The organism is Flavobacterium sp., assembly GCF_965284515.1.
In the GTDB taxonomy this organism is placed as follows: Bacteria; Bacteroidota; Bacteroidia; order Flavobacteriales; family Flavobacteriaceae; genus Flavobacterium.
The window spans coordinates 1,153,429-1,211,099 of sequence record NZ_OZ260089.1 but is presented as its reverse complement, the minus strand read 5'-3'; the positions used below and the strand labels follow the sequence as shown (position 1 = coordinate 1,211,099).

Genomic DNA, 57,671 nt, shown 5'->3' with positions numbered 1-57,671 from the left:
TGATTAAAATTTTCTGAAGTAAAACGTTGCATTATATTATTTTCATCAGCATACATTATCATAACGTATAAATCTGGATGCTGTTTTATGAATTCTTTACTTTGTTCTAAACTCATAACCATAAAAGCTGTCGCATAACCATCGGCCATTTTACAAGTCGAAGTCAATACCGTTGCACTTAACACATTACTTTTTTGAGGCTTTCCTGATTTTGGATTTATAGTATGCACGAATTTTTCACCTGAAATGGTGTCGGTTATTACTTTACGATAATTCCCTGAAGTTGCCATTCCTAAATTTTCTAATTTAACGGTTGCGATTAATTCACGTTCATTTTTAGATTGCAATGGATCATCTATACCTACTATCCAATTCTTATCATCAATAGTATTTTTCCCTAAGGCAAATAATTCACCTCCAATTTCAACTATTGCATTTTCAATTCCTTTTGATTTAAAAAAATCTATAACTACATCTACTGAATATCCTTGTGCAATTGCATTAAAATCAAAGTAAGTTGATTTATGTAATTTTGAAATGGTTTGATTTGAATTCAGTTTTACTTTATCAAAACCTACATAGTTCAACAAACTGTCAATTTGAAGTTGATTTAGCTCTTTTCTTTCATTATTAGGTCCAAAACCATATGCATTTACTAAAACACCAATAGTGGGGTCAAAAAGACCATTTGTTTCCTTATAAATAAGGTTTGACGCATTAAATGTTTCTACAAACATATCATCTACAATAATTGTAGAATCTCCTGCATTTAACTGTGAAATTTTAGAGTCTGATCGATAAGTAGACAATGACATATCAAAAGCCAACAATAACGAATCTATTTGAGCTTTAGAAACCAATTCTTCACTAGCAATATATTTAATTGAATAAGTACTTCCTTGTGCTTCACCTTGAATTACAAAAAATTGACTCTCTTTTTTTTGACAAGAAGCAGTAAGAATTAAGAGTACTAATAGGTTATAAAAGTTCTTTGTAGCCATTGTAATTGATGATATAATCTGAATTAGTATAAATAGGTTTTTCTAAATCTTCTGCATTTGCAATTCCAACTCCTGCAAATAATACTTTTGCTTTTTTTGCTTTTGCATGGCTTATGAATGTTTCAACAAATAAAACATTTGGTTCTTCAGGATTTATAGGATAAGGAACAACCTGAACCATTACAAAATGTAGTGTATTTTGTGTGTCTACACAAACAAATTGAGGATGTTTTTTTAATTGACTGTTTATTGCAATAAACTCAAAACCTTTTTTTTCAAGATCTTTCCCTACATGGTTCATTCCAATTTGATGTAATTCTTGCTCTGTTAACTCTTCCATAATACAAAAGTACAAATTGAATTGATAGAAATAAAAAAACCGATTCATTTCTGAATCGGTTTTTGTGTTTAGAATTATGCACTCTTGTTTTTATAAAATAATCTTTTCTGTTTTAACTTGACCATTTTGAAGTTTTACTTTCACAATCAAAGCTTGATTACTTGATTTTAATGTTGAAATCGTAAATGTGTTAGCATTTATGGTTTTATTCTCATAAAGCTTTCTTCCCAATACATCAAAAACAATAATTTCATTGATGTTCTCTTTTGATGAGTTAACATGAATCTCATTCGAATTAACAAATACATCCATTGTATTTGCATTTGTAAATTCATCAGAACTCAAAGATCCACTTTTATAAACAATCTCAAATCGATTATTGAAAGTTCCCTCTTGTGTTGTAAAACTATATGCAGACGATTTTAAATCATGTATGATATTATTTAATTTATCTTTTATAAATACATCTTGATTATCAAATAAACCATCTACATTTTCTATTGAAATAGTATATGCTCCTGCTGTTAATGCTTTAAGTCCTAATGGAACAATATCTTCATCGTTAAAAGGAAGTGATTTTCCTTGAATTACATATTCTTCGTTATTAACTATATTGTATAGCATTGGTTTTGAAGTATCCAATACCTTAGCATCAATTCCAAAGTCAACTCCATTACTTGCGCCTTCAATATAACCAACCAATATTTGATTGTATGATGTATTTGAATCATTTAAATTCAACCAAATTCTATGTCTTTCTAATGAACTTGTAGACGCATTTCTATAGAATTGAGTACTTACAGAGGCATCTTCTCTTTGTAAATTATTAAAACTTGCTGAACCGGCTGATGTTGCTTGCACATAAAAACCTTGACCCGTTTGTATAGTTCCGTTTGGCACTTTTCCACTTGCAAAAGCAGCAACTCCTCCTGCTCCAGATGTATAGGTAGCAAAGTTATTTTGCGGATAAATTCCTCCACTTGCAGCAGTAGTATTGGTCCAGAAATACAACGCACCAATATTAGTATTATCTGTTAAGAATGTATTTGCATCTACAGGTGACGGATATGGATTTCCAAGTACGTTATAACCTAATCCAACACTTTGATTTACTATTCCATTAATTGGAACACCCGTAAACTGACCGTTGAAAACCGTTGGACCTGTATAGGTATTGTCAGCACGAATCATATAACCTTTTCCAGCAACAAAATTAGTAGTCGCATCAACAGATTGATAAGCTGTAGGCGTATCTACTCCAGTAAATAAATATTCATAGAAACGTGTTGAGACCGTGTTTGGAGAAAAAGCTTGTAATTGCTGACCAACAACTGGTGTAGACCAAGCGGTGTAATCTAAACGATTCATTACAGTAGCATTTCTTTTAACAATAATGCTTCCAGTATTAACTGCTGCATCATCTATTTGACGCAATGCTGCATTATTTTCAACCGTTAATGAAGAGCCAGCAACAACTGTTACATCTCCATCAACAATAAAAGTATCTCCAGAATTAATTGTAACCTGTGCATTATTTGTTATAGTTACTGAACATGCCTCAAGATCTGATGATGATGAATAATTACCTGTAATAGTTACCGAAGTATTTTTTAACGGTGAACCATTAGACCAAGCTGAACCATCCCAAGTAGTTGCAAAATCTCCACAATTAATTCCGTTCGAAGCTCCAACAGCATAACCACCTCTCATTTCCGAAGTAAAACTAGCTTGTAAAACTACATCTGTTCCAAAGGCACTAATACTAACTGGCACTTCTTCTATAACGTAATCTGTAAAATTAGCATAGGTAACGCTGCTTATTGCTGCATCTTTTACTTTAAACATTCTTAATTGAGAACGTAAATTACCAGTTGCTGATTCCCAAGCAGCAATTTCAGCTTCAGTAAAATATAATGAAATTGTAAAGTTACCCGAAGCCGTATCATTTGTAGGGTCTACATAAAAGGTTTTAGATAAGATTCTATTTGCTAGCGCAGGGTCTATAAAATTTGTAATAGCCGCTCCTACAGAAGTATTACTTCTATCAACTTCAATCGTTGTACAACCATAATCAAAGCCAGATGCAGAATTTACAACTGACATTATGTTATTATTTGAAACATCTCTTGAAACAAAATTACCAGATCCAGTAAATGCTGATTGATATAAAGTTGCTGCATTAACTTCGGTTTGTACAAGTGTTGAACTAGTTGCTTGTAATAAAACCGAGTCAAGTAATAATAAACCAACGTTTGTTGCGGAAGTATTATTATGTCTAAATACTAAATATCCTGTCTGACCTGATAAAGCTAATAAATTATTATTTCTTAATTGAGTCGTATTCTCATTAATAACTAAATTTGACTGCACTAAAGTTCCGGCTAAAATAGCCGCTTCTGAAGCTATACTATTTGTAAAGTAAACGCTAAAATTTCCAGCATTTCTTGTTGGACCACCATTATCATAAGCTCCTACTATGTATGACAAATTCACAACACTAGCACCTGAAGGAATTGTAATTTGTGGACTTATTAAATAATTATTTGGATTAGCAGTACTAGTAGCCCCACCAAAATATCCGATTCTTTTCTCAGAATAAACACACGTTCCACTAAGTGTATTAGGAACAGTTCCAAATCCGTCTAGACCCGTAACACTTCCCCAATTTCTTGTATCACCATCACCATCTATAATCAACCATCCAGTTAGATCCTCAAAATCTTCATTAATCAATGTTGAATTTACCGTTAATGTAGGAAGGGTATCATCATTAACAATTGTCATGCTAAAAGTATTTCCGTCAGTATTAGCAACTGCATCTCCACCATTAGCGTTAACCGTAAATGATATAATTAATTCTTCGTCAGATTCTACAACACCGTCATTTAAGACTCTAAAAACTAAGTTTCTATCAGCCGTTGAACCTGATGTAAAAGTAACCGTAGGGGTCATAATTTGAATATCGCTCGCGTCAGCTATTGAAGCTCCATCAATTGAAAAAGTAACTGTTGCGTTAGCAGAAGGAGCTTTCTCAATATTTAAAGGAATCGTAAACTCGGTAAAGCTACAACCGTTTCCTTCAATTACAGATTTAACAGGTCTTGCTTCACAAGCTTCCCTTTTAAATTGAATGTAAGGAGTTGAAACAGGATTACAAACAGTAGAAACGAGCAAATCATCTCTTCTAGGAGAATTCATTAATACTGCAAGCATTCTATCGGATTGATCTTGCGTAAATAGGTTCATACAGGTATCATCTGTATAATCCATATAATTTCTAACCATATCTAAAGTCCCACAAGAGACATGTGTAGTTGGACAACCAAAATTGGCAGCGTCTGATTCAGGCGTATCTGCACAAAAGTCATCGACACCGCAACCACCGTCACCCCATATATGTCGTAATCCAAACATATGTCCTACTTCATGAGTCATCGTTCTTCCTCTATCATAGGGAGCACCATAAGTACCTAAAGGCGCAATAGTTCTTGAACCCCACGTTGTGTAAGCACAAACAACTCCATCAGTCGAAGCTTCTCCAGTAATACAATCTTGAGCTGGCATACCTTCAAGTCCAGAACCAGTTGGAAACTGAGCATAGCCTAATACACCTGCCAAATCGCCTCCAAAGTTGTAAGTCCACATATTTAGATATTTAGTAGGATCCCAAATAGTAACAGCCTTATTTGCTTCAACAGCAGCACCATCATATGAAGCAGCAGTAAAGAATCTTCTATCTATTCCGTTTGTAGGGTTTCCATTTGGATCAACTTGCGCCATACAAAATTCAATCATTGTATCTACACCAGCACCATCACCAGGAGTTCCTGTCATTTTTCTAAAATCTTCGTTGAAAACTTGGATTTGAGATAAAACTTGAGCATCGGAAATATTTTCATTTCCAATACCTGTTTCATTATGAATAATATGCACTACAACCGGAATTGTAATTACAGATGGCATTCTACCCAAGCGCTTTAATCTTTTAACTTCTTGTATTTTTGGAGCCAACCATTCCTCAAATTCTTGTGTTGATTTTCTATTAGGATATTTTGCTTTAAGCAAAGCTTCATTTTGATTAGAATAACATCTAATAACTCCATTTGGATCAATTTCATTTTCTGGAATTTGAACTGATCTCCCAAATTGTTTTAGGGATTTTTTATTTTTCTCTAATGTTTTATTATTTTGAGCCGAAACAAAAGTTAAAGCTGAAAATATAAAAACAAAAAAAAGTAGGTATTTTTTTTTCATTTTTTAAGTGATTTGGTTAAATAACTATGCAATATAGAATAAAATAGATTTATTTCAAAAACAGTATAAAAATTTTATGAATTGTTTAATTATGAAAACATGATTAAAAAGAACTTCTAAACACAAAAAACCGATTCATTTCTGAATCGGTTTTTTGTGTTTATAGAAATATTTATTTTTTATAAAATAATCTTTTCTGTTTTAACTTGACCATTTTGAAGTTTTACTTTCACAATCAAAGCTTGATTACTTGCTTTTAATGTTGAAATCGTAAATGTGTTAGCATTTATGGTTTTATTCTCATAAAGCTTTCTTCCCAATACATCAAAAACAATAATTTCATTGATGTTCTCTTTTGATGAGTTAACATGAATCTCATTCGAATTAACAAATACATTCATTGTATTTGCATTTGTAAATTCATCAGAACTCAAAGATCCACTTTTATAAACAATCTCAAATCGATTATTGAAAGTTCCCTCTTGTGCTGTAAAACTATATGCAGACGATTTTAAATCATGTATGATATTATTTAATTTATCTTTTATAAATACATCTTGATTATCAAATAAACCATCTACATTTTCTATTGAAATAGTATATGCTCCTGCTGTTAATGCTTTAAGTCCTAACGGAACAATATCTTCATCGTTAAAAGGAAGTGATTTTCCTTGAATTACATATTCTTCGTTATTAACTATATTGTATAGCATTGGTTTTGAAGTATCCAATACTTTAGCATCAATTCCAAAGTCAACTCCATTACTTGCGCCTTCAATATAACCAACCAATATTTGATTGTATGATGTATTTGAATCATTTAAATTCAACCAAATTCTATGTCTTTCTAATGAACTTGTAGACGCATTTCTATAGAATTGAGTACTTACAGAGGCATCTTCTCTTTGTAAATTATTAAAACTTGCTGAACCGGCTGATGTTGCTTGCACATAAAAACCTTGACCCGTTTGTATAGTTCCGTTTGGCACTTTTCCACTTGCAAAAGCAGCAACTCCTCCTGCTCCAGATGTATAGGTAGCAAAGTTATTTTGCGGATAAATTCCTCCACTTGCAGCAGTAGTATTGGTCCAGAAATACAACGCACCAATATTAGTATTATCTGTTAAGAATGTATTTGCATCTATAGGTGACGGATATGGATTTCCAAGTACGTTATAACCTAATCCAACACTTTGATTTACTATTCCATTAATTGGAACACCCGTAAACTGACCGTTGAAAACCGTTGGACCTGTATAGGTATTGTCAGCACGAATCATATAACCTTTTCCAGCAACAAAATTAGTAGTCGCAGCAACAGATTGATAAGCTGTAGGCGTATCTACTCCAGTAAATAAATATTCATAGAAACGTGTTGAGACCGTGTTTGGAGAAAAAGCTTGTAATTGCTGACCAACAACTGGTGTAGACCAAGCGGTGTAATCTAAACGATTCATTACAGTAGCATTTCTTTTAACAATAATGCTTCCAGTATTAACTGCTGCATTATCTATTTGACGTAATGCTGCATTATTTTCAACCGTTAATGAAGAGCCAGCAACAACTGTTACATCCCCATCAACAATAAAAGTATCTCCAGAATTAATTGTAACCTGTGCATTATTTGTTATAGTTACTGAACATGCTTCAAGATCTGATGATGATGAATAGTTACCTGTAAAAGTTACCGCTGTAATTTTACTTGGCACTCCATTAGACCAAACGGAACCATCCCATGATGACGTTTCTGTTCCACATAAAAATTCTGCTCTTACAGCAAAATCATAAACAGACTCGTTAGCATCATCATTATTAATTACAATAGTCGCATTTTTAACTCCTAAAGATTGAGGATTAAAAACAACATCAAAAGTAACAGAACCGTCAGTTGGAACAATATACGGAAGACTAATATTTGCAATACTAAAGTCTGTTGAATTAATTCCAGATAAAGAAATTGAACTTACATTTAAGGCAGTTTGACAATTCTCATTATAGATTGTAAATGTTTTAGTTTCTGACGCACTTGCAACTACTCCGAAATCTGAATCATCAGTTAAAACCGGAGTTGAATCTCCATCAACTATATCAAAATTATTACCTTTTACATTAATTTCAGGTAATAATAAATAGGCTGGAATATCAAAAGCCTCTACTTGATCAGTCCTATTATTTGAACTGTTTTGTCTTGCACTAAAACCTAACCCTCTAGCTGCAAAAGCATTCCAAATCAAACATTGATTCGCTCCACCATATAAAGCAACATCAGCAGCTAATATTGCATCTCTACCATCCTGAAAACCAGGGCTACATGGCTGTAATTTCATACCTTCGATTACCAAATGCATTGCCATATTATTCCCTCCAGTTCCATTATAAACATCTGAATCAAAGCCGTATTTATCTATCATTGCCCAGGTCATATCCCAAAGCATTGTACACCATACGAAACCAATTCCATGAGGTTGTGATATTGCTCCAGTATTATTAGTTGATGCATAAGTAAAGTTATTAATGGCAAAATTAGTGGTATACGGAGCAGGACGTATTCCTCCTCCACTTGTTGACTCACCAATTGCATAAGTCCCTATTCCTCTTGAATCAGTAGCTTGATCCCCAGGTTCTATCGTAAGCATTAAAGCTAACCAATCAGACCAACCTTCACCCATTTGCTCTGCATTACCTAAACAACCAGCAGCAGCAGGACCGCCCGTTAATCTATTTGACACACCATGCCCGTACTCGTGAGCAATAATTCCATTGTCTAAATCACCATCTAATTGAAATCCGCTTGGCGGAACGTCTAGAAGAGTTGCATTAACTGTTTGTGACAACATTTGTGTTAAAATTGTATTACCATCAATATCTGAAATCATCACAGATGGAATTGTAATTGTAGCGTCAGCGCCACCCATTACTATAGGACTTCCAGCTGCATTATTAATCATTATTACTGCAACAGCACCAGCATTTTGAGCAGCTTTTACTTTTATTACAAATGAACAAGTTCCTCTTCTAATTACTGCTATTTTACCATTCAAAGCTGCTGCATTTGTAATAACCTCACAGCCATCATCAGTTGGAGCCGTATTGTCTATCACAAGTACCAAATCACTTGTCAAAGGCGAAGTTGGGACTGGCGCTCCAAATCCTGCAGGAATTGCATTATATCCGCCTGAAATGCCAGCAGGTGTATTTATCGTTAATTTATCTATTGGAGAACTCGTTGGGGCTGACCATAAGAACATTTGCATTCTTGGCGCCCCACCATCAGCAGGAGTACCAAAATTTGCATTATTAAGGCCGCTGCCATCTTGGGCGTCAGCAATTACAGCATCGTTTCCTGCTCCGCCTCTTCCATAATTATTTGTTTGAAAGTTACCACTAGCATCATCAAATCCATATTGATACCATACATCATGCATAATATTATTCATATAGAATAAATTAGTTATAGCTGCATTTTGATATCCTGCTGGAGCTTGATTTAAATTCATTGGAAAATCAAAATTTAGAGATGCCCCTCCACTTGGAGCACTTCCAAAACCATTATTTCCATTTGCATCTTCTTGAGCATAAACATTATTACCTCTTGTAATAGTATATTCTGCTCCAGCAACACCATTAGTATCATGCCAACCAAAAGGTGATGCAACTGCATCATATGGACCTACAACCAACACATCACTTCCGTGATTTGGACTTTCAATTGGGATCGGAAAAACTCTATATTGATCTGTTGTAGGAGGAATTAAAAGCGAATTATAATTTACAGCTTTTTCATCCTTAATTTGAGAAAATTGTTTTGCTTTCTTATTATGATTTAAATGCTCACAAGTTCCAAAATTACAACTAACAACCCAATCTGTTTTATCTATAATTTTACCCGAAAGAGCATCAACTCTTACACTCCACCAATGTTGTTGGTCCAGTGTATAAATACTTAAATCCCAAACTAAATTAATCCCTCCATTTTCAATAGGCTGGAACATTAATTTAACAGGTATATTTTCTAAAGAAACTCCTGCAGTATTAAAAACAAACTTTTTTGAAGATTCTGCAGTAATAATTTTTAGATCATCAACTTTATTTAAACCTAATTGATCCGCAGCATTTTCTATAGCTTGAAAAGGTGTAATTTGAGGATGAGTAGTATTAACTCTTGAGGCAATATTTTTTTCTAATCTATTACCAAAACTCAAAATTCTTTTTTCTAAAATATTAAAATTTGCAACCGCATTGTAAATCTCAATACCTTGATATTGTTGTCTAATATAGACATGAGTTACTTTTGATTTTTTAGATGTAGTTTGATCTGTAACAATCCAATCTTTAATTTCTTCATCAGAAAGACCAATCTCATTTTGATTATCTTTTAAATATTTACTAACTATAGCGTTATTATCTTGGGAAAAAACAACACTGTTCATTAGTAAAAACATAAAAATAATAAAGTAATTATTTTTCATATTTTAAATGGTTAAGTTTTTTATTTGAAGCAATTTACAATAATTTATTTGTAAAAAAAAACCGATTCATTTCTGAATCGGTTTTACTATATTAACCTCCAAAGTCATCAAAACGGATGTTATCTGGATCTAATCCGAAATCTTCACCCATTTTCTGAACGGCATTGTTCATCATTGGCGGACCACAGAAATACAATTCAATATCTTCTGGGTTTTCGTGGTTTGATAAATAATTATCAATTACCACATTATGAATAAACCCAACAAAACCATCTCCTTCTCCATTAACTCCATCTTTGATTTTCCAATTATCCTCAGGTTGTGGCTCAGATAATGCTAGATAAAACTTAAAGTTAGGAAAATCCTTCTCTAACGCTCTGAAATGATCTGTATAGAATAATTCACGCTTAGATCGACCACCATACCAATATGTTACTTTTCTTCCTGTCTTAATTGTACGGAATAAATGATATAAATGAGAACGCATTGGCGCCATTCCTGCTCCTCCTCCTACATACAGCATTTCTGCATCAGACTCATTGATGAAAAATTCTCCATAAGGACCAGAAACCACAACTGGATCACCTGCTTTTCTTGAGAAAATATACGAAGATGCAATACCTGGATTGACTTTTGCCCATCCATTGATGTTTCTATCCCAAGGCGGAGTAGCGACACGTACATTCAACATAATCTTTCTTCCTTCAGCTGGGTAAGAAGCCATAGAGTATGCTCTTTCCACTAAGTCATCATTTTTCATTACTAATGGCCATAAATTAAATTTATCCCATTCAGCTTTGAACTTTTCAGGTTCACCTGGATGCTCTTCAGGGTGAGCAGAAATATCTATATCAGAATACTTAATTTCACACTTAGGAATTTCAATTTGAATATATCCACCTGCTTCATAATGCATATCTTCAGGTAACTCAACAATAAATTCTTTAATAAAAGACGCAACGTTGTAGTTAGAATATACTTTAGCTTCGAATTTTTTAATTCCAAATACCTCTTCAGGAACTTCAATAATCATATCTGCCTTAACTTTTACTTGGCATCCTAAACGCCAACCTTCAGCTAGTTCTTTTCTTGAAAAGTGAGGAGTTTCTGTAGGCAGAGCTTCTCCTCCACCTTCTTTGACAATACACTTACACTGAACACAAGTTCCACCTCCACCACAAGCAGAAGGTAAAAATATTTTACTTGAACCTAAAGTAGAAAGTAATGTATTACCAGAACCTACTTCAATTTCATTTTCTCCGTTTATTTTAATTTTAACAGGACCAGACGGTACTAATTTAGCTTTTGCGAATAATATTACCGCAACTAAAACTAATAATAAAATTAAAAACGCTATAACCGTTACACTGACTAAACCAGTAGTACTTATTTCTAAAGCTATCATAATTATTCTTGTACTGTTTTGGTTAATGAATCGTTTACTGTTTCAACAACTGTAGAATCTACTACTACCTCAACAACTTCTGTTGTAGACGGAGTAACATTTTCAACTAGCTCTTTTTTAGGCTCAGCACTATCTCCTCCTGAAAGCATTCCTCCAAAAGACATAAAACCAATTGCCATTAAACCTGTTAATATAAATGTCATACCTAAACCTCTGAAAGCTGCTGGCACATTCGAATATCTGATTTTTTCTCTAATTGCTGCAATTGCAACAATAGCTAAAAACCATCCAATTCCTGAACCTACACCGTAAACAGTTGCTTCGGTAATGTTGTTAAATTCTTTTTGTTGCATGAATAATGATCCTCCAAGAATAGCACAATTTACCGCGATTAAAGGTAAAAAGATACCTAATGATGTATATAAAGCTGGTGCAAATTTTTCAACAATCATCTCTACTAATTGTACCATTGTAGCAATAGTAGCAATAAAAAGAATGAAAGTTAAGAAACTTAAGTCATATTCTGCATACTCAGGTCCCATCCAAACTAATGCACCTGGTCTCAATAAATATTGATCTAATAAAAAGTTTAATGGAACTGTTACTAACATTACGAAAATAACTGCTGCTCCAAGACCTACTGCTGTAGATACCTTTTTAGAAACTGCTAAGTATGAACACATTCCTAGGAATGTTGCAAATACCATATTATCAATAAAGATTGATTTTAAAAATAATTGTAATAATTCCATTTCTTAGTTTGTTTCTATTAGACTTTTATTTCTTGAACGTTGGAATCCAATAATTAATCCTAATGTAATAAGCGCCATTGGTGCTAACAACATAAAACCATTATTTTCATACCCTATAGAGTATAGTCCCGTTTTCTCAACTGGATCACCAAATACTGGGAAACCTAATAATTTTCCAGAACCTAATAATTCACGAAAGAAACCAACTACTACTAAAATTAATCCATATCCTGCAGCATTTCCAATTCCATCCAAGAAAGATTTCCAAGGTCCGTTTCCTAAAGCAAAAGCCTCAAAACGACCCATGATGATACAGTTTGTAATGATTAATCCGATGAATACTGAAAGTTTTTTCGCTAAATCTGGAACATACGCTTTCAATGTTAAATCTACAAGTATTACTAGAGCAGCAACTACTACTAGTTGAGCAATAATACGAATTGCAGAAGGAATAATATTTCTCATTAATGAAATAACTACGTTACCTGCAGCTAAAACGAACATTACAGACAATGCCATAATGATTGAAGCTTTTAATTCGGCAGTAATTGCTAAAGCAGAACAAATTCCTAATACTTGAACCGTAATAGGGTTACTGTCTGTAAGCGGGTCTTTAACTAAACCTATATTCTTTTTTGAGAACAATGGCTCTTTTTCTGTGTTTTTATTTTCTGCCATAGTTTATTTTTTTAAAGTTTCGAAATAAGGCAAGTACAACTTAATTCCAGAGTTTAACATTGCTCCAACTCCATTACCTGTAATTGTCGCACCTGAAATTGCATCTACTTGATTATCTGTTTTATCTTCATTATTTGGATCACCGTTTGACTTAGAAATTTCAACCGACTTGTAATTCCCTGAAGCATCAAAAAGCATTTCACCTTTAAAATCATCTTTAAAGAATGATTCTGTAATGTTAGCACCTAAACCAGGCGTTTCACCTTTATGGTCAAAATACACACCGTTAATACTTTTTAGGTCATCATTTAAAGCGATGTATCCCCAAATTGCATCCCAAAGTCCATTACCTCTTACTGGTACGATGTAAATTTTCTTTCCATCTTTCTCACCAACAAATAAAGGTAATTTTTGAACTAAACCTTGTTTAGCATTATCTAATTCTTTCTTTATATTAATTAAGTACGCTTCTTTATCTTCAGTAACTTTTTCACCTTCGATAACGAATTGTTGTTTAATATATTGATTGAATGTTTCTGTAGCATTGGTTCTGTCTGAATCGACACCCATTGCACTTAAAATATCCATTTGCGTTTTAACTTTATCATTGTTATCGCGCATTTCTTTTGTAGCATTTGCAAAAAATGCCAATAAAGAACCTACTACTAATACTAATATTACTGAAAAAATAATAGTATATGAATTTGTATCTGTACGTTTAGTTGACATAATTAAGCAGTTTTTGTGTTTAAACGTTTCATTCTTCTTTTCACATTTCCTTGTACCACATAATGGTCAATTGTTGGTGCGAAAACGTTCATTAATAAAATCGCCATCATAACACCTTCTGGATAAGCAGGGTTGAAAACACGAATTAGAATACTAATGAAACCAATTAAGAATCCGTAAATGATTTTTCCTTTATTTGTTTGCGCTGCAGAAACAGGATCTGTTGCCATGAACACAATACCAAAAGCTAAACCACCTACTAATAAGTGTTGCCAAAATGGGAAAGCCATTAATCCGTAGAATTTACTTGATTCAGTGATAATGCCAGCATCAACAATTCCGTTAAAGATTAATCCCATTACAACAGCTCCAATTACTGAAGAAATCATAATTCTAGCACTTCCAATTCCAGCGAAAATTAACCAAGCAGCTCCTAATAAAATTAAGAATGTTGAAGTTTCTCCTACAGAACCTGGAATCATTCCAAAAAACATTTCAGACCAAGTGAAATCTGGCGTATGATTAGCAGCTAAAGTACCTAAAATTGTTTCTCCTGAAATAGCATCTACTCCATTTGCTTTAGTTACTCCGTCAACAGCTCCGTGAACCCAAACTTTATCTCCAGACATCCAAGCTGCCCAGTTAAAGAATAAGAATGCACGAATTGTTAAAGCAGGATTTAGAACATTCATTCCAGTTCCACCAAATAATTCTTTTCCAATTACAACCCCAAATGCTACTGCAACAGCAAGCATCCATAAAGGCAAATCAACTGGAACAATAAGTGGCACAAGCATTCCTGTTACAAGGTAACCTTCTTCTACTTCATGTTTATTAACTGTCGCAAAAATAAACTCAATACCTAAACCAACACCGTATGAAACGATTAATAAAGGAAGGATTTTTTGAGCTCCAATTAATAAGTTATCTAGTGTCCAGAATTCGCTAGATAAAAAAGCGATTCCTTCTGGAAAACCATTTATTTGTGAATAATGCTGAAAACCAGCATTAAACATACCGAAAATTAAAACTGGCACCATTGCCATAATTACCGTGTTCATAACACGTTTTAGATCGGTTGCATCTTTAATATGAGTACCGTTATGAGTAGTCATATTAGGTAAATAAAGGAATGTATGCAAAGCATTAAAGCTCTGCTCCATCTTAGTACCTTTGTACTTTTCCTTTAAGTTATGTAAATTTTGTTTCAATCCCATTATAGTGATTTTTTAAATTTCTTGAAGATTAACCTACTTCTTTTATCATTATATCTAATCCGTGTCTAACAATTGCTTGGTGCTCTTGTTTAGAAACGCAAATATATTCTGTAAGTGCAAAATCTTCTGGTGCAACTTCATAAATACCCAAAGCTTCCATTTGATCAATATCTTTTACTAAAATTGCTTTTAATAATTGAATAGGATAAATATCTAGTGGGAATACTTTTTCATAATCGCCAGTAAGAACAAAAGCTCTATGCTCACCATTAGTATTTGTATTTAAATCGTATTTTTTATTTGGAGTTAAAAACGAAAACATATTCGCTCTATAAACACTAAATTTATTAGGTCTAGGAATATTCCAACCAAAGAAATCATAATCATCTCCTTCAGGAATTGAAGTAACAGTATTTGAATAAAAACCTAAGAAACCATCTTTTGATTTTTTATCTCCAGTTAAAACATCACCACTAATAATTCTATAATTACCATCTTTTAAGTTACCTGCAACAACATCAGCCATTTGAGCACCAATTGTAACATTTACATAAGAAGGTTTATTAAAACCAGTTCCTGCTAAAGCAACTGTTCTTTGTAAGTTTAATTTTCCTGTTAAGAACAACTCTCCAATAATTGCAACATCTTCCATTTGGATAGTCCAAACTTTTTCCCCTTTGTTAATTGGGTCGATTTTTGCAATTTGAGTTGAAACTAATCCAATTGGATGAACACCTTGACCTTTATGAACAGAAACTCCGTCAACATTTGGCATAAAATCTGCCGATGGAGAAACAGTTACATGAACTTGACCAGAAGTCAATTTTGTCAAAGCTGTAAAACCAGCAGCCAAAGCATCTTGTTTTCCATTCATGGTGAAATTTAAATCCGCTGCCAATGGAGCAGAGTTAATACCAGAAACAAAAATAGCTTTTGGAACATCAGCTGAATTTGCTACAACATCGTAAGGACGTTGTTTAACAAATGGCCAACAACCAGAAGCCAACAAGTGCGCTTTTACTTCTTCTGATGATAAATCTTTAGGATTTTTCTTGCTATGCTCTACATGGTTATCTTGAAAATCAGCAGCGATAAGAATTTCTAAAATAACTCTTTTTTCACCTCTTTTGATTTCTTGAATAGTTCCACTTACAGGAGAAACAAATTTTACTGACTCATCAATTTTTGAGTAGAAAATTACTTCTCCAGCTTTTACAATCGCACCCTCTTTTACTGTCATTTTAGGAGTAACTCCATGAAAATCAGAAGGTTTAATAGCATAGACTTTCGATCGGTTAGCGTCAGATTTTGAATTTTCTGCCTCACCTTGCAACTTAAGGTCTAAACCTTTTTTTATTCGAATGTCTTTTGACATGTGTATTGAAGATATGGTTAGTACTATTTTATAAAACGTGCAAATTTAAATAATTAGGTAACACGATACCAAAAATATAGCCACTCATTTTTGTTATTTATAATAATTCTAAACTGAATTAAAAATAGAATTACAGCATAAAATTTGTATTAACATTTAGAGAATTCTTATTTTTACATTCATTAACAATGATTACATGCGCAAAATTCTAATTACTTTATTATCAATAGCTTTAAATTTAGTTTGTTATTCGCAAGTTGAAAACGAAATTCAACCTCCATTTAACATTAAAACCGTTGCGTTTACACAAAACAGCAACAATATTACACCTTTTGTTAAGCTAGGAGAAAGTTTTGCTTTGGAATTTGATGATTTATATGGCAATGAAGCGGATTATTATTACACTATAACGCTTTATAATTATGATTGGACAGAAAGCTCTTTAGTAAAACAAGAATATCTAACAGGATTAGATAATCAAAGAATTATGAATTATGAAAACTCATTCAACACCTTACAACAATATTCACATTACACACAATCATTCCCAAATAAATTTAACAGGATTACAAAAAGCGGAAATTATATTATCAAAATATTTAATGACGAACAAGAAATTGTTTTCTCAAAAAAAATAATCATTTATGAAGATATTGTCAGCGCAAGCTTATTAGTAAAAAGAGCACGTGATTTTGAATCGCTGAACGAAAAACAAAATTTAGAATTAACAATAAATTATGGCGAAAGAATTCTTCAAAATCCAATTAAAAATGTAAAAGTTTCTTTTTTTCAAAACGGTAATTGGAACACTGCGATTCATAATGTTAAACCTCAATATACGCTAGGAACTGAATTAATATACAGGTACAATCAAGAGACTCAATTTTGGGCAGGAAATGAATTTTACACCTTAGACAATTCTAACATTCGAAACAACAACAATTCCGTTGCTATGGTTACTGCAGGTGATATTTACAACTCTCACCTGTACATCAATTACGCTAGAAAAAACAAACAATACACTTATTTTCCAGATTTTAACGGAAATTTTTACAGTGTAAATATCAATTCTCAACTCCCACAAACAGAAGCCGATTACGCATGGGTTTATTTTACACTTGAAGCCCCAAATTATTTCTTAGATAAAGACATTTATATTAATGGCATGTTTAATAATTACAATTTAAATGATGAGAATAAATTAATATACAATGCCGAAAAAGGACTTTTCGAAAAAGCAATTTTATTAAAACAAGGATATATCAACTACCAATATATAGTTGCAGACACTAAAAAAATTATTGATTTTGAAAACGCAATTGATGGAAACTATTATCTAACCGAAAACAACTATGTTGCAATAATATATTATAGAGGAAATAATGATAGAACAGACCAAGTAATAGGAATCACTAAATCAAATAGCGAAACAATTAGAAACTAAGATGACCAAAAGAAAAAGCATTTCTTATAGAAGCGACAAATGTCTAAATTGCAATACATCTTTAGACATAAGTGAGAAATATTGTCATTTTTGCGGTCAATTAAACTCGACCAAAAAATTAACTATATTCGATTTTTTGGAAGAGTTTTTTTCAAACTTTTATGCGTATGATTCTAAAATAAGAAATACTTTATTATTTCTATTTAGCAAACCTGGGTATGTTGCAAAACAAATTGTAGATGGAAAAAGACAAACATTTGCCAATCCATTTAGGTTATTCTTAAGCGTTTCTTTGATATTATTTATTTCCTACAACTTCAACAACACTTTCGATTTCAACAAAAACAATGAACCAATAAACGAAGTGAATAATTTGAACAAAGAATTAAAAGAAAAAGATAGTATTAGTATAAATATAGCTGGAGAAGAATCAAAAATATCTGTAATGGATCAATTAGGTTTAAATCAAGAATTTCATGCTGATTCTATTTATACCAGATCTGACTTAGAAAAAAATCTATTAGGAACAACTTACTATAGAGTTACATCGTTTAGGAATTACCATAACAAACATGAAAAAATTAAAACTCCAAATGCTTTAATAAATTTAGGTTATGAAGACACGAGGCTAAATCAATTTATTTATAACAAAGCTCAAAATTTTAAATCCAATGATATTGAGAATGAAATCACAAACTATTTTGTTTCTAAACTTCCTTTTTTAATATTCTTAGCACTACCCTTACTAACTATTATATTTTGGCTTGTTTTTTATAATAAAAAATATACCTATGCAGAAGTTCTAGTTTTTACTTATACTTTTTATACTTTTATTTTCATATCACTGCTATTATTGGAACTAGTAAAATATTTAAACGAAGACTTGTCAATCATTTTAAAATCAATATGCTTTATCTTAATTTTTCCAATCTACTTATATAAATCTTTAAGATATTTTTATGAAACTAGTCGTTGGAAAACCATTTTTAAATTTGTACTTTTGAATTTATTATTTTTGCCAGCTATATTAATTACATCCTTTCTTGTAATTTCAGTTGCACTATTATTCTTTTAATTAATGGTAACACAAATAACAAAAGGTATAAAAATTTCAGTTTTAACTAGTTTTGAAGGAACTTACTTCAAAAACTATAAGATTCATTTTGCCTTTAGTTACCAAATTACAATTGACAATCAAAGTAAGGACTCGGTTCAACTTAATTCAAGACATTGGGAAATATACGATGCTTTAAACAACAAAGAAATTGTAGACGGTGAAGGTGTTGTTGGTAAAAAACCAGTTATTAAACCTGGAGAATCTCACACATATTCTTCTGGTTGTTTACTAGCTTCTCCTATTGGAGCTATGAATGGTTATTACAACATGGTAAACTTTACCTCAACAAAAAGCTTTAAAGTAATTATACCAACTTTCCGATTTAGTGCACCTTTTGCATTAAACTAATTCTCTATGACTTAAAAGTCAGCAATCCTTGTTACAAAAAATTGATTATTTTTTATTAAATTTGCTTACCAAAAATTTAATAATACTAAAAATAATAATATTATGTCAAAAGGATTTTTTAATGTCCCAAAAGCAGTAAACGAACCAGTAAAATCATATGCTCCTGGATCTCCTGAAAGAGAAAGAGTATTAGCTGCATATGATGAAATGTGGAATGCAAAAATTGATGTTCCTTTATATATTGGTTCTGAAGAAATAAGAACTGGAAATACTAGAACAATGTCAGCTCCTCATGATCACCAACACATTGTTGGAACATATCATTTAGCTGAAAAATCTCACGTAGAGAAAGCAATTAGCAATGCCTTGGAATCTAGAACTAAATGGGCAGCCATGTCTTGGGAAAGTAGAGCTGCAATATTTTTAAAAGCTGCTGAATTAATTGCAGGACCTTACCGTGCGAAAATTAATGCTGCAACAATGATTGCACAATCTAAAACTATTCATCAAGCTGAAATTGACGCATCATGTGAATTGATTGACTTTTTACGTTTTAACGTAGAGTACATGACTCAAATTTACAAAGAACAACCTGGTTCCGATTCTACGACTTGGAATAGAGTTGAACACAGACCTCTAGAAGGATTCGTTTACGCTATTACTCCATTTAACTTTACAGCTATTGCAGCAAATTTACCAGCTAGTGCAGCTATGATGGGAAATGTTGTTGTTTGGAAACCTAGTGATAGTCAAATATTTTCTGCGAAAGTTATTATTGATATTTTTAAAGAAGCTGGAGTACCAGACGGTGTTATTAATGTAATTTACGGTGACCCTGTTATGGTAACTGAAACCGTTTTAGCTAGTCCAGATTTCGCTGGATTACATTTCACAGGTTCAACACATGTATTTAAAGATTTATGGGCAAAAATTGGAGGAAATATTCATAATTATAAAACATACCCAAGAATTGTAGGTGAAACAGGAGGAAAAGACTTTATTGTTGCACACCCTTCTGCAAACGTAAAACAAGTTGTTACCGGAATTACAAGAGGAGCTTTTGAATTTCAAGGACAAAAATGCAGTGCTGCTTCAAGGGTTTATATCCCACAAAGTATGTGGCCAGCAGCAAAAGAGCAATTAATTGCAGATGTAAAATCGATGAAAATGGGATCTCCTGCAGACATGAAGAACTTTATTACTGCAGTAATTCATGAAGGTTCATTTGACAAATTAGCTAGTTATATTGACCAAGCTAAGAAAGATAGTGATGCTGAAATTATTGTAGGTGGAAACTACGATAAATCTAAAGGTTATTTTATTGAACCAACCGTTATCGTAACTACAAACCCAAAATACAAAACAATTGAAACTGAATTATTCGGACCAGTTGTTACTCTATATATTTATGAAGATACTAAATGGGCTGACACATTAAAATTAGTAGATGAAACTTCTGAGTACGCCTTAACTGGAGCTGTTTTTAGTGGATGTAGATATGCAATTGAAGAAGCTACTATAGCTCTACAGAATTGTGCAGGTAATTTTTACATAAATGATAAGCCAACAGGAGCTGTAGTAGGATGCCAACCATTCGGTGGAGCTCGTTCATCAGGAACAAATGACAAAGCGGGTTCAATCTTAAATCTTTTAAGATGGGTTTCTCCAAGAACCATCAAAGAAACTTTTGTAACACCTGAACATTATAGTTACCCTTTCTTAGGATAATTCTTAAAAAAAAGAACTAAAGCTTGTCAGAAATGACAAGCTTTTTTTTTGACTGTTATCGACAATTCTCAACATTTTAACGTTTTTTTTCGAAAAGAATAAAAAAATCATAAAAATTTTATAAATTGTTAAAGAATTTTATTATGCACGCATATAAAATTGTAAAATTTAGACTATTTATGAAAAAAATTACAACACTATTAACCATTTTTATTGTAAGTTTTGCGTACGCTCAAAAAAACTCTAACCCAGAGAATATGTTTGAGTTATTAAAAAACTACACAGAAACTAAAATATTATACAATCAGGTTGCGCCAGTTTCTGAAGCAACAAATATTAAAAAAGAAGGCATAGAGAATTTATACTACATGCAAGTGTATTATGAAATGCAAAGAGCTGATTATTTAAAGCGTCTCCCTAAATTAGAGGTTTTAGAAAAAGAATCACAACGTGGTATTGCAAAAAAATACGTTCCATTATCTCTATTAATTAGCGAATTCGAGTCAATTAAACCAGAGATAAAAACAAACAATCAACTTCATCTTAATTCAAACAATCAGTATGAGATTACAGATACTTCAATTGATTATTTTGACAAGTATTCAATAGGAATTGCTTCACCTTTAATTAATAAGTTCAAAGGGACTAATGTTACTTTTATATTAAACAGCGATTTCATTTTCAATTCTACACAGAAAAGGATTTCAAAAATAGAAATCAACTTTAATAATGGAGAAGGTTGGAAAAAAATAATTGAGAACAAAGGAATTGAAATAAATTATAATTCAATTGGAAAAAAAACAATTGATTTTAAAATTACACTTTCTAATGGAGAGGTATTTAGACATAGTAACACGATTACTATTCAAGAAAAAGCAATACCATTAGATAGAAACACAAATATTTCTCATAGATCACCATCTACAGTCTCTCCACTAACAAGTATCACTTCAACTATAACCTATCAAGGAGTTGATGAAACTTCGGCACATGCTGGCGTTGGTGAATTTCAAATTTATTATGATCATGAAGCAGGATTATTAGATAAACCAATTATAATTTTAGATGGTTTTGACCCAGCTGACGGTAGAGATGTTCCAAGTATTTATTCGCTTTTAAATTATGGATCTCCTGTTCAAAATTTGGGAGAATCAGTCAGAAACGAAGGTTACGACGTTGTAGTATTAAATTTTCCCCTATATACCAGACCAGATGGAATTACTAATATTGATGGAGGTGTAGACTACATACAAAGAAATGCTAGAGTCTTGATTGAATTAATCAATTATATAAATGCCAATAAGGTTGGAGACCAAGAGTTAGTCATTATTGGCCCAAGTATGGGAGGATTAATCTCGAGAATGGCCTTGCGTTACATGGAGATGAATGGCATGGACCACAAAACAAGATTATGGCTTTCATTTGACTCTCCTCATTTAGGAGCAAATGTGCCTATTGGAATGCAACATATGTTTAATTATTTAGCTTATGACGGCGATATATCAGACCTAACAGTAAGAGCGATTGTAGACTCAATGCTAAAAAGCCCTGCTGCAAGACAAATGCTTATTGATCATTTTGAAGGACATTTACAAAGCGGTAGTTTAACTGACTTTAACACAGCGTCCGCTTCATTATTGCCAACAGGACACCCAACATATAGAAATATATTTCAAAATGAATTAAACACTATAGGATTTCCTCAAAATTGTAGAAAAATTGCTATTTCTAATGGAGCAGGGAATGGAACTATGACAGGAACCCCTGGAATGACTGTTTTGAACGGATTAGACGTTCCTGATAGCTCTGGATTTACAAGAGCTCTTTTAGATTTAAATTTTACACCAGCAGCTAATGGAAACATAAGAGTGAGTAGAGTTCGAAAACAAGCTTGGACGTTATTTTGGTTAACAATAGGTACCGGACAAACAAATGCAAGGTCATTTAGTTATACTGCAGGATTAGACTCTGCACCAGGAGGAAAATTTGACATTGAGGCATTGGCAGCATCAGCTGGATCAAACCCAACATTAACTCGTTTTCTTAATGCAATGACTATAAAACAGTTTGACTTTATTCCTGCTCAAAGCTCTTTAGGAATCACATCAACAAATGATTGGTATTCAAACATAACAACCAGTACAACAACGGCTTTTGACGCATATTATATTCCAACAGCAAACGAATTTCATGTTACATTAACTCCAAACAACGTTATATTTGCATTTGACGAAATAACAAACCCACAATTAAAATGCCCTTCTATTACTACATGGAATGGAACAACTTGGAGTAATGGCTTACCAGCGAAAGATAAGCAAGTTGCATTTTCTGGAAATTATACATCTTCTTCAGATATTGAAGCATGCTCAATCTCTGTAACAGGAACAGCTGTAGTTAATTTTCAATCTGGACACAACTTAACTGTTAGAGGTGGAATTACAGTAGCAAGTGGAGCTAAATTAGCAATGGCTAACAATGCAAATATTTATCAAATTGAAGAATTAGAAAATACTGGTAATGTTGAAGTAAACAAAACAATATCATTAAAAAGACAAGATTATGTTGGTTGGTCTTCACCAGTTGCTAATCAAAACTTATTATCGTTTTCTCCAGCAACCTTAAGCAATAGGTTTTACCAATATATTCCTACCGGAACAACAACACCAACAGCATATTCAAGTATAGATCCTTCTACAAATAGTTTTTCTGCAGGTAACGGGTATTTAATTCGAGCTGAAAACACAATGCCATCAACAACAACTAGTTGGAATGGGAAATTTACAGGAACACCTTATAATGGAAGAACAAATATTAACATTATTAATGGAGGAACAGGTTTAGGTTTCAATTTAATTGGAAATCCTTATCCTTCTCCTTTAAACATTCAAGAGTTTATTGTTGGAAATACTAATACTATTGATGGTACATTATATTTTTGGACAAATACTAATGCTCCATCGGGTGGAGTTTACACTTTAAATAATTTTGCAACTCGAAACCTTACTGGTGGAACTGCAGCGGTAAATGGTTCATTAATTCCTGACACATATGTACAAACAGGCCAAGGTTTTTACATCAATTCTTTAGCAACCGGACCAATGTACTTTACAAATAGTATGAGAAATAAAACAAGTAATAATTTATTTGTAAATAGAAATGCTTCAACTGTTAGTCTTAACAACGAAGAGAAACATAGGTTCTGGCTTAATTTATCTGAGCAAAATCAGTCTCACAACCAAATTTTAATTGGATATACTCAAAATGCAACAAATGATTTTGATTTAGGCTATGATGGTAAACTATTAAACAATGGTTCTAGCTCAATTTATAGTTTATTAAACGATGAAAGTTACGTTATTCAAGCAAAAGGATTACCTTTTACTGATGAAGATATTGTTCCATTAGGTTTTAAAACAGAAAATTCAGGAACTTTTATAATTAGTTTAGGTGACTTTGACGGTTTATTCGAACAAAATCAAAACATCTTCTTGAAAGATAAGAGCAACGGAGTTGTTCAAAATTTAAACGAAGGCAATTATACGTTTACTTCAGCAATTGGCGAATTCAATAATAGATTTGAGATTGTATATAAAAATAGTCTTTTATCAAATTCAGAAAACATATTCAATGACAATTCAGTTCTTGTGTTTGAGAATAACAATATTCTTAATGTAAACAGTTCAAACACAAATATCAAATCAATTAAAGTGTTTGACACATTAGGAAGGTTATTAATAACTCAAAACAATATTAACAATCAAGAACAACAAATAAAAAGCCTTAAAAAAACAAACACTGTTTTATTACTTCAAATTGAAGACATAAATGGAAAAACAGTCAAAAAGAAGGTAATCTTCTAACAAAAAAAGCCCTTTCGAACTGAAAGGGCTTTTTTTATTTCTTAAATTTAAGTGGTAAATGCACCACTTTTTTTGTTTCGAAAAATTCTTCCTTAAAAAAGTCAGAAAGATCATATTGAGTAGCATTTGGAAAAGAAGCAAGCTCTTCTGTTAAATCGCCGCCTTTTAAATACAAAATTCCATTTTTTAGTTCGTGTTTTGATTCTTTCTTTACTCTATCAGAAACCCATTCCACAAAATCAGGCATATTGGTTACAGCTCTACTTACAATAAAGTCAAAATTTTCTTTTACTAACTCTGCACGTTTTTGTTCAGCTTTTACATTTTTTAATCCTAATGCAGTAGCCACCTCATTTACCACTTTTATTTTTTTTGCAATTACATCAATTAAATAAAAATCAACCTCAGGATGCATAATAGCCAATGGAATTCCAGGAAAACCACCACCTGTTCCCACATCCATAATTCTAGAACCGGGCTTAAATTCTAAAACTTTTACTATTCCTAAAGAATGTAATACATGCCTTGTATACAATTCATCTATATCTTTTCTAGAAATTACATTGATTTTTGAATTCCAATCTTCATATAAATTTTGTAAATCTTGAAATTGTTTTATTTGCACATCACTTAAATGAGGGAAATAACTTAATAAAAGCTCCATTAATTATAATTTTTAACAAAAGTACTTATTTAGATTAACATTTTATTTGAAAATTTTAGTAAAGCTAAAAAAGAATATTGTTACCTTTGAGTCCAAATAAAAGATTTTGATTATGAATACCAATGCACCTATTTTTTCTAAAAAAGACGATACTAAGTTTTTTAGAACTTTAAACAAAAGAGTAAACGAATACTTTAAAGACAATAACCTTAAAAGAACAGGTAACTGGAAATTATATTTAAAAACTATAATACTATTTACACTTTTTACAGCACCTTACTTTATCATTATTGCTTCTCCTAAAATTCATTTTGGTATATTTATTTTATTGTCAATAGTTCTTGGGATTGGAATGGCTGGAATTGGAATGAATGTTATGCATGATGGAAACCATGGCGCGTATTCAACTAAAAACTGGGTAAACAAATTTATGGGAGGAAGTATATATATTCTTGCTGGAAATGTATACAATTGGCAAGTGCAACACAATGTACTTCACCATACTTATACAAATATCCCTGGTCATGATGAAGATCTTGATGCTGGTCGTGTAATTCGATTTACAAAAGAAGCAAAATGGGAAAAATTCCATAAATTTCAACACTATTATTCTATATTTTTATATGGCCTATTAACTTTTAATTGGTGCTTAACAACTGATTTTAAGCAAATGGCAGGATATTTGAAAAGAAAATTATCTTATGGAGAAACAAAAAGCCCTAAGTTTCTTTGGACTACATTAGTTATCACGAAAATAATTTATTTTTCAGTATGGCTAGTTGTACCAATGGTTGTTGGGGTTGTATGGTGGAAAGTTTTAATCGGATTTTTCGTTATGCATTATGTAGCAGGCCTAATTTTGAGTGTCGTATTTCAATTAGCTCACATTATCGACGATACAACAAACCCAGAACCTACTGAAACTGGAGAAATCGAAAACACATGGGCAATTCACCAATTATTTACGACAGTTAATTTTGCTCCAAAAAACTGGTTAGTAAATTGGTATACTGGAGGTTTAAATCACCAAATTGAGCATCATATTTTCCCTAACATTAGTCATGTACATTATGATAAAATTGCAGAAATTGTTAAACAAACTGCATCAGAATGCAATTTACCATATCATGAATACAAAACTATGAGAAGTGCTGTTATAGCCCATTTCAAACACTTAAAAGACCTAGGAAAAGAACCACAATTAGCATAAATACATAACTACAACAACACAATGAATCCATTATCTGATAGAATTAACAATTTATCTACATCTCAAACTTTAGCCATGGCTGCTTTAGCAAGAGAATTAAAAGCACAAGGAAAAGATATTATAAGCTTAAGCTTAGGAGAACCTGATTTTAACACTCCTGACTTCGTTAAAGAAGCTGCTAAGAAAGCAATTGACGAAAACTACAGTACTTACACACCTGTTGAAGGTTATGGTGAACTTAAAGAAGCAATTTGTAAAAAATTTAAAAGAGACAATGATTTAGATTATAAACCATCAAACATTGTTGTTTCTACCGGAGCTAAACAGTCTTTATATAATATTGCACAAGTAATGTTAAATGAAGGTGACGAAGTTATTCTACCAGCGCCATATTGGGTTTCTTATTTTGAGATTATTAAACTATCTGGAGGAATTCCTGTTGAAGTACCTACTTCAATTGACAATGATTTTAAAATTACAGCAGAACAATTAGAAAAAGCAATTACACCAAAAACGAAAATGATTTGGTACAGTTCTCCTTGTAACCCAAGTGGTTCAGTTTATAGTAGAGAAGAATTAACTGCTTTAGCTAAAGTATTAGAGAAATATCCAAACGTATATGTAGTTTCAGATGAAATCTACGAACATATTAACTTCTCTGGAACATTTTGCAGTATTGCTTCTATTCCAGGAATGTTAGAAAAAACAATTACGGTTAATGGTGTTGCAAAAGCATTTGCCATGACAGGTTGGAGAATTGGTTATATTGGTGCACCAGAATTTATTGCAAAAGCATGTACAAAAATTCAAGGTCAAGTTACTAGTGGAGCAAATTCAATTGCACAAAGAGCAACCATTGCCGCTGTTGAAGCCGATCCAAAAGTATTAAATTACATGGTAGAAGCATTCCATAAAAGACGTGATTTAGTTGTTGGATTAATCCAAGAAATCCCAGGATTAAAAATCAATGTTCCAGAAGGAGCTTTTTATGTTTTCCCAGATGTTTCATCATTTTTTGGAAAAACCTTAAACGGAACCAAAATTGAAAATGCTACTGATTTTTCAATGTATCTTTTATCCCAAGCTAATGTAGCAACAGTTACAGGTGACGCATTTGGAAATCCAGACTGTATCCGATTCTCTTATGCTACAAGCGAAGAACTATTAGTCGAGGCATTACGAAGAATAAAAGAAGCATTAGCTTAAAAATAATAACGCCTCAAGTTTTCTTGGGGCTTTTTTTATATAACTATTATAGAGGCATCTGTTTTATAATAAACACAACAACAATGAACAAAAAAATACTACTATTAGGATCTGGTGAATTAGGAAAAGAATTTGTAATTGCAGCACAACGCATCGGTCAAACTGTAATTGCAGTTGACAGTTATGAAAATGCTCCTGCAATGCAAGTCGCACACGATTTCGAAGTTATTAACATGTTAGATGGTGCTGAATTAGACCGAATTGTAGCCAAGCACAAACCTGATTTTATTGTTCCCGAAATTGAGGCAATTCGTACAGAACGTTTTTATGATTATGAGAAACAAGGAATTACTGTAGTTCCTTCTGCGAAAGCGGCAAATTTTACTATGAACAGAAAAGCAATTCGTGATTTAGCGGCAAAAGATTTAGGTTTACGAACAGCCAACTATCGTTATGCTACAACTGCTGAAGAATTACAAAAAGCTGTTGAAGTTGTTGGAATGCCATGTGTAGTGAAGCCTTTAATGAGTTCGTCTGGAAAAGGACAATCTACTATAAAAGTCCAAGAAGATATTGCAAAGGCGTGGAATTATGCTGTAGAAGGTTCACGTGGCGATGTTGTAGAAGTAATTGTGGAAGCATTTGTTAATTTTCATTCGGAAATCACTTTATTAACAGTTACGCAAAACAACAACCCAACGCTTTTTTGTGCCCCAATTGGCCATCGACAAGAACGTGGTGATTATCAAGAAAGTTGGCAACCTGCAAGAGTTTCTGATAAAGATTTAGAAGAAGCACAAGATATGGCGAGAAAAGTAACCGAAGCACTTGGTGGAGCTGGACTTTTTGGTGTTGAATTTTTCTTAACTAATGAAGGTGTTTATTTTTCTGAATTATCTCCAAGGCCTCACGATACCGGAATGGTAACGTTAGCCAACACACAAAATTTCAACGAATTTGAATTGCATTTACGTACTATCTTAAGTTTACCTATTTTCGAAATCACTTTAGAAAAAAATGGAGCAAGTGCTGTTATTTTAGCTTCTGATAATTCCAATAACCCAACTTTTACAGGAGTTGAAAAAGTGGCTTGTTTACCTAAAACCGACTTTAGATTATTTGGAAAACCAACCTCAAGACCTTATAGAAGAATGGGAGTTGTATTAACCAACGATTCTTTAGAAACTTCAATTGAAGAAATTACCAAAAGAGCAAAAAAAACTGCTACCTTAGTAACTGTTAATCCTTAAAGCAACTTAAAATGAAAAAAATAGTCACTTTATTACTTATAATCACTTCACTTTCTATCTCAGCACAAGAAGAAATTGAAGTTAAGAAACAAATTGTACAAGCTTCATGTGGACAATGTAAATTTAAAATGACTGGACAAGGTTGTGATTTAGCTGTTCGAATTGAAGGAAAATCATATTTTGTTGACGGAACAACTATTGATGATCATGGAGACGCTCATGCAGAAGACGGGTTTTGTTCAGCAATTAGAAAAGCTGAAATAGAAGGAACAATCGTTGATAATAAATTCAAAATAAAAACATTCAAGCTTTTCCCTTTAAAAGAAGAAAAGTTATAATATGAAAATAAAATTTATAATACTTTCAATCCTAATCTATACAAACCTTTTCGCCCAAGAAATAGAGATCACTTTGGTTGGTAGAAAAGTTACTGACACTTCTTTGATAGCCGTTTTAAAAACTGAAAAATATTGGGGATTTAAAGGTTTAGAAAGTTCAAATTTAAACATTAATGAAGTTGAAATTTGCGAAACTCTTTTAAAAGATACAATTCGAAAATACAACGAAGAAGGAGCTAAAATTGATTTAAAACAATATCACAGACAATACTTTGCCGCTGTTAATAAGAATAGAGACAAAATTGTAATGATAAATTGTTTTTGTGAAAAACCAGCACTAAATTGGAAAGAAGAGTTTTGCGATATTGATGATGGAGGAGATTGCTATTTCAAATTAAAAATAAATCTAACTCAAAATAAAATTTCTGAATTAGATATTAACGGTTCCTAGCCAAAACCACATCTATAACTATTTAAAATGGCATTAATTCTCCAAAATATAGATAAAATAGTTTCTCTTTCTGATAGGGAAAAAGAAACTATTTTATCTAAAATTGAAATCAAACATTATAAAGCAAAAACAGTTTTATTAAATGCTGGAGATATTTGCAAACATTCCTATTTTGTAAATTCTGGCATTTTAAGAAGTTTCAATATAAACGACAATATTGTAGAGCATGTTTTGCAATTTGCCTGTGAAGGTTGGTGGATTGGGGATATGTACAGCTTAATAACTCAAAAACCAGGTAATCTTTATGTTGAAGTAAATGAAGATGCTGAAGTTGTTTTACTCTCTAAAGAAAATCAAGAAGAATTGTTTCAAGAAATTCCAAAACTAGAACGCTTTTTTAGAATTTTAACCGAAAACTCATTAGTTGCAAATCAAGAACGTTTAATGGACAACTTAAGTTTATCGGCTGAAGAGCGTTTTGAAAAGTTTTGTTCTAAATACCCAACGTTAATTCAAAAAGTACCCCAAAAACAAGTTGCATCCTATATTGGAGTAACTCCAGAATTTTTTAGTAAAATGAAGGCAAAAATGCTGAGAAAATAATTACTTAATCTAGGTTAAGTGCTTCAGCTTTGTTCTTATTGTAAATTTGTATCATATTAATTACTAAATTTATATACAATGAAAAATTCAGTTTTACATAAAGCAAACACAAGAGGAAATGCAAATCACGGTTGGTTAAATGCTTATCATAGTTTTAGTTTTGCTAGTTGGTACAATGCTGAAAGAGTTCAGTTTGGAGCTTTGCGTGTTTTAAATGATGATACAATAGCTGCAGGAATGGGTTTTGGAACACATCCTCATGACAATATGGAGATTATTACAATTCCATTAGTAGGCGATTTAGCACATAAAGACAGTATGGGAAATGCTGCAACTATAAAAACAGGCGATGTGCAAGTTATGAGTGCTGGGACAGGAATTCAACATAGTGAATTCAATCCAAATCATAACCAACAAACGAAGTTATTCCAAATTTGGTTGTTTCCAAAAACAAGAAATGTAGAACCGCGTTACCAACAAATAACTTTAGACAAATCATTACAAAAAAATAATTTTGCTCAAATTTTATCTCCAAACGAAAACGACGAAGGTGTTTGGATTCATCAAGACGCTTGGTTTTATTTAAGTGATTTTGACGCCAATTTTTCTAAAAGTTTATCCATAAAAAAAGAAGGAAATGGTTTTTATATTATGAATATTGAAGGAGATATAGAAGTAAACGGAGATATTTTAGAAAAAAGAGATGCAATTGGTATTTGGGAAACAAAAGAAATAGAAATTAAAGCCAATACAAATGCTAAATTTTTAATAATGGAAATTCCTATGAATCAATAAATACAAAAAAATGACTAAAAAAATAATTGCCTTTGGTGGTTCATCAAGTAGAAACTCAATCAATAAACAACTAGCTACATATGCTGCTCATCAATTTAAAAATGTTGAAATCGAAATTTTAGATTTAAATGATTATGAAATGCCTATTTTTTCTGTAGATAAAGAAAAAGAAAACGGCATACATACTTTGGCAACTGATTTTTATACAAAAATTGGAAGTGCTGATTTATTAATTATTTCTTTGGCAGAACACAATGGGGCTTATTCTTCTGCTTTTAAAAACATCTTAGACTGGTCATCAAGAATAAATGCTAAAACTTTTCAGGAAAAAGAAATGCTTTTATTAGCAACATCACCTGGCGCTCGTGGCGGAAGTTCTGTTTTGGATATTGCGACCAAAAGATTTCCTTTTCAAGGCGGAATTATAAAAGGAAGTTTTTCTTTACCTAGTTTTAACGCTAATTTTGATTCTGAAAAGGGAATCACAAACGAAGAATTAAAAAATCAATTCTTGGAAATTATAAATTCAATCGAATTATAATAAAAACGTTATTTTTGCAAAAAAATAAAATGAGAATTACTGCATTTTTTATACTTGTATTCTTGACTAGTTCTATTTATGCTCAAGATACAAATAATTCTGTACCAACATTTTTTGGAGGTAACACATCCTCTTATAAGACTCAAAAAAAGATAGAAATTATTTTTAAAACATTAGACTTTATTTCAGGAAAAACAGATAGTTTATTCTTAAAAAGAATGAAATTAAAGGAAAATGACTCTATTGAATTTGAAGTATCTTATGTTATAGACAAATATGGATTAATTGAAAAAGATTCTACATTAATAAATACGCCTGTAGTTAGTTTTAACAATTACATGAAACTCATTATTAACACGCTACCAAGATTCACTCCTGCAGTTGAAGAAAATGGAATAACAACATCTTATAAAATCGAATTTACAGGGAGGTTCAATATAAAAAATAATAAATTAAATCCTTTTCAATATGAAGTTGAAAAATCTGATGATGATGGGGATATTCCAGATGAATTACCATATGCTGTAATTGAAGTTGTACCTATATTTCCAGGATGTGAGGGATTACCAAATAATAAACTAGCGGATTGTTTTAATCAAAAAATGATGAATCATATAAACCTAAATTTGAGTTACTCAGTGGGAGCCCCAGTGGGTATTACTGAAATAAGGGTAGAAACACAATTTCTAATTGACAAGAATGGAGACGTAACCGACATTAAAACAAGAGCCCGAATAGCTAAAGGAGGTAAACAATTTGAGAACGAAGCTTATAGGATAATCTCTTTATTACCAAAATTCACACCCGGATATCAAAAAGGAAAAACCATCTCAGTAAGATACAGTCAACCAATGACTTTTAAATTTCAATAATCTAAAGTTCAAAACAGCACTATAATTTTAAATAAAGTATAAAAGTACTATTTTTGTGCAAAATTTACTTTATGAGAGTTATCATTCCAATTATTTTCTTACTATTTACTTTCTCAATTTTTGCACAAGATTTTTCTAATCCTAAGTCAGTTCCTACTTTTTTAGGAAGTGATCAATCTTCTTTTACCGGGATTAAAAAGAAAGATATAGTTTTTAAAACTTTAGAATTCATCTCTAAAAAAACAGATAGTTTATTTTTAAAAAGAATGAAACTAAAAGAAAATGATTCTATCGAGTTTCAAATATCATACATAATTGATGCATATGGATATATTGAAAATGATTCAACAATAATAAACACTCCAATTACCAGTTTCAACAATTACATGAAACTCATTATTGCAATGTTACCTAGGTTTACTCCTGCAATTAATCATAATAACGAGACAACACCTTATAAAATAGAGTTTATTGGAAAATTTAATGTAAAAAATAAAAGGCTAAACCATTTTCAATATGAAGTTAACGAATATTTTTTAGCAGATATAGATATAGTTCCTATTTTTCCAGGTTGTGAAGGTGCAAAAGATGCTATTGATTGCTTTAATCAAAAAATGAATGAGCATATAAATATAAACTTTAATTATCCTCAAGAGGCTCAAAAGAAAAATATACAAGGTAGAGTTTCTATTCAATTTATTGTTGATGAATTTGGCAATGTCAACGATATAAAAACAAGAGGTCCTAAAGGTGGAGAATTATTAGAAAAAGAAGCATATAGAATAATGTCGCTATTACCAAAATTTACTCCAGGGTATCAAAAAGGAAAAGCAGTAAAAGTGAAGTATGGAATACCTATTACTTTTAAACTCCAATAATCAATAGTTCAAAACAGCACTATAATTTTAAATAAAGTATAAAAAGTACTATTTTTGCAACGTCTTGAGTATAACTCACAAACTTATTCCCTTATAAACTTTTAAACTAACAAAATGAAAGCATACATATTTCCAGGTCAAGGCGCTCAATTCTCAGGAATGGGAAAAGACTTATATGAAAATTCACCTTTAGCACAAGAATTGTTTGAAAAAGCAAATAAAATTTTAGGCTTCAACATTACCGATATAATGTTTGAAGGAACTGCTGAACAATTAAAAGAAACTAAAGTTACACAACCTGCAGTATTTTTACATTCGGTTATTTTAGCTAAAACATTAGGTGACGACTTTAAACCAGAAATGGTTGCAGGTCACTCATTAGGCGAATTTTCTGCTTTAGTTGCAAATGGTACTTTATCTTTTGAAGACGGATTAAAATTAGTTTCTCAACGTGCTTTAGCAATGCAAAAAGCGTGTGAAATTAAACCTTCAACAATGGCAGCGGTTTTAAACTTAGACGACAAAATTGTAGAAGATATTTGTGCTTCTATTGATGGAGTTGTTGTTGCAGCAAATTATAACTGTCCAGGTCAATTAGTAATTTCAGGAGAATATAAAGCAGTTGAAGAAGCTTGTGAAAAAATGAAAGAAGCTGGAGCAAAAAGAGCTTTAATTTTACCTGTTGGCGGAGCATTTCATTCACCAATGATGGAACCTGCAAGAGAAGAATTAGCAGCAGCTATTGAAGCAACTACTTTCTCTACTCCTATTTGTCCGGTTTATCAAAACGTAACAGCTAGTGCGGTCTCTGATGCTGAAGAAATCAAGAAAAATTTAATCATTCAATTAACTGCTCCGGTAAAATGGACACAATCTGTTCAGCAAATGATTGCTGATGGAGCAACTAGTTTTACAGAAGTTGGACCAGGAAAAGTATTAGTTGGATTAGTTGGGAAAATTAACAAAGAAGCAGAAACTTTTTCGGCTTAATCTTTACAATTTACAAAAAGCCTCATACATAAAAATATGAGGCTTTTTATATTTTAAAATCCTCTTATGGAAAATATTAAAGCCTTTTTAAATCAACTCAATTGTGCTAAAGTTATCTCAAATGGAATTGACTATTCTAAATATGTTGCTTTAGATCTATCTTCAGATAATGCTGAATTAAGCAAGCATACACTAGAAACCGCACAAGATTACGAAAAGTTTATTCAAAGTCATTTAGATTCCAATAATGCAAAAATTGCATATGGTGGTTATAAAGAAACCAGAAACTTATACAAACGAAGCACTGTTTTCAAAAATGACATTTCTGACGAGCGCAACATTCATATAGGTTTAGATTTATGGATCAATGAAGCTGCTCCAATTTATGCTGCTTTAGATGGAAAAATTCATAGTTTTCAAAACAATACAGCACTTGGAGATTACGGACCAGTAATTATTTTGGAACATATTATTGATGGATTTACATTCCATACTTTATATGGGCATTTAAGTGAAGAGAGCTTGTTTGAAAAAGAAATTGGACAAATTGTAAAAAAAGGAGAACAAATAGGAAATCTTGGTTTACCACCAATTAACGGCGATTATGCACCCCACTTACACTTTCAAATCATTATTGACATGGAAGGTAAAAAAGGAGACTATGCAGGAGTTTGTAGTCTAAATACATTGGACTTTTATTCAAAAAATTGTCCTGATCCAAATTGGTTATTGAAAATCTATTAAATTAAAAAATGCTTTCAATTTGAAAGCATTTTTTATTATCTCCTAATCTTTTGTTCCCATTTCCAAGCACTTGCTAAAGCTTCTTCTAAAGAAGATTGTGCATTCCAGCCTAAAACAGTATTGGCTTTATCAGTATTGGCATAAGCTTCTGTAATATCACCTTCTCTTCTACCCACAATTTTATAGTTTAATTTTTGATTGGATATTTTTTCAAAAGTATTGATCACTTCTAAAACCGAACTTCCCGTTCCTGTACCAAGATTAAAAGTTTCAACCTTTTCACTATTTTCTTTATTTAACAACCGTTTTAGCGCCACAACATGTGCTTTTGCTAAATCGACTACGTGAATATAATCTCGAATTGCAGTTCCATCTGAGGTAGGATAATCATTTCCAAAAACAGATAATTCCTTTCTTAATCCCATTGCAGTTTGTGTTATAAATGGAACTAGATTTTGTGGAGTTCCAATAGGTAATTCGCCAATTTCAGCAGATGAATGTGCTCCAATAGGATTAAAATAACGTAACAAAATAGAATTAACATTGGTAACTTTAGCTACATCTGTAATAATTTCTTCCCCTATTTGCTTAGTATTTCCATAAGGAGACATTGCCGGTTGAATTGATGCATTTTCTGTGATTGGCATTTTTTCGGCTTGACCGTAAACTGTACAAGATGAACTGAAAATAAAATGGGCTTGCGGTAACTTTGTTAATTCTTGTAAAAGATAAACTAATGCATTAATGTTATTCTCATAGTACAACAAAGGATTTTCAACACTTTCACCAACAGCTTTTGAAGCCGCAAAATGAATCACTCCAACAAGATCGTTATGTCTTGAAAAAAAATCCTGGACAGCAGATTTCTTACGTAAATCTAACTTTTCAAAAAATGGTTTTTTTCCAGTAATATTGAAAATACCATCTAAAACATTTTCAGATGAATTGGATAAATTATCAATAGCGATTACTTCAAAACCTTCATTTTGTAATTCTACAACGGTATGCGAACCTATAAACCCTAATCCTCCTGTTACTAGTATTTTCATGTTTTTAATTTTTCGATAATTTAATTATTCAAACAATCTAAAAATCGAATTAAACAAATTCTAAAACAGAATCTGTAATAAATTTTATTTGTTCATCATCTAATTCAGTATGCATTGGTAATGCAATAACTTCTTTACATAATTGATTTGTTACTGGAAAATCTGCTTCATTATATCTTGTGTCAGCGTATGCTTTTTGACTGTGCAATGGAATTGGATAATAAATAGCACAAGGAATTTCTTTACTTTGTAGATGAGCTAATAAACCATCACGTTTTCCATTTGTAATTCGAATTACATATTGATGAAAAACATGACAATCGCAAGCTTCACAAATTGTTGGCGCAACAATATTAGGGTTTACACCTAAAGCTATTGAATATTTTCTAGCAGCATCTTGACGCGCTTTATTATATTCATCTAAACGCGATAATTTTGCTTTTAAAACTCCAGCTTGAATGCTATCTAAACGAGAATTTACTCCAACAACATCATGATGATATCTTTCATACATTCCGTGATTTACAATTCCTCTTAAAGTATGAGCTAATTCATCATCATTCGTAAAAATGGCTCCACCATCTCCATAACAACCCAAGTTTTTAGACGGAAAGAAAGAAGTCGCACCTACATGACCAATAGTTCCAACCTTCGTTTTTGAACCGTCTTTTGAAGTATAATCTGCTCCAATGGCTTGTGCATTATCTTCAATTACATATAAATTATGAGCTTTTGCAATTTCCATTATAGCATCCATATTGGCTGCACGTCCAAATAAATGTACAGGAACAATTGCTTTCGTTTTTGGAGTAATTGCTTTTTTAATTGCTTCAAGTGAAATATTCATATTATTCATATCAACATCTACCAAAACCGGAGTTAACTGCAATAAAGCAATAACTTCAACTGTTGCTGCAAAAGTAAAATCGGCAGTAATTACTTCATCACCTGGTTTTAAATCTAATCCCATCATGGCAATTTGTAAAGCATCTGTACCATTAGCACATGGAATTACATGCTTAACACCTAAATATTTTTCTAAATCGGCCTGAAACTGATGAACTAAAGGTCCGTTTATATATGTATTTGTATCTAAAACTTCTTGAATTGAAGCATTCACTTCGTCTTTTATTTTTTCATATTGACTTTTCAAGTCAACCATTTGTAGTTTTCTCATTTGAATAAAATTAAGTAGAACAAAAGTAAGAAATTCTGCCTTACAATTTAAAGTATCACAAAAGAAACGTATTTTTAACTCCTTAAAAAAGAGTAAATGTTTTTTATCTATAATTTCATATCAATTATCGCCTCACAAATCGTAAAAATATTGGCTTTATTTAGCCCAAAAATGAAACTTTTTGTTGACGGAAGAAAAGATGTTTTTTCAACTTTACAAAGTAAAATAAATGCAAGTGATAAAACCATTTGGTTTCATGCAGCTTCATTAGGTGAATACGAACAAGGTTTACCTGTGATTGAAAAGGTTAAAATTAAATATCCTTCTCATAAAATAATTGTCACTTTCTTTTCTCCTTCTGGATATGAAGTTCGAAAAAACAATACAATTGCAGATGTTACAGTTTATTTGCCTTTAGACACAAAGTCAAATGCAAAAAGGTTCATTGAATTAACACATCCAGAAATGGTCTTTTTTATTAAATATGAATTTTGGCCTAATTATTTAAATGAATTAAAGCAACGAGGAATAAAAACGTATTTGATTTCAGGAATATTTAGAGAAAATCAAATGTTCTTTAAATGGTACGGTTCGTTTTACAGAAACGCTTTAAAAACCTTTGACTACTTTTTTGTTCAGAATGAAAAATCAAAAAAACTCATTCAAAGTATTGGCTTTACGAATGTGAAAATTTCTGGCGACACGCGTTTTGATAGAGTTGTTGCTATTTTAGAACTAAATAATTCATTAGATTTTATAGAGGAATTTAAAGACAAACAAACAACTATCGTGATTGGTAGTTCTTGGCCAAAAGATGAAGCTTTATTAGTTAATTACATCAACAATTCGTCTGAAAATGTAAAATTTATAATTGCACCTCATAATATTAAGAATGAGCAGATTCATGAGTTAAAAAAATCTATTTCTAAAAAAACGATTTTGTTTTCTGAAAGAGAGAATCAAAATCTATCGGAATTTAATGTGTTTATTATTGATACCATAGGAATTCTAACCAAAATATATTCATATGCAGATATTGCTTATGTTGGTGGTGGATTTGGAAATCCTGGAGTTCATAATATTTTAGAACCAGCTACTTTTGGTTTACCAATTGTTATTGGACCAAATTATTCGCATTTTGCAGAAGCTACAGCATTAGTCAATATAGAAGGCTGTATTTCTATTCAAAATCAGACACAATTAAACGAAACTTTTGATTTATTACTTCAAAATGAAGATGAACGATTAGAAAAAGGACATATTTGCAGCACTTTTGTACAAATGAACAAAGGAGCAACCGACAAAATAATTAATCATCTTAACCAATAAAAAAACATACAATTTTAAGTAAATTGCACACTTTATAAAAACTATTAAACTTATGAGAATTTTAAAATTATTTATTATCCTATTTGTTGTTCAACTACACGCTCAACAAGGAGGAATGTGGATTCCAAGCATGCTAAAAGGCATGAATGAAAGCGAAATGCAATCTTTAGGAATGAAAATGACAGCTCAAGATATTTATGATGCTAACAATTCTAGTCTTAAAGACGCAATTGTTCATTTTGATGGCGGTTGTACTTCAGAACTAATTTCTTCTAAAGGATTAATGCTAACTAATCACCATTGTGGTTATGGAGAAATTCAAAGTCACTCTACTGTTGAGCATGATTATTTACAAGATGGATTTTGGGCAAAAGATTTAAACTCTGAGCTTACCAATCCAGGAATGGTTGCTACTCTAATTGTAAGTATTCATGATGTTACCAATACTGTTTTAGAAGGTGTTTCAGGAATTTCATCTGAAAATGAAAAACAAAAGAAAATAGCAGACAACATTAGTAGACTTCAAACTTCTTTTCCTAAAGAATCTTGGCAAGAAAATAAAATCAAAACTTTTTACGAAGGAAATCAATACATTTTATTTGTTACCGAAACGTTTAAAGATATTCGTTTAGTTGGAGCTCCACCAAGTTCAATTGGAAAATTCGGATCAGATACAGATAACTGGGTTTGGCCTAGACACACAGGTGATTTTTCTTTATTTAGAATTTACGCAAATAAAGACAATAAACCTGCTGAATATTCAAAAGACAACGTACCTTATACACCAAAACACTTTTTGCCAATTTCATTAGATGGAGTTGCTGAAAACGACTTTACCATGGTTTTTGGCTTCCCTGGAAGAACTCAAGAATACTTACCATCATTTGCAGTTGAACAAATTGTAAATACTTTAAATCCAGCAAAAATTGAATTAAGAGATGCTGCATTAAAAGTACAAGATGGTTTCATGAGAAAAGATCAGGCTATTAAAATTCAATATGCTTCAAAGTTTGCAAGTGTTGCAAACTATTGGAAAAAATGGATTGGAGAAAGCCAAGGGTTAAAAAAATCGAACGCAATTAAAATCAAACAAAATTTTGAAGAAGAATTCCAAAAAAGAGTAATCAAAAACAATAAAACAGATGAATACGGTTCTTTACTTGCTGATTTTGAAAAAAATTATAAAGCAATAAATGATTATTCTTTAGCTAGAGATTATTTCATTGAAACTGTTTTAAGAAATACTGAATTATTAAGTGTTGGTTTTCGTTTATATCAATTAGAACAAGTATATAATACTAAAGGTGAACAAGCGTTTACAGATAGAAAAGAAAACACGATAAAAGGACTTGAAAGTTTCTATAAAGATTTCAATGCTAAAGTTGACGAAAAAGTTTTTGAAAAGCTAATTGCTCTTTACGGCCAAAAATCGCCATTAGTTCCTGCTGATTTAAAAACAATGAATTACAATAAAACTACGACAGACATATACACAATGTCTAAATTAACTTCATACGAAGGTTTAAAAACTTTATTAAAAGGAAATTCTAAAACTATTTTAAAAAACTTGAACAAAGATTTAGGATATAAATTGGTAAAAAAACTAGCTGATAATTTCTACAAAAATATCGCTCCTAAATATGACGAATTAAATTTAGAAACCGGAGCATTACAAAGAAACTACATGAAAGCTCAATTAGAATTATTTCCTGAAGGGAGATTCTTCCCTGATGCAAATAGCACTTTAAGAATAACTTACGGTCAAGTAAAAGGATATAGTCCAAATGACGCTGTGTATTATGAACCAGTTACTCATTTAGAAGGTGTAATGGAAAAGTATGTACCAGGAGATTATGAATTTGATGTTCCTACTAAATTGATTGAATTAATAAAAAACAAAGATTACGGTCAATATGCAGAAAATGGAAAAATGCCCGTTTGTTTTATTGCAACAAATCATACCACAGGTGGAAACTCTGGAAGCCCAGCAATTGATGCAAACGGAAACTTAATTGGTCTAAATTTTGATCGTGTGTGGGAAGGTACAATGAGCGACATTCATTATGATCCTTCAATTTGTAGAAACATAATGGTTGACGTAAGATATGTTTTATTTATCATAGATAAATATGCTGGTGCAAAACACTTAATTGAAGAAATGGAACTAGTGCACCCAAAAACAAAGACAAACAAGTAATATATTAAAAGCCTTCTAAAGCTACTTATCATAATGCATTGATAATGAATTTAAAAGACTTTATAAAAAAAAATAAAAAAAAAGTGTAAAATTATTTTGCCGTGTCAAAAAATTTATATCTTTGCTAAGAATTAATAATTAACCTTTTATAATTTTTAAGATGAAAAAAGTTGTTTTAAGCATGGCGTTAGTAGCTATGATGTTCGTATCTTGTAAAGAAGCTGAAGCTAACACTGAAGCTGTTGAAGAAACTGCTGTTGAGGCTGTTGAGGCTGTTGAAGAAACTGCTGTTGAAGCTGTTGATTCTGCTGCTGCTGTAGCTACTGAAGCTGTTGAAGCTGTTGAAGCTGCTGCTACTGAAGCTGTTGAAGCTGCTCACTAATAGCTAACGCTATAAAAAAATAAAGCTCCATTAATTGGAGCTTTTTTTATGCAATAAATTTTCAAAAATCATTAAATATATCAATATCAGCAGAAAAATCTAAAATTTCAGCCAAAGGCGCATATTTTAAAATTTCATTAATACTTTTCTCTAACATTAATTGAGTCGAAAACTTCCTGCTTATAGCCAACTCTTTCTCATCTAAAACAAGTCTAAAATAAAATTTCCCTCTTCCTGATTTAAATTTTAAAAAAACCACACTTTCCAAAGAATCTTGTAAATAAAGTATCTGTTCCTCGCACTCAAAACGTAATTCAAAACTATTACTCGTAAAAATAGTCTTCCCTTTTCGAGAAGTAAGTTCATATTTGTACATGTCATTTAATCGTTTTGTAATTACAAATGTTGCCATATCATATTTAAAACTGCAAAATAGCAATTAGAATTCAAAAAAGTCATATAAAATTAAAAGTATATAAATAAAAAAAGCTCCAAACAAAGTTTGAAGCTTTTAGTACTCAAGGCGGGACTTGAACCCGCACGGGTATTACTACCCACTGGATTTTAAGTCCAGCGTGTCTACCAATTCCACCACTCAAGCAAAATATTTTAAAAAGGTAGTTTTTTTTCAATAAACAAGAAAAAGTTATAATCAAACATTTTCCCTGATTGCGAGTGCAAATATAGCTATTTTATTTAAACTCACAAACGATTCAAGTAATTAATTTAAACAAAAAAAAGCTCCAAACAATGTTTGAAGCTTTTAGTACTCAAGGCGGGACTTGAACCCGCACGGGTATTACTACCCACTGGATTTTAAGTCCAGCGTGTCTACCAATTCCACCACTCAAGCAAAATATTTTAAAAAGGTAGTTTATTGAGCGAAAAACGGGGCTCGAACCCGCGACCTCGACCTTGGCAAGGTCGCGCTCTACCAGCTGAGCTATTTTCGCGTAATCTATTTTTAAGAACTTAGCAACTCGGTTATCTCTTATTGCGGATGCAAATATAACACCTATTTTATTTTTTACAAGTACTTTTTGCAAAAAAATATAAAATTAAACTTAATGGATTGATTCCTAAATAATTATTTTTTAATCAGCATTCGTTTTATTTCATTTAGCTTCATTAAAGCCTCCACAGGGGTTAATGTATTGATATCAATATTCATAATTTCTTCTTTAATTTCTTCCAATAAAGGGTCATCTAAATTAAAGAAACTCAGTTGTAATTCGTCTTCTGTTTTAATTCCAGAACCGCTTAAATTCTCTCCAGAATGGTCTTTCTCTAATTTCTTTAGTATTTTTTGTGCTTTTTGAATTACCGTCTGGGGCATTCCAGCCATTTTAGCAACATGAATACCAAAACTATGTGCACTTCCGCCTTTTACCAATTTACGAATGAATAAAACGGTATCCTTTAATTCTTTTACGGAAACATTATAATTTTGAATTCGGTCAAACAACACTTCCATTTCATTCAATTCATGATAATGCGTTGCAAATAAAGTTTTTGGTTTATTTGGGTGCTCGTGTAAATATTCGGCAATAGCCCAAGCAATAGAAATTCCATCATATGTTGAAGTTCCTCTTCCAATTTCATCTAATAACACCAAACTACTTTCAGAAATATTATTCAAAATAGAAGCTGTTTCATTCATTTCGACCATAAAAGTAGATTCACCCATTGAAATATTATCGCTCGCACCTACTCTAGTGAAGATTTTATCCACAATTCCCATCCTAACAGCCTCTGCCGGAACAAAACTTCCCATTTGAGCTAAGAGCACAATTAAAGCCGTTTGGCGTAAAATAGCCGACTTACCAGACATATTTGGACCGGTAATCATTATCATTTGTTGGGTTTCTCTATCTAAATAAACATTATTAGAAATATAAGGAACCCCAACAGGTAATTGTTTTTCAATTACTGGATGACGGCCTTCTGTTATTTCTAAATCAAAACCATCAACAATTTCTGGTCTTGAGTAATTGTTTTCTATTGCTAATTGTGTAAACGAATTCAAACAATCTAATTGGGCTATCAAATTAGCATTCAACTGAACCGGCTTTATGTAAGTTCCCATCCAATTGACCAACTGTTCAAATAATTGTCCCTCCAGCTGTTGAATTTTTTCTTCAGCGCCAAGAATTTTAGATTCGTATTCTTTTAATTCTTCCGTAATATATCTTTCGGCATTTACTAAAGTTTGCTTTCGAATCCAATCTTCAGGAACTTTATCTTTATGCGTATTTCTAACTTCAATATAATAGCCAAAAACATTATTGAAAGCGACTTTTAAAGATGTAATTCCCGTTTTTTCGCTTTCTCTTTGCTCTAAATCTTCCAGAAAACCTTTCCCTTTGGATGAAATAGCGCGTAAATCGTCTAATTCTTCATTAACACCTGTAGCAATTGCATTTCCTTTACTTATAGCAACTGGCGCGTCTTGATTTAAAGTAGTTGAGATTTTTTCACGAAGCAAATCGCAAGCATGCAAGCTATCACCAATTACTTTTAGTGATTCATTTTTACTCGCTAAAGCCAAAGTTTTAATTGGAATAATAGCATCTAAAGAGTCTTTTAAATAATTAATTTCTCTAGGTGAAATTTTTCCGGTTGCTACTTTAGAAATCAAACGTTCCAAATCGGAAATCTGTTTGATTTGATATTGTATTTTTTGTAAATCTTCTTTGTTCTCTTTTAAATAATCAACAACTTCATGACGGCTTTTAATACGTGTTGCATCTTTTAAAGGTAATGCTAACCATCGCTTTAACAAACGCGAGCCCATTGGCGAAAGCGTTTTATCGATTACATCTAGAAGCGTAACCGCATTTACATTGGTAGAATGATACAATTCTAAATTCCGAATCGTAAATCGGTCCATCCAAACATAAGCATCTTCTGCAATACGTTGAATGTTTGTGATGTGTTGAATTTTATTATGTTGAGTTTCTGATAAATAATATAAAATTGCACCTGAAGCAATGACTCCTTCTAGCAATTCTTCAATTCCGAAACCTTTTAACGAAACCGTTTGAAAATGTTGCGTTAAACACTCAAAAGCATAATCTTCTTTAAAAACCCAATCTTCTAAATAAAACGTTTGGAAATCTTCTCCAAAAATTTCTTTAAATTGAACTCTATTTTGTTTAGGAATTAAAACTTCGCTTGGATTGAAATTTTGCAATAATTTATCAATATATTCTTCATTTCCTTGCGCTGTTAAAAATTCACCTGTAGAAACATCTAAAAAGGAAATTCCAAGATTTTTTTTACCAAATGAAACCGAAGCCAAAAAGTTATTCGACTTAGCTTGTAAAACCTCATCGTTCATTGAAACACCAGGTGTAATTAATTCGGTCACTCCTCGTTTCACAATAGTTTTTGTCATTTTTGGGTCTTCTAATTGGTCGCAAATAGCTACTCGAAGTCCGGCTTTGACCAATTTAGGCAAATAAGTATTAATAGAATGGTGAGGAAAACCCGCCAAAGCAGTTTCACTATCAGAACCAGCACCACGTTTAGTCAATGTAATTCCTAAAATTTTAGCTGCACGAATAGCATCTTCACCAAAGGTTTCGTAAAAATCACCTACACGAAACAACAAGCAAGCATCAGGATATTTTGCCTTAATGCCATTGTATTGCTTCATTAATGGAGTTTCTTTTTTCTCTTTAGGTGCTGCTGCTTTTTTCGCCACAATTCAATTATTTAAAATACTGTTTGCGAAGTTACGAAAATCAAGTGCAATTGCAATTGGAAAAATCCATGACAAATTCAAAAAGCAATTTCAATAACAAAATACAATTTCAACTTTGTATCTTTGGGACTTTGAAACCTGAAAAATGAAAAAATTAGCAAACGAAGAACTCAATAGAATTAGTAAAGAAGAATTTAAATCTGCTAAAAAAACACCTCTTATCATTATCTTAGATGACATAAGAAGCTTGCACAATATTGGTTCGGTATTTAGAAGCTCTGATGCTTTTTTGGTTGAGAAAATATATTTGTGCGGAATCACAGCTGTACCACCAAACAAGGAAATCCATAAGACTGCTTTGGGAGCTACAGAAACCGTTACTTGGGAACATGCTGAAAATGTTTTAGATGTTATTGAAAAATTAAAACAAGAAAACGTTGCTATTTACGCTATTGAACAGACTGAAAACTCAATTATGTTGAATGATTTTCAACCTGAACTTAATAAAAAACATGCTTTAATTTTTGGCAATGAAGTTAAAGGTGTTAACCAAAAAGCAATAAATGCAAGCAATGGTGTTATTGAAATTCCACAATTAGGAAGCAAACATTCGTTAAATATTTCAGTAAGTGCAGGAATTGTAATTTGGGATTTATTTCAGAAAATAAAATAGAAAAAAGAGGAAAGAACAAAGAAAAAAGACTCGTAGTTTGTCTTACTGAACTTGTTTCAGTATCTCAACTCAACATTTAGAAACTGAAATAAATTCAGTTTGACAAAAATAAAATTTATGAAAATTGGACCGTTATCAATACTTATTTTATTAATTTCATTTGGAATTATGATGTCTACAATTTTAGATTGGATTCCGAATAATCCATTAACAAACTATAAACTAATTGCAGCATTACAGTTTATAATTGTTGGACGCTTAATTGTTACAAAACAAAGAAAAAAACATTAAATTTTCTTATTTATTTCATTCAATAAAAAAACATAGTCTTCTTGCTTTTTTACAAAATCCAAATCAGAAACATCAATAATCAAAACATTTAAATCGGTTTGCGTTTTGATATAATCCAAATAACCGCGATTAATTTTTTCTAAGTAATCAGCTGGAATTTCTTGTTCGTAACTTCTACCACGCTTTTTAATATTCTCCAAAAGACGTTCAGTATTCTGATACAAATAGACATACAAATCAGGCTTTGGCATTTCTTTGTGTATAATATCAAACATGGTTTTATACAAACGGAATTCATCTTCTTGCAAGGTAACCTTTGCAAAAATTAACGATTTAAAAATATGATAATCGGCCACAACAAAATCTTTAAACAAATCAAATTGAGCTAAATCATCAGATAATTGCTGATATCTATCAGCTAAAAAAGACATTTCTAAGGGAAAAGCATAACGCGATTGATCTTTGTAAAATTTTGGCAAAAAAGGATTATCGGCAAAACGCTCTAAAACCAATTTTGCATTACAATCATTTGCTATTTTAGTTGCTAAAGTTGTCTTTCCTGCACCAATATTTCCTTCAATTGCAATATAGTTTAACTGCTGAACATTTAATTCTTCAATCGGAGAAACTAACTTATAAACCTCCACACATTTACTATCATCTGAACTTGAAGTTAATAACTCTGAAACTGATTTCTTTAAAACTGGATGTTCCCAATTCAAATTCAAATCGTTCATAGGATACAAAACAAAATTTCTGTTTTGCATTTCAGGATGTGGCACTTTCAAAGATTCTGTTTCAATAATTTCTTCATTTATCGAAATAATATCAATATCAATAACCCTTGCTTCATAATTTTGAGAATCCTTTCGAACTCTTCCTAATTTTTTTTCTAAACCTAATAAAGAAGAAAGTAGTTTTTGAGGTGATTTTGAAGAATGAATTACTACTGCACAATTATAAAAAGGTTCGCTTTCAAAACCCCAAGAAGGAGTTTCATAAACCTTAGACACCTTTACAACAGCAGCAACTGTTTTATGAATAGTATCAATGCATAGCTGAATAGCTTTTAACCTATCGCCTAAATTACTTCCTATAGATAATACAATTTTATTTTGACTCTTCATTGGAAGCAAAATAACAAACAATTTTAATTTTATGAATTACCTTTTTTGTTTTTTTATGAACATGTAACATTTTAACATTTAGTAAGACATATATGTATAATATTAAAAAGTACATTTAACGATGAAATTTATAAGTAATGTTTTAGCTACGATAATTGGAATATTCTTATTCTGCATGCTATTTTTCTTTGGAATAATGGTAATTGGAGCTGTTTTTGGAGGAGATGATGACGCTGTAAAAGTTAAAAAAAATTCAGTAATTGAATTAGACTTATCAGAGGTTTCACTTGATTATGCAGGAAAAATAAACTTTAAAGATTTTAATTATTTTGAAACCAATCACAATGGCTTAACAGATGTTTTAAACGCAATTGAGAATGCAAAAACTGACGATAAAATTAAAGGGATTTCAATTTTAAAAAATCAAACAGGCTTAGGTTTAGCTCAAAGCCAAGCCATTAGAAAAAAACTAGCCGAATTCAAAAAATCAGGAAAATTCGTAGTTGCATATTCGGATTTTTTAACACAAAAAGATTATTATTTAAATTCGATTGCAGATACCGTTTATTTGAATCCTATAGGCGAACTTGATTTTAAAGGCCTTTCTTCTGAAGTATTATACATGAAAGAATTACAAGAAAAAACAGGGATAAAAATGGAAGTTATTCGTCATGGAAAATATAAGAGTGCCGTTGAGCCTTATTTGAAACAAGAGATGAGTCCAGAAAACAGAGAACAAATAACAGTTCTTTTAAATTCGGTTTGGAATACTATTGTGTCAGATATTTCAAACAGCAGAAATATACCTAAAGACAGCTTAAATGCAATAGCAAATTCATTAAATGCAAGAACTCCAGAATTGGCGCTTGCAAATAATTTGATTGATAAAATTGCCTATGAAGATGAATATCATAATGCTATTAAAACAAAATTAAAAGTTTCGAAAAGTGAAGATTATAATATTATAAGCATATTAGATTATGCTAAAAACAATGCAACATCGGTTTCAGATTTTTCTAAAAAAGACATAATTGCTGTAATTTATGCTCAAGGGGAAATTAGAGGAGGAGAAGGAGAAGTAAACATTATTGGAGAGGGATCAATTAAGCGTTCATTAAAAGCTGCTCGAGAAGATAAAAATGTAAAATCAATTGTACTAAGAGTTGATAGTCCAGGAGGAAGTGCTTTAACATCTGAATTAATATGGAGAGAAATTGAATTGACAAAAAAAATAAAACCTGTTGTAGTTTCTATGGGTAATGTTGCTGCTTCTGGCGGATATTATATTGCTTGTAATGCAAATACAATTTTTGCAGAGCAAAGTACAATTACTGGCTCTATTGGTGTTTTTGGAATGCTTCCTAACATGTCGACTCTAGCCAAAAACATTGGCATAAATGCCGAACAAGTTAAAACACATGATAACGCTTCTGGCTATAGTTTATTTGAACCAATTGATGAGAACTTCAAAAAATTTACTTTAGAAAGTATTGAAACAATTTATGAAACCTTCTTGAAACGTGTTGCCGAAGGAAGAAACATGACAACTGCGCAAGTAGACTCAATAGCTCAAGGAAGAGTTTGGACAGGAACTGACGCACTAAAATTAGGTTTAGTAGATAAAATTGGCGGACTTGAAGACGCCATCAAACATGCTGCAAGTTTAGGGAAAACAAAGTCGTATGCTATTGAAAACTATCCTGAATATGAACAAAGTTTTGAAGATTTACTAAATAATCTTACAGGAATTTCAATATTTCAATCGAAAGAAGCCTTGTTAAGAGAGCATCTTGGTGAAGAAAGTTATTTATTAATTCAACAAATTAAAAAAGCAAATCAACTAAAAGGAGTTCAAGCATTAATGCCCTTTGAGTTGAGAATAAATTAAGAATTAAACATTAGTTAAAAAGCTATTTCAGAAACGGAATAGCTTTTTTTGTAGGCTTTGTTTTTATACTTTTGAATTCATGAACGTCAAAGAAAAGCTATTAGCACAAAAAATTTACTTTATTCTTGGTGGGCTTTTCATCAGCTCATTAGTTGTTTCAAATTTAATTTTTCAAAAATTCTTTTACTGGTATCCTTTTGGAAAAGAGTTTACACTTTTTGGATCCAATTTATTTGAAATCTCTGTTGGAATAATCCCTTACCCTATTACTTTTCTTGTAACCGATATTATTTCAGAAATTTACGGACGTAAAAAAGCAAATCAAGTAGTAACTACAGGAATTTTTGCATCGATATTTTCATTAGGTATTATTTACATCGCAAATTTTGTTCCAGCAATTGAAAACTCTCCTGTTTCAAATGAATTATTTTCGAAAGTTTTTGGACAAACCGCACTTGCTGTTCTTGCTTCAATGACTGCTTATTTAGCGGCTCAATATATAGACATTCAAGTTTATCATTTTTGGAAAAAACTAACCAAAGGTAAAATGCTTTGGTTGCGCAATAACTTTTCAACAATTACCTCACAAGCAGTAGATACATTTTCTGTGTTATTATTATTGTGTTTCTTCGAAATTTTACCTTGGAGCATCTTTTGGAAACTATTTATTAGCGGTTTTACTTTTAAATTAATGATTGCTCTTTTTGACACACCATTAATGTATTTAGCAGTGTTTTTGTTTCAGAAAAAATTCAAAATAAAAGACGGAGAAGAAATAAATATCGATTAATTGATAATTTTATCATAAAGACATCTAAAAAAATTGAAATTGGTATTACTTTTGTGAGTAATTAAAATGCATTTAACTCACAAAAACAAAGATTGTTATGTCTAAAAAAATCAATTTTAAAAAAGTCTTTATTGGTTTAGGTATTTTCCTTTTTTTATCGATAACTGCACTTGCAGCTATTCCTTTTTTATTTAAAGACAAAATTCAAGCATTGGTTTTAAAAACAATCAATGAAAATGTAGATGCAACAGTTGCTTTTGAAAATGTTGACTTGAGTTTGTTTAAAAGTTTTCCAAATGCAAATGTTACTATAGACAAACTTAGTATTATTAATAAAGCACCATTTGCAGGAGACACATTATTTTACTCTGGTGAATTAAACCTTAAAATGAGTATTAAAGAACTTTTTAAAAGCGATAACGAACCTATGGCTTTAGAAAGTTTTAGTAGTCAAAATGCAGTTGCAAATATCATTTTTAACAAAGATGGATTAGGTAATTTCGACATTGCTTTGAAAGACAATAAAGCAGAAGACGCTTCAGAAAGTAAGCCATTTAGTTTAGATATTCAAAGTTATGAAATTAAAAACCTTCGATTATCTTATTGGGATCAAGGTTCAAATATAAAAATGGTTTTAGACAGTTTAAATCATGTTGGAAAAGGAAATTTTGCCGAGCAAAAATTAGATCTAGACACCAAAACAAATACAAAATTATCTTTTGAGATGGAAGGTAATAAATACATGAATAATGTATCCCTTTCATTAGAAGCCGTTTTAGGAATTGATTTAGAGAAAAGCAAATATGAATTTAAAGACAATAAGGCCTTGATCAATCAATTACCATTAGAGTTCAATGGATTTATACAAATGGTAGAAGATGGACAATTATATGATTTAACATTCAAAACTCCAACTTCTGACTTTAAAAACTTTTTAGGTTTAATTCCTGAAGCTTACTCAGGAAGTATAAGCCAAGTTAAAACTACTGGAGAATTTAAAGTTTCAGGTAAAGTAGACGGAAAATTATCTGACAACACTATTCCAAAATTCAATATAGAATTAGCTTCAAACAATGCTTCTTTTCAATATCCAGATTTACCAAAATCAGTTAAAAACATCATCATAGACACTCACATTGTTAATGAAACTGGCTTAATGAATGATACTTATGTAAATTTAGATAAGCTTTCATTTTCAATTGATCAAGATGTTTTCAATGCGAAAGCCAATATTAAAAATATTGCTACAAACGCTTTAGTAAATGCCGAGTTAAAAGGCATTGTTAACTTAGCAAATGTTACAAAAGCATATCCTATTAAATTAGACAAGCCTTTAACTGGAATTTTAAAAGCAGACGTTGTAACTAAGTTTGACATGAAATCAGTAGAAACTAGTCAATATCAAAACATCTCTAATGCAGGAACTATTTCATTAACAGGCTTTAATTATGAAGGACCCGAAATGGCAAAACCTTTTAAAATTAATCAAGCCACTATTGCTTTCAATCCTAATCAAATTAAATTAAATGCATTTGACGCAAAAACTGGAGATTCAGATATTCAAGTAACTGGTGCTTTAGATAACTTTTACGGCTTTATGTTTAAAAACCAAGTATTGAAAGGAAATTTCAATATGAATTCTAATAAATTAGTAGTTTCCGATTTTATGGCGCCAACCACAGCAACTACTGAAGAAGGTAAAAAAACGACTGAAGCAGTAAAAATCCCTTCATTCTTAGATTGCAGTTTAACAGCAAAAGCTAACGCAGTTGTTTACGACAATTTAAATTTAAAAGATGTATCCGGAAATTTAATAATTAAAGATGAGGCCATAGCACTTAACAATTTAAAAATGGGTGTTTTTGGAGGTCAAATTGGTTTAACAGGAACTGTTTCAACAAAAGGAAATACTCCAAAATTCAATATGAGTTTAGGATTAAATTCTGTAAACGTTGCTGAATCTTTTTCTCAATTAGATATGCTAAAATCAATTGCACCTATTGCAAATACAATTAGTGGAAAATTAAATTCTACAATAAATTTATCTGGAGATTTAACAAATGACATGACTCCAAATCTAAAAACCATTTCTGGAGATTTATTAGGACAACTTATGGAATCTAAAGTAAATGCAAATAACTCTCAATTATTAACTGCCTTAGGTTCTAATGTAAAATTTATAGATGTGTCTAAATTGAATTTAAATGATATTAAAGCAGCTCTTACTTTTAAAGACGGTAAAGTTGCAGTAAAACCATTTAATTTAAAATATCAAGATATTAACATGCAAATTGGCGGGACTCATGGTTTTGATCAGACGATGGATTACAATGTTAAATTTGATGTTCCTGCAAAGTACTTAGGTCCAGAAGTGAACAACCTAATTGCAAAATTAACCCCTGCTGATGCTGCAAAAATTGAAAACATTCCTGTAAATGCATTATTAGGAGGAAACTTTAGCAGCCCAAAAGTAACTACCGATATGAAACAAGCAACAGGAAACTTAGTCACTCAATTGGTAAAAATGCAAAAAGACAAACTAGTAGGCCAAGGCACAAGTGCATTAACTAATTTATTAGGCGGAAATAACGCAAATCAAAGTAGCGCAAATGCAACAAATGACTCAACCAAGACAACGACTCCTAAAACACCAACAAAAGACGACATTAAAACGGGAGTAAAAGATGTTATTGGCGGTTTCTTAAGCGGAAAAAAGAAAAAAGAATAATACATTTATAAAACGTAAAAAATCCCATTTCTAATTAGAAATGGGATTTTTTTATACTATCATTTAAATATTAAACTTCTATTTTTACTACAATTCCTTCGTTACTTCTAATGTTAAAAACTGTTCCGTCTTCAAACAACAAATATTGACCTTTAATTCCATTTACTTTCCCTGTGAAAGACGGTGTTTTTTCAAGGTTTAAACTGTTAATCTTAGCTGGATAATTCTCAATTGGGAAGTCTATTTTATATAATTCTTGCTCTTTGGCAAAATAAGGTTTGATTTCTTCAGGTAACCATTGCAAAACATTATTTCGCTCAGTAACTAAATCAACATCAGGAACATTATTCTTTAGCATTTTTTGCCAGCTTGTTTTGTCAGCAAAATGATCCTTTAAAGCAACTTCTGTAATTCCAGCTAAATAACGGTTTGGCACTTCAACAATAGGAATAGCTTGTATTGCACCTTGATCTATCCAACGAGTTGGAACTTGAGTTTTTCGTGTCACTCCTACTTTCACATCACTTGATAAAGCTAGATAAACAATGTGTGGTTGCAATTGAACACGTTTTTCATATTCCAAATCCCTATCTTCAATATCCAAATGAGCTGTACTTAATTCAGGTCGAATGATCCAATCTCCTACAGATGCACTACTCGTAAAACAGTCGTAACAATACCCTTGTCTAAAAATCTTCTTTTCTTTTCCACAATTTAAGCATTGATAACCCTGAAATGAAATTTCTATTTCTTTACCAATTAGTTGATTCACGTTCAAGAAACTATCTTTAAATACTAAATAATATTGAATAGGGCTTAAAAATTCAGTTTGCATTTTTTGTAAGACGCCTTGATATGTCATTCCACTTAAAGTTTTAATGTTATAGTCGAAAAAATAAAAAAATTGTTATTTTTGGTAAAGTTATCATTCATAACGCATAATTCATAATTAAAAAATGGCATTACCAATAATTAATTCTATTGCAACTTGGATTTTAAAAAAACGAATTCATCAGATTGAATTGTTCATTAAATATCCTAATGAAGTACAAGAAGAATTACTTTTTAATTTATTAAAAACTGCCGAAAACACAGTTATTGGTAAAGAGCATGAATTCTCTTCTATTAAGAACTACAAAACTTTTTCTGAAAGAGTGCCTGTGTCTACTTATGAAGAACTTGCTCCTATGATTAAGCAGACTAGAAAAGGTGCTCAAAATGTTTTTTGGCCCACAAACATAAAATGGTTTGCAAAATCAAGTGGTACAACAAATGCAAAAAGTAAATTTATACCTGTTAGTAATGAAGCTTTAGAAGGTTGTCATTACAAAGCGAGTAAAGATTTATTGTGTTTGTATTTAAACAATAATGAAGATTCTCAAATGTTTTTGGGAAAAAGCCTTCGCTTAGGTGGAAGTAAACAAATGTATGAGAACAATAATACTTTTTTTGGCGACTTATCTGCTATACTGATAGACAATATGCCTGTTTGGGCAGAATTCAGCTCTACTCCTAGTAGTAGAGTATCTCTAATGAGTGATTGGGAAACAAAGTTACCTGCCATTATTAACGAGACCATTAATGACAATGTTACTAGCTTAGCCGGTGTTCCAAGTTGGATGTTAGTTCTTTTAAACAAAGCACTTGAAGAAACTAGCAAGGAAAGTATTCTAGACATATGGCCAAATGCAGAAGTATATTTTCATGGTGGAGTTAATTTTGAACCTTATAAAGAGCAGTACAAAAAATTGTTTCCAAAGGATAACTTTAAATATTATGAAATTTATAACGCGTCAGAAGGCTTTTTTGCAATCCAAGATTTAAATAATTCAAGTGAACTGCTTTTAATGCTTGACTATGGAATATTTTATGAGTTTATTCCTATGGATACATTTGGTACAAAAAATCAAAAAACAATACCTCTAAGTGAAGTAGAAATTTATAAAAACTATGCTATTGTTATTACTACAAACTCCGGCCTGTGGAGGTATTTAATTGGAGACACCATTCGTTTTACATCTTTAAGTCCGCATAGAATTATGGTAACCGGAAGAACAAAACACCATATAAATGTTTTTGGAGAAGAATTAATGGTTGAAAATACAGACAAAGCAATTGCAATTACCTCAAAAGAATTTGATTGCGAAGTGATTGATTATACCGTCGCACCTATCTTTATGAACGGAAGAGAAAAAGGAGCTCATGAATGGATTATAGAGTTTAAGAAAAAACCAGATGATATTCAAAAATTTAGTATATTGCTAGACAGCACATTACAAGAACTAAATTCAGATTATGAAGCAAAAAGAAATAATAACATTACTCTAAACCCTTTAAAGATAAATGTTGCTAGTGAAGGGCTATTTTATAAATGGCTCAAAAATCAAAATAAACTTGGTGGACAAAATAAAGTACCTCGTTTATCAAATGAGCGTAATTATTTAGAATCAATATTAGGAGTTCAAGAGCAATTAACCTAAAAAAAAAAGCAATGAAAAAGAGAACAGTTATTACAGGGATATTAGGAATTTTACTACTAATATCATGTGGCCCAAAAAGATATGGATGCGGACCTAACAGAAGATGTGAAATTCAACAAAATTCAACAAAAACGCCATTAGAAAAACAATCATTCAAAAAAGAGGCTGTAAACAGCTAATTAATTATACTATTCTCAAAAATCAATACGATTTAGTTTGCACTAAATCGTATTTTTTTGCATATCATCGTTAATTCTAACAAAAAATAAAAAAAAAGTTAGAAAAATGTTTCAATTCAAAAATTAACCTATATTTTTGCCACCGTTTTAAGTAAAACTATTTAATAAACAGAAACTTAGAAAATATTTATGAAATTTATCACAAAAATTACGACATTAACCCTTTTAATTAGTTCTTCACTATTCGCACAAGAACCACAACGTTTAGACGGAAAAGACTCAATTATTAATGTAATTAACGCATCTACTAAAGGTGTGCGTTATGTTTTAAATGATACTGGAATAAACTCTGAGTTAAACGAAGTTGGTACTTCTTTTTTTAAAAACAAATACATTATTTTGTCTAATAAAAAAAGAAGGCATTATGAAACTACTATTAATGAAAAAACAAACACACCTAACAACAACCTATATTGTGTTGATGTAAAAGAAAATGGAGATTTATCTTTTCCTTTATTATTTTCAAGTGTAATTGACTCAAAGGATAACGAAGGTTCTATTGCTTTTTCACCAGATGAAAAAACAGTTTATTACACTCAAGAAAACCCTGAAAAAGAAGGTAAATTAGAATTATACAAAGCTACTTTAGACCTTAATTCTAAAGATTATTGGACAGACATTAAAAAGGTAAATTTAGTTCCTGATGGATATTCAGTTGAAACGCCGAGCGTATCTCCCGACGGGAAAAAAATATTTTTTGCCTCGAACATACCAGGTGGACTTGGAGGGTACGATTTATATGAAGCTTCAATAAATGAAGACGGAACATACGGGAAACCTATCAACTTAGGTCCAAATGTAAATACTTCAGAAGATGAAAAATTCCCAAACATAACAGCAGATAACAAACATTTATATTTTTCTTCAAAAGGACATATGAATATTGGTGGATATGATGTTTTTAGATCTTCAATTGTAGACGGAAAATATTTAGAAGCACTTAATTTAGGAGTTTCATTGAACTCTAGAAGAGATGATTTAGCATTTGTTTTAGTTTCAGAAGACAAAGGGTATTTATCAACTGATAAATCTCATTCTGGTAATTTTGATATTTTAAAGTTTGAAGTAAAACACTTAGACAAAACTGCTCCAACATATACTATTGTTGAGCAATTATCTCAAGTTCCATTACCAAATGCGAAAATCATTATTAAAAATGAATTTGGTGAAGTTATTAATGAAACTGTTTCTGATGAAAATGGAAAAATAAAAATTCCTTTAAACCCTATTTCTTACAACTTTATTACTGTTGAAAAAGAAGGTTATGAACCGTTTACTAGTAGATTTACTTCTGAAAACTTATTGAGTGATCCTATTCAACTTAAGCAGAAAAAAGCGGAAATTACTGCTGATGCTATTGTAATTGAAAATATTTTATTTGCATTCGATAAAGATTTAATTAAAGCTGAATCTGAATTATCGTTAAACAAAATTGTTGAAGTATTAAATCAATTCCCAGAAATGACTTTAACCATCAACGCACATACAGATAATAAAGGATCTGATAAATACAACTTAGCGTTATCGCAAAGAAGAGCTAAATCAACAGTAACGTATTTAATTTCTAAAGGGATTGCAAAGGAGAGACTTACATACAAAGGTTATGGTGAATCTAAACCTTTAAACTACTGCACAAATTGTACACCAGAACAAGACCAAGCAAATAGACGTGTTGAATTCAAAATTAATAAATCAAAAAAATAGAGATGAGAAAAGGAATTATTGTATTAGCATTATCTAGTACTGCACTATTAACATCATGCTCAAGCGGATGGAGTTGTAAAGCAAGCTATGTTAAAAACAACAAGTCTAAGGAAATTGAAAAGACTAAAGACGCATAAAAATAAAAAAGCCCGCTATAGCGGGCTTTTTTATTTTATATTAATACTGTCATGAAGCAGTTTTCAGCCTCTGTAATAAATTTTTATTTAAACTATGTTCTGCAAATTGTTTATCAACATTTAAGTCAGTTTCAGAAGAACTAGGCAAATCATACATGGCATCAGTTAAAATAGCTTCACACAATGAACGAAGACCTCGTGCTCCTAACTTATACTCTAATGCTTTTTCAACTATAAAATCTAATGCTTCTTCTTCAATTGTAAAAGCAACATCATCCATTTCAAATAATTTTTGATACTGTTTGATTAAAGCATTCTTTGGCTCTGTTAAAATAGCCCTTAAAGTTTTAGCATCTAACGGATCCATATGAGTTAGAACAGGTAATCGACCTATTATTTCTGGAATCAAACCAAAATCTTTTAAATCTTTAGGAATAATATATTGAAGTAAATTATCCTTGTCAATATTTTCTGCACTTATAGAAGAACTATATCCAACCGCTTGACGATTT

At 31.4% G+C, this 57,671-nt stretch carries 47 protein-coding genes and 3 tRNA genes (2 of these 50 only partly in view); 29 read left to right on the top strand and 21 right to left on the bottom strand.

The genetic code is table 11. The features are described 5' to 3' along the window. The 10 genes from ACQ65T_RS05505 to ACQ65T_RS05460 all read right to left on the bottom strand — a co-directional run. On the bottom strand, window positions 1–1,001 hold the 5' portion of the coding sequence (locus tag ACQ65T_RS05505) for an FAD:protein FMN transferase (protein WP_430400094.1). 16 nt of this gene lie to the left of the window's left edge; the window shows 1,001 of its 1,017 coding nt (coding positions 1–1,001); its start codon is at window positions 999–1,001; its stop codon lies beyond the left edge, outside the window. Then, window positions 979–1,341, bottom strand: coding sequence for a Na(+)-translocating NADH-quinone reductase subunit F (locus ACQ65T_RS05500; RefSeq protein ID WP_430400093.1), 363 nt, complete (start codon window positions 1,339–1,341; stop codon window positions 979–981). Before ACQ65T_RS05500 ends, ACQ65T_RS05505 begins: the two co-directional genes overlap by 23 nt. Window positions 1,342–1,431: 90 nt before the next feature. Continuing rightward, the gene (locus ACQ65T_RS05495) at window positions 1,432–5,595 is read right to left on the bottom strand and encodes a M43 family zinc metalloprotease (RefSeq protein WP_430400092.1); all 4,164 of its coding nucleotides are present in this window, start codon (window positions 5,593–5,595) and stop codon (window positions 1,432–1,434) included. Window positions 5,596–5,774: 179 nt separating this feature from the next. Next, window positions 5,775–10,064 (bottom strand): T9SS-dependent M36 family metallopeptidase, encoded by a 4,290-nt coding sequence (locus ACQ65T_RS05490; protein ID WP_430400091.1) that lies wholly within the window; start codon window positions 10,062–10,064, stop codon window positions 5,775–5,777. A 91-nt stretch (window positions 10,065–10,155) separates the two neighbouring features. Next, the gene (nqrF, locus tag ACQ65T_RS05485; protein WP_430400090.1) at window positions 10,156–11,469 is read right to left on the bottom strand and encodes an NADH:ubiquinone reductase (Na(+)-transporting) subunit F; all 1,314 of its coding nucleotides are present in this window, start codon (window positions 11,467–11,469) and stop codon (window positions 10,156–10,158) included. A gap of 2 nt (window positions 11,470–11,471) precedes the next feature. Beyond that, window positions 11,472–12,221 (bottom strand): NADH:ubiquinone reductase (Na(+)-transporting) subunit E, encoded by a 750-nt coding sequence (nqrE, locus tag ACQ65T_RS05480; RefSeq protein WP_430400089.1) that lies wholly within the window; start codon window positions 12,219–12,221, stop codon window positions 11,472–11,474. 3 nt (window positions 12,222–12,224) lie between these two features. Beyond that, a complete protein-coding gene (locus ACQ65T_RS05475; RefSeq protein ID WP_430400088.1) occupies window positions 12,225–12,899 on the bottom strand; it encodes an NADH:ubiquinone reductase (Na(+)-transporting) subunit D in 675 nt (224 codons plus the stop codon). A 3-nt stretch (window positions 12,900–12,902) separates the two neighbouring features. Beyond that, window positions 12,903–13,628: an NADH:ubiquinone reductase (Na(+)-transporting) subunit C gene (gene nqrC, locus ACQ65T_RS05470; RefSeq protein ID WP_430400087.1), complete on the bottom strand. Its 726-nt coding sequence runs from the start codon at window positions 13,626–13,628 to the stop codon at window positions 12,903–12,905. A gap of 2 nt (window positions 13,629–13,630) precedes the next feature. Beyond that, complete coding sequence (locus tag ACQ65T_RS05465) at window positions 13,631–14,845, bottom strand: NADH:ubiquinone reductase (Na(+)-transporting) subunit B (protein ID WP_430400086.1); 1,215 nt, start codon at window positions 14,843–14,845, stop codon at window positions 13,631–13,633. Between the two features lie 28 nt (window positions 14,846–14,873). Then, window positions 14,874–16,220, bottom strand: a complete 1,347-nt coding sequence (locus tag ACQ65T_RS05460) for a Na(+)-translocating NADH-quinone reductase subunit A (protein WP_430400085.1) — start codon at window positions 16,218–16,220, stop codon at window positions 14,874–14,876. A gap of 196 nt (window positions 16,221–16,416) precedes the next feature. Here ACQ65T_RS05460 and ACQ65T_RS05455 point away from each other — a divergent pair, with 196 nt between their 5' ends. From ACQ65T_RS05455 to ACQ65T_RS05435, 5 genes are all read left to right on the top strand, one after another. Continuing rightward, window positions 16,417–17,664 (top strand): DUF5103 domain-containing protein, encoded by a 1,248-nt coding sequence (locus tag ACQ65T_RS05455; protein ID WP_430400084.1) that lies wholly within the window; start codon window positions 16,417–16,419, stop codon window positions 17,662–17,664. 1 nt (window position 17,665) lies between these two features. Beyond that, on the top strand, window positions 17,666–18,739 hold the full coding sequence (locus ACQ65T_RS05450; RefSeq protein ID WP_430400083.1) for a DUF3667 domain-containing protein: 1,074 nt from the start codon (window positions 17,666–17,668) through the stop codon (window positions 18,737–18,739). 3 nt (window positions 18,740–18,742) lie between these two features. After that, complete coding sequence (gene apaG, locus ACQ65T_RS05445) at window positions 18,743–19,129, top strand: Co2+/Mg2+ efflux protein ApaG (protein WP_430400082.1); 387 nt, start codon at window positions 18,743–18,745, stop codon at window positions 19,127–19,129. Window positions 19,130–19,231: 102 nt separating this feature from the next. Further along, entirely contained in the window at window positions 19,232–20,857 is a 1,626-nt protein-coding gene (pruA, locus tag ACQ65T_RS05440; RefSeq protein WP_430400081.1) for an L-glutamate gamma-semialdehyde dehydrogenase, read from the top strand. A 179-nt stretch (window positions 20,858–21,036) separates the two neighbouring features. Then, window positions 21,037–24,720: a hypothetical protein gene (locus ACQ65T_RS05435; protein WP_430400080.1), complete on the top strand. Its 3,684-nt coding sequence runs from the start codon at window positions 21,037–21,039 to the stop codon at window positions 24,718–24,720. Between the two features lie 34 nt (window positions 24,721–24,754). Here ACQ65T_RS05435 and rsmG read toward each other — a convergent pair whose 3' ends face one another. Continuing rightward, the gene (rsmG, locus tag ACQ65T_RS05430) at window positions 24,755–25,384 is read right to left on the bottom strand and encodes a 16S rRNA (guanine(527)-N(7))-methyltransferase RsmG (protein WP_430400079.1); all 630 of its coding nucleotides are present in this window, start codon (window positions 25,382–25,384) and stop codon (window positions 24,755–24,757) included. A 112-nt stretch (window positions 25,385–25,496) separates the two neighbouring features. Here rsmG and ACQ65T_RS05425 point away from each other — a divergent pair, with 112 nt between their 5' ends. From ACQ65T_RS05425 to ACQ65T_RS05370, 12 genes are all read left to right on the top strand, one after another. Next, window positions 25,497–26,594: a fatty acid desaturase family protein gene (locus ACQ65T_RS05425; protein WP_430400078.1), complete on the top strand. Its 1,098-nt coding sequence runs from the start codon at window positions 25,497–25,499 to the stop codon at window positions 26,592–26,594. Window positions 26,595–26,615: 21 nt separating this feature from the next. After that, window positions 26,616–27,800: a pyridoxal phosphate-dependent aminotransferase gene (locus tag ACQ65T_RS05420; protein WP_430400077.1), complete on the top strand. Its 1,185-nt coding sequence runs from the start codon at window positions 26,616–26,618 to the stop codon at window positions 27,798–27,800. A gap of 83 nt (window positions 27,801–27,883) precedes the next feature. Next, window positions 27,884–29,050, top strand: a complete 1,167-nt coding sequence (gene purT / locus ACQ65T_RS05415) for a formate-dependent phosphoribosylglycinamide formyltransferase (protein ID WP_430400076.1) — start codon at window positions 27,884–27,886, stop codon at window positions 29,048–29,050. A gap of 11 nt (window positions 29,051–29,061) precedes the next feature. Next, window positions 29,062–29,388, top strand: a complete 327-nt coding sequence (locus tag ACQ65T_RS05410; RefSeq protein ID WP_430400075.1) for a DUF6370 family protein — start codon at window positions 29,062–29,064, stop codon at window positions 29,386–29,388. Window position 29,389: 1 nt separating this feature from the next. After that, the gene (locus tag ACQ65T_RS05405) at window positions 29,390–29,839 is read left to right on the top strand and encodes a hypothetical protein (RefSeq protein ID WP_430400074.1); all 450 of its coding nucleotides are present in this window, start codon (window positions 29,390–29,392) and stop codon (window positions 29,837–29,839) included. Between the two features lie 27 nt (window positions 29,840–29,866). Continuing rightward, on the top strand, window positions 29,867–30,442 hold the full coding sequence (locus ACQ65T_RS05400; RefSeq protein ID WP_430400073.1) for a Crp/Fnr family transcriptional regulator: 576 nt from the start codon (window positions 29,867–29,869) through the stop codon (window positions 30,440–30,442). Window positions 30,443–30,520: 78 nt separating this feature from the next. Beyond that, entirely contained in the window at window positions 30,521–31,237 is a 717-nt protein-coding gene (locus ACQ65T_RS05395; protein WP_430400072.1) for a pirin family protein, read from the top strand. Window positions 31,238–31,247: 10 nt separating this feature from the next. Then, entirely contained in the window at window positions 31,248–31,778 is a 531-nt protein-coding gene (locus ACQ65T_RS05390) for an NADPH-dependent FMN reductase (protein ID WP_430400071.1), read from the top strand. A gap of 29 nt (window positions 31,779–31,807) precedes the next feature. Next, the gene (locus ACQ65T_RS05385) at window positions 31,808–32,650 is read left to right on the top strand and encodes an energy transducer TonB (protein ID WP_430400070.1); all 843 of its coding nucleotides are present in this window, start codon (window positions 31,808–31,810) and stop codon (window positions 32,648–32,650) included. A 71-nt stretch (window positions 32,651–32,721) separates the two neighbouring features. After that, window positions 32,722–33,528, top strand: coding sequence for an energy transducer TonB (locus ACQ65T_RS05380; RefSeq protein WP_430400069.1), 807 nt, complete (start codon window positions 32,722–32,724; stop codon window positions 33,526–33,528). 114 nt (window positions 33,529–33,642) lie between these two features. Then, window positions 33,643–34,518, top strand: coding sequence for an ACP S-malonyltransferase (gene fabD / locus ACQ65T_RS05375; protein ID WP_430400068.1), 876 nt, complete (start codon window positions 33,643–33,645; stop codon window positions 34,516–34,518). A gap of 66 nt (window positions 34,519–34,584) precedes the next feature. Continuing rightward, window positions 34,585–35,262, top strand: coding sequence for a peptidoglycan DD-metalloendopeptidase family protein (locus ACQ65T_RS05370; protein ID WP_430400067.1), 678 nt, complete (start codon window positions 34,585–34,587; stop codon window positions 35,260–35,262). Between the two features lie 35 nt (window positions 35,263–35,297). On the opposite strand, the gene galE is transcribed toward ACQ65T_RS05370, so the two are convergent. Further along, window positions 35,298–36,311 carry a UDP-glucose 4-epimerase GalE gene (gene galE / locus ACQ65T_RS05365; RefSeq protein WP_430400066.1) on the bottom strand — a complete coding sequence of 338 codons (1,014 nt, stop codon included), beginning with the start codon at window positions 36,309–36,311 and terminating at the stop codon, window positions 35,298–35,300. A 49-nt stretch (window positions 36,312–36,360) separates the two neighbouring features. Further along, on the bottom strand, window positions 36,361–37,488 hold the full coding sequence (locus tag ACQ65T_RS05360) for a DegT/DnrJ/EryC1/StrS family aminotransferase (RefSeq protein ID WP_430400065.1): 1,128 nt from the start codon (window positions 37,486–37,488) through the stop codon (window positions 36,361–36,363). A gap of 96 nt (window positions 37,489–37,584) precedes the next feature. Here ACQ65T_RS05360 and ACQ65T_RS05355 point away from each other — a divergent pair, with 96 nt between their 5' ends. The 3 genes from ACQ65T_RS05355 to ACQ65T_RS05345 all read left to right on the top strand — a co-directional run bounded on the left by ACQ65T_RS05355 (window position 37,585) and on the right by ACQ65T_RS05345 (window position 41,396). After that, on the top strand, window positions 37,585–38,817 hold the full coding sequence (locus ACQ65T_RS05355; RefSeq protein WP_430400064.1) for a 3-deoxy-D-manno-octulosonic acid transferase: 1,233 nt from the start codon (window positions 37,585–37,587) through the stop codon (window positions 38,815–38,817). Between the two features lie 52 nt (window positions 38,818–38,869). Beyond that, window positions 38,870–41,014 (top strand): S46 family peptidase, encoded by a 2,145-nt coding sequence (locus tag ACQ65T_RS05350; RefSeq protein ID WP_430400063.1) that lies wholly within the window; start codon window positions 38,870–38,872, stop codon window positions 41,012–41,014. A gap of 160 nt (window positions 41,015–41,174) precedes the next feature. Next, a complete protein-coding gene (locus tag ACQ65T_RS05345; protein WP_430400062.1) occupies window positions 41,175–41,396 on the top strand; it encodes a hypothetical protein in 222 nt (73 codons plus the stop codon). Between the two features lie 61 nt (window positions 41,397–41,457). On the opposite strand, the gene ACQ65T_RS05340 is transcribed toward ACQ65T_RS05345, so the two are convergent. The 5 genes from ACQ65T_RS05340 to mutS all read right to left on the bottom strand — a co-directional run bounded on the left by ACQ65T_RS05340 (window position 41,458) and on the right by mutS (window position 45,054). Then, window positions 41,458–41,808 (bottom strand): DUF1508 domain-containing protein, encoded by a 351-nt coding sequence (locus ACQ65T_RS05340; protein ID WP_430400061.1) that lies wholly within the window; start codon window positions 41,806–41,808, stop codon window positions 41,458–41,460. 103 nt (window positions 41,809–41,911) lie between these two features. Then, window positions 41,912–41,997 (bottom strand) — tRNA-Leu (locus tag ACQ65T_RS05335). 166 nt (window positions 41,998–42,163) lie between these two features. Beyond that, window positions 42,164–42,249: transfer RNA gene (locus ACQ65T_RS05330), tRNA-Leu, on the bottom strand. Between the two features lie 27 nt (window positions 42,250–42,276). After that, window positions 42,277–42,349 (bottom strand) — tRNA-Gly (locus ACQ65T_RS05325). A 134-nt stretch (window positions 42,350–42,483) separates the two neighbouring features. Continuing rightward, on the bottom strand, window positions 42,484–45,054 hold the full coding sequence (mutS, locus tag ACQ65T_RS05320) for a DNA mismatch repair protein MutS (protein ID WP_430401332.1): 2,571 nt from the start codon (window positions 45,052–45,054) through the stop codon (window positions 42,484–42,486). A 193-nt stretch (window positions 45,055–45,247) separates the two neighbouring features. Between mutS and ACQ65T_RS05315 the strand changes: the two genes are divergently transcribed. Both ACQ65T_RS05315 and ACQ65T_RS05310 read left to right on the top strand, forming a co-directional pair. After that, entirely contained in the window at window positions 45,248–45,775 is a 528-nt protein-coding gene (locus tag ACQ65T_RS05315) for an RNA methyltransferase (RefSeq protein ID WP_430400060.1), read from the top strand. Window positions 45,776–45,892: 117 nt separating this feature from the next. Further along, window positions 45,893–46,066: a hypothetical protein gene (locus ACQ65T_RS05310; RefSeq protein ID WP_430400059.1), complete on the top strand. Its 174-nt coding sequence runs from the start codon at window positions 45,893–45,895 to the stop codon at window positions 46,064–46,066. Here the strand turns inward: ACQ65T_RS05310 and folK are convergent. Then, entirely contained in the window at window positions 46,063–47,193 is a 1,131-nt protein-coding gene (gene folK, locus ACQ65T_RS05305) for a 2-amino-4-hydroxy-6-hydroxymethyldihydropteridine diphosphokinase (RefSeq protein ID WP_430400058.1), read from the bottom strand. The two genes, ACQ65T_RS05310 and folK, sit on opposite strands and share 4 nt — an antisense overlap. A 121-nt stretch (window positions 47,194–47,314) precedes the next feature. Here folK and sppA point away from each other — a divergent pair, with 121 nt between their 5' ends. From sppA to ACQ65T_RS05290, 3 genes are all read left to right on the top strand, one after another. After that, window positions 47,315–49,081, top strand: coding sequence for a signal peptide peptidase SppA (gene sppA / locus ACQ65T_RS05300; RefSeq protein ID WP_430400057.1), 1,767 nt, complete (start codon window positions 47,315–47,317; stop codon window positions 49,079–49,081). Between the two features lie 79 nt (window positions 49,082–49,160). Then, a complete protein-coding gene (locus ACQ65T_RS05295) occupies window positions 49,161–49,871 on the top strand; it encodes a queuosine precursor transporter (RefSeq protein WP_430400056.1) in 711 nt (236 codons plus the stop codon). A 97-nt stretch (window positions 49,872–49,968) separates the two neighbouring features. Beyond that, window positions 49,969–52,599, top strand: a complete 2,631-nt coding sequence (locus ACQ65T_RS05290) for an AsmA-like C-terminal region-containing protein (protein WP_430400055.1) — start codon at window positions 49,969–49,971, stop codon at window positions 52,597–52,599. 70 nt (window positions 52,600–52,669) lie between these two features. Here ACQ65T_RS05290 and ACQ65T_RS05285 read toward each other — a convergent pair whose 3' ends face one another. Beyond that, window positions 52,670–53,461: a DUF2797 domain-containing protein gene (locus ACQ65T_RS05285; protein ID WP_430400054.1), complete on the bottom strand. Its 792-nt coding sequence runs from the start codon at window positions 53,459–53,461 to the stop codon at window positions 52,670–52,672. A gap of 94 nt (window positions 53,462–53,555) precedes the next feature. Here ACQ65T_RS05285 and ACQ65T_RS05280 point away from each other — a divergent pair, with 94 nt between their 5' ends. The 4 genes from ACQ65T_RS05280 (at window position 53,556) to ACQ65T_RS05265 (ending at window position 57,159) form a co-directional block, all read left to right on the top strand. Further along, the gene (locus ACQ65T_RS05280) at window positions 53,556–55,079 is read left to right on the top strand and encodes a GH3 auxin-responsive promoter family protein (protein WP_430400053.1); all 1,524 of its coding nucleotides are present in this window, start codon (window positions 53,556–53,558) and stop codon (window positions 55,077–55,079) included. Between the two features lie 11 nt (window positions 55,080–55,090). Beyond that, window positions 55,091–55,258 (top strand): hypothetical protein, encoded by a 168-nt coding sequence (locus ACQ65T_RS05275; RefSeq protein WP_430400052.1) that lies wholly within the window; start codon window positions 55,091–55,093, stop codon window positions 55,256–55,258. Between the two features lie 189 nt (window positions 55,259–55,447). Then, a complete protein-coding gene (locus tag ACQ65T_RS05270; protein WP_430400051.1) occupies window positions 55,448–57,022 on the top strand; it encodes an OmpA family protein in 1,575 nt (524 codons plus the stop codon). 2 nt (window positions 57,023–57,024) lie between these two features. Next, a complete protein-coding gene (locus tag ACQ65T_RS05265) occupies window positions 57,025–57,159 on the top strand; it encodes a hypothetical protein (RefSeq protein WP_430400050.1) in 135 nt (44 codons plus the stop codon). Window positions 57,160–57,208: 49 nt separating this feature from the next. Here ACQ65T_RS05265 and clpX read toward each other — a convergent pair whose 3' ends face one another. Further along, window positions 57,209–57,671: the 3' portion of an ATP-dependent Clp protease ATP-binding subunit ClpX gene (gene clpX / locus ACQ65T_RS05260; protein ID WP_430400049.1), read on the bottom strand. 770 nt of this gene lie beyond the right edge of the window; 463 of the gene's 1,233 nt are visible here — the last part of the coding sequence; its start codon lies off the right edge, out of view; its stop codon occupies window positions 57,209–57,211.

What these genes read in the sequence shown, in the direction of transcription:
- ACQ65T_RS05500 (WP_430400093.1), bottom strand. Translation starts at nt 1,341, where the DNA reads ATGGAAGAGTTAACAGAGCAAGAATTACATCAAATTGGAATGAACCAT.
- ACQ65T_RS05495 (WP_430400092.1), bottom strand. Translation starts at nt 5,595, where the DNA reads ATGAAAAAAAAATACCTACTTTTTTTTGTTTTTATATTTTCAGCTTTA.
- ACQ65T_RS05490 (WP_430400091.1), bottom strand. Translation starts at nt 10,064, where the DNA reads ATGAAAAATAATTACTTTATTATTTTTATGTTTTTACTAATGAACAGT.
- nqrF (WP_430400090.1), bottom strand. Translation starts at nt 11,469, where the DNA reads ATGATAGCTTTAGAAATAAGTACTACTGGTTTAGTCAGTGTAACGGTT.
- nqrE (WP_430400089.1), bottom strand. Translation starts at nt 12,221, where the DNA reads ATGGAATTATTACAATTATTTTTAAAATCAATCTTTATTGATAATATG.
- ACQ65T_RS05475 (WP_430400088.1), bottom strand. Translation starts at nt 12,899, where the DNA reads ATGGCAGAAAATAAAAACACAGAAAAAGAGCCATTGTTCTCAAAAAAG.
- nqrC (WP_430400087.1), bottom strand. Translation starts at nt 13,628, where the DNA reads ATGTCAACTAAACGTACAGATACAAATTCATATACTATTATTTTTTCA.
- ACQ65T_RS05465 (WP_430400086.1), bottom strand. Translation starts at nt 14,845, where the DNA reads ATGGGATTGAAACAAAATTTACATAACTTAAAGGAAAAGTACAAAGGT.
- ACQ65T_RS05460 (WP_430400085.1), bottom strand. Translation starts at nt 16,220, where the DNA reads ATGTCAAAAGACATTCGAATAAAAAAAGGTTTAGACCTTAAGTTGCAA.
- ACQ65T_RS05455 (WP_430400084.1), top strand. Translation starts at nt 16,417, where the DNA reads ATGCGCAAAATTCTAATTACTTTATTATCAATAGCTTTAAATTTAGTT.
- ACQ65T_RS05450 (WP_430400083.1), top strand. Translation starts at nt 17,666, where the DNA reads ATGACCAAAAGAAAAAGCATTTCTTATAGAAGCGACAAATGTCTAAAT.
- apaG (WP_430400082.1), top strand. Translation starts at nt 18,743, where the DNA reads ATGGTAACACAAATAACAAAAGGTATAAAAATTTCAGTTTTAACTAGT.
- pruA (WP_430400081.1), top strand. Translation starts at nt 19,232, where the DNA reads ATGTCAAAAGGATTTTTTAATGTCCCAAAAGCAGTAAACGAACCAGTA.
- ACQ65T_RS05435 (WP_430400080.1), top strand. Translation starts at nt 21,037, where the DNA reads ATGAAAAAAATTACAACACTATTAACCATTTTTATTGTAAGTTTTGCG.
- rsmG (WP_430400079.1), bottom strand. Translation starts at nt 25,384, where the DNA reads ATGGAGCTTTTATTAAGTTATTTCCCTCATTTAAGTGATGTGCAAATA.
- ACQ65T_RS05425 (WP_430400078.1), top strand. Translation starts at nt 25,497, where the DNA reads ATGAATACCAATGCACCTATTTTTTCTAAAAAAGACGATACTAAGTTT.
- ACQ65T_RS05420 (WP_430400077.1), top strand. Translation starts at nt 26,616, where the DNA reads ATGAATCCATTATCTGATAGAATTAACAATTTATCTACATCTCAAACT.
- purT (WP_430400076.1), top strand. Translation starts at nt 27,884, where the DNA reads ATGAACAAAAAAATACTACTATTAGGATCTGGTGAATTAGGAAAAGAA.
- ACQ65T_RS05410 (WP_430400075.1), top strand. Translation starts at nt 29,062, where the DNA reads ATGAAAAAAATAGTCACTTTATTACTTATAATCACTTCACTTTCTATC.
- ACQ65T_RS05405 (WP_430400074.1), top strand. Translation starts at nt 29,390, where the DNA reads ATGAAAATAAAATTTATAATACTTTCAATCCTAATCTATACAAACCTT.
- ACQ65T_RS05400 (WP_430400073.1), top strand. Translation starts at nt 29,867, where the DNA reads ATGGCATTAATTCTCCAAAATATAGATAAAATAGTTTCTCTTTCTGAT.
- ACQ65T_RS05395 (WP_430400072.1), top strand. Translation starts at nt 30,521, where the DNA reads ATGAAAAATTCAGTTTTACATAAAGCAAACACAAGAGGAAATGCAAAT.
- ACQ65T_RS05390 (WP_430400071.1), top strand. Translation starts at nt 31,248, where the DNA reads ATGACTAAAAAAATAATTGCCTTTGGTGGTTCATCAAGTAGAAACTCA.
- ACQ65T_RS05385 (WP_430400070.1), top strand. Translation starts at nt 31,808, where the DNA reads ATGAGAATTACTGCATTTTTTATACTTGTATTCTTGACTAGTTCTATT.
- ACQ65T_RS05380 (WP_430400069.1), top strand. Translation starts at nt 32,722, where the DNA reads ATGAGAGTTATCATTCCAATTATTTTCTTACTATTTACTTTCTCAATT.
- fabD (WP_430400068.1), top strand. Translation starts at nt 33,643, where the DNA reads ATGAAAGCATACATATTTCCAGGTCAAGGCGCTCAATTCTCAGGAATG.
- ACQ65T_RS05370 (WP_430400067.1), top strand. Translation starts at nt 34,585, where the DNA reads ATGGAAAATATTAAAGCCTTTTTAAATCAACTCAATTGTGCTAAAGTT.
- galE (WP_430400066.1), bottom strand. Translation starts at nt 36,311, where the DNA reads ATGAAAATACTAGTAACAGGAGGATTAGGGTTTATAGGTTCGCATACC.
- ACQ65T_RS05360 (WP_430400065.1), bottom strand. Translation starts at nt 37,488, where the DNA reads ATGAGAAAACTACAAATGGTTGACTTGAAAAGTCAATATGAAAAAATA.
- ACQ65T_RS05355 (WP_430400064.1), top strand. Translation starts at nt 37,585, where the DNA reads ATGTTTTTTATCTATAATTTCATATCAATTATCGCCTCACAAATCGTA.
- ACQ65T_RS05350 (WP_430400063.1), top strand. Translation starts at nt 38,870, where the DNA reads ATGAGAATTTTAAAATTATTTATTATCCTATTTGTTGTTCAACTACAC.
- ACQ65T_RS05345 (WP_430400062.1), top strand. Translation starts at nt 41,175, where the DNA reads ATGAAAAAAGTTGTTTTAAGCATGGCGTTAGTAGCTATGATGTTCGTA.
- ACQ65T_RS05340 (WP_430400061.1), bottom strand. Translation starts at nt 41,808, where the DNA reads ATGGCAACATTTGTAATTACAAAACGATTAAATGACATGTACAAATAT.
- mutS (WP_430401332.1), bottom strand. Translation starts at nt 45,054, where the DNA reads ATGAAGCAATACAATGGCATTAAGGCAAAATATCCTGATGCTTGCTTG.
- ACQ65T_RS05315 (WP_430400060.1), top strand. Translation starts at nt 45,248, where the DNA reads ATGAAAAAATTAGCAAACGAAGAACTCAATAGAATTAGTAAAGAAGAA.
- ACQ65T_RS05310 (WP_430400059.1), top strand. Translation starts at nt 45,893, where the DNA reads ATGAAAATTGGACCGTTATCAATACTTATTTTATTAATTTCATTTGGA.
- folK (WP_430400058.1), bottom strand. Translation starts at nt 47,193, where the DNA reads ATGAAGAGTCAAAATAAAATTGTATTATCTATAGGAAGTAATTTAGGC.
- sppA (WP_430400057.1), top strand. Translation starts at nt 47,315, where the DNA reads ATGAAATTTATAAGTAATGTTTTAGCTACGATAATTGGAATATTCTTA.
- ACQ65T_RS05295 (WP_430400056.1), top strand. Translation starts at nt 49,161, where the DNA reads ATGAACGTCAAAGAAAAGCTATTAGCACAAAAAATTTACTTTATTCTT.
- ACQ65T_RS05290 (WP_430400055.1), top strand. Translation starts at nt 49,969, where the DNA reads ATGTCTAAAAAAATCAATTTTAAAAAAGTCTTTATTGGTTTAGGTATT.
- ACQ65T_RS05285 (WP_430400054.1), bottom strand. Translation starts at nt 53,461, where the DNA reads ATGACATATCAAGGCGTCTTACAAAAAATGCAAACTGAATTTTTAAGC.
- ACQ65T_RS05280 (WP_430400053.1), top strand. Translation starts at nt 53,556, where the DNA reads ATGGCATTACCAATAATTAATTCTATTGCAACTTGGATTTTAAAAAAA.
- ACQ65T_RS05275 (WP_430400052.1), top strand. Translation starts at nt 55,091, where the DNA reads ATGAAAAAGAGAACAGTTATTACAGGGATATTAGGAATTTTACTACTA.
- ACQ65T_RS05270 (WP_430400051.1), top strand. Translation starts at nt 55,448, where the DNA reads ATGAAATTTATCACAAAAATTACGACATTAACCCTTTTAATTAGTTCT.
- ACQ65T_RS05265 (WP_430400050.1), top strand. Translation starts at nt 57,025, where the DNA reads ATGAGAAAAGGAATTATTGTATTAGCATTATCTAGTACTGCACTATTA.